This window comes from Streptomyces sp. NPDC089915, from assembly GCF_040684675.1.
Lineage (GTDB): Bacteria > Actinomycetota > Actinomycetes > Streptomycetales > Streptomycetaceae > Streptomyces.
Map to the genome: position 1 here is coordinate 1 of NZ_JBFBGN010000008.1, position 55,812 is coordinate 55,812.

Annotated in this window: 55 protein-coding genes (1 of these 55 only partly in view); 27 read left to right on the forward strand and 28 right to left on the reverse strand. The window is 70.8% G+C overall.

Annotation, left to right across the window (positions count from 1 at the left end; translation table 11 throughout):
- Positions 1-418, reverse strand: a 418-nt coding sequence (locus AB0O29_RS04260) for a glycerophosphodiester phosphodiesterase family protein (protein WP_365145817.1), incomplete at its 3' end; no start/stop codon positions are given.
- Between the two features lie 119 nt (positions 419-537).
- On the opposite strand from AB0O29_RS04260, the gene AB0O29_RS04265 reads away from it, so the two are divergent.
- Positions 538-1,104, forward strand: coding sequence for a hypothetical protein (locus tag AB0O29_RS04265; RefSeq protein WP_365145820.1), 567 nt, complete (start codon positions 538-540; stop codon positions 1,102-1,104).
- Positions 1,105-1,152: 48 nt separating this feature from the next.
- Here the strand turns inward: AB0O29_RS04265 and AB0O29_RS04270 are convergent, their stop codons facing one another.
- Positions 1,153-2,817 carry a fumarate hydratase gene (locus AB0O29_RS04270; protein WP_365145823.1) on the reverse strand — a complete coding sequence of 555 codons (1,665 nt, stop codon included), beginning with the start codon at positions 2,815-2,817 and terminating at the stop codon, positions 1,153-1,155.
- 148 nt (positions 2,818-2,965) lie between these two features.
- On the opposite strand from AB0O29_RS04270, the gene AB0O29_RS04275 reads away from it, so the two are divergent.
- Together AB0O29_RS04275 and AB0O29_RS04280 are read left to right on the forward strand one after the other, a co-directional pair.
- The gene (locus AB0O29_RS04275) at positions 2,966-3,655 is read left to right on the forward strand and encodes a DUF1707 domain-containing protein (RefSeq protein WP_365145826.1); all 690 of its coding nucleotides are present in this window, start codon (positions 2,966-2,968) and stop codon (positions 3,653-3,655) included.
- Between the two features lie 165 nt (positions 3,656-3,820).
- The gene (locus tag AB0O29_RS04280; RefSeq protein ID WP_365146053.1) at positions 3,821-4,195 is read left to right on the forward strand and encodes a WhiB family transcriptional regulator; all 375 of its coding nucleotides are present in this window, start codon (positions 3,821-3,823) and stop codon (positions 4,193-4,195) included.
- A gap of 87 nt (positions 4,196-4,282) precedes the next feature.
- On the opposite strand, the gene glpX is transcribed toward AB0O29_RS04280, so the two are convergent.
- The gene (gene glpX / locus AB0O29_RS04285; protein ID WP_365145829.1) at positions 4,283-5,314 is read right to left on the reverse strand and encodes a class II fructose-bisphosphatase; all 1,032 of its coding nucleotides are present in this window, start codon (positions 5,312-5,314) and stop codon (positions 4,283-4,285) included.
- Between the two features lie 225 nt (positions 5,315-5,539).
- Between glpX and AB0O29_RS04290 the strand changes: the two genes are divergently transcribed.
- Positions 5,540-6,058, forward strand: a complete 519-nt coding sequence (locus tag AB0O29_RS04290) for a DUF4245 domain-containing protein (RefSeq protein ID WP_365146056.1) — start codon at positions 5,540-5,542, stop codon at positions 6,056-6,058.
- Positions 6,059-6,211: 153 nt separating this feature from the next.
- Here the strand turns inward: AB0O29_RS04290 and AB0O29_RS04295 are convergent, their stop codons facing one another.
- The 4 genes from AB0O29_RS04295 to AB0O29_RS04310 all read right to left on the reverse strand — a co-directional run bounded on the left by AB0O29_RS04295 (position 6,212) and on the right by AB0O29_RS04310 (position 9,838).
- Positions 6,212-6,799 (reverse strand): malonic semialdehyde reductase, encoded by a 588-nt coding sequence (locus AB0O29_RS04295; protein WP_365145832.1) that lies wholly within the window; start codon positions 6,797-6,799, stop codon positions 6,212-6,214.
- A gap of 98 nt (positions 6,800-6,897) precedes the next feature.
- Positions 6,898-7,137: an exodeoxyribonuclease VII small subunit gene (locus tag AB0O29_RS04300; protein WP_365145835.1), complete on the reverse strand. Its 240-nt coding sequence runs from the start codon at positions 7,135-7,137 to the stop codon at positions 6,898-6,900.
- 52 nt (positions 7,138-7,189) lie between these two features.
- Positions 7,190-8,431 carry an exodeoxyribonuclease VII large subunit gene (gene xseA, locus AB0O29_RS04305; RefSeq protein WP_365145838.1) on the reverse strand — a complete coding sequence of 414 codons (1,242 nt, stop codon included), beginning with the start codon at positions 8,429-8,431 and terminating at the stop codon, positions 7,190-7,192.
- A 33-nt stretch (positions 8,432-8,464) separates the two neighbouring features.
- Positions 8,465-9,838: an APC family permease gene (locus tag AB0O29_RS04310; RefSeq protein WP_365145841.1), complete on the reverse strand. Its 1,374-nt coding sequence runs from the start codon at positions 9,836-9,838 to the stop codon at positions 8,465-8,467.
- Positions 9,839-9,924: 86 nt separating this feature from the next.
- On the opposite strand from AB0O29_RS04310, the gene AB0O29_RS04315 reads away from it, so the two are divergent.
- Both AB0O29_RS04315 and ppgK read left to right on the forward strand, forming a co-directional pair.
- Positions 9,925-10,932: a 4-hydroxy-3-methylbut-2-enyl diphosphate reductase gene (locus AB0O29_RS04315; protein ID WP_365145844.1), complete on the forward strand. Its 1,008-nt coding sequence runs from the start codon at positions 9,925-9,927 to the stop codon at positions 10,930-10,932.
- A 32-nt stretch (positions 10,933-10,964) separates the two neighbouring features.
- Positions 10,965-11,714 carry a polyphosphate--glucose phosphotransferase gene (gene ppgK / locus AB0O29_RS04320; RefSeq protein ID WP_365145847.1) on the forward strand — a complete coding sequence of 250 codons (750 nt, stop codon included), beginning with the start codon at positions 10,965-10,967 and terminating at the stop codon, positions 11,712-11,714.
- A gap of 25 nt (positions 11,715-11,739) precedes the next feature.
- Here the strand turns inward: ppgK and AB0O29_RS04325 are convergent, their stop codons facing one another.
- Complete coding sequence (locus AB0O29_RS04325; protein ID WP_365145850.1) at positions 11,740-12,303, reverse strand: DUF6542 domain-containing protein; 564 nt, start codon at positions 12,301-12,303, stop codon at positions 11,740-11,742.
- Positions 12,304-12,453: 150 nt separating this feature from the next.
- Here AB0O29_RS04325 and ychF point away from each other — a divergent pair, with 150 nt between their 5' ends.
- Positions 12,454-13,542, forward strand: coding sequence for a redox-regulated ATPase YchF (gene ychF / locus AB0O29_RS04330; RefSeq protein ID WP_365145853.1), 1,089 nt, complete (start codon positions 12,454-12,456; stop codon positions 13,540-13,542).
- A 108-nt stretch (positions 13,543-13,650) separates the two neighbouring features.
- Here the strand turns inward: ychF and AB0O29_RS04335 are convergent, their stop codons facing one another.
- Both AB0O29_RS04335 and AB0O29_RS04340 read right to left on the reverse strand, forming a co-directional pair.
- The gene (locus AB0O29_RS04335; RefSeq protein WP_365145856.1) at positions 13,651-14,769 is read right to left on the reverse strand and encodes a tyrosine-type recombinase/integrase; all 1,119 of its coding nucleotides are present in this window, start codon (positions 14,767-14,769) and stop codon (positions 13,651-13,653) included.
- 24 nt (positions 14,770-14,793) lie between these two features.
- Complete coding sequence (locus tag AB0O29_RS04340) at positions 14,794-15,294, reverse strand: helix-turn-helix transcriptional regulator (protein ID WP_365145859.1); 501 nt, start codon at positions 15,292-15,294, stop codon at positions 14,794-14,796.
- Between the two features lie 125 nt (positions 15,295-15,419).
- Here AB0O29_RS04340 and AB0O29_RS04345 point away from each other — a divergent pair, with 125 nt between their 5' ends.
- The 5 genes from AB0O29_RS04345 to AB0O29_RS04365 all read left to right on the forward strand — a co-directional run bounded on the left by AB0O29_RS04345 (position 15,420) and on the right by AB0O29_RS04365 (position 21,813).
- Complete coding sequence (locus tag AB0O29_RS04345; RefSeq protein ID WP_125822349.1) at positions 15,420-15,614, forward strand: helix-turn-helix domain-containing protein; 195 nt, start codon at positions 15,420-15,422, stop codon at positions 15,612-15,614.
- A 511-nt stretch (positions 15,615-16,125) separates the two neighbouring features.
- On the forward strand, positions 16,126-17,385 hold the full coding sequence (locus tag AB0O29_RS04350) for a DUF3631 domain-containing protein (RefSeq protein WP_365145862.1): 1,260 nt from the start codon (positions 16,126-16,128) through the stop codon (positions 17,383-17,385).
- A gap of 315 nt (positions 17,386-17,700) precedes the next feature.
- Positions 17,701-18,276 (forward strand): hypothetical protein, encoded by a 576-nt coding sequence (locus tag AB0O29_RS04355; protein ID WP_365146059.1) that lies wholly within the window; start codon positions 17,701-17,703, stop codon positions 18,274-18,276.
- Complete coding sequence (locus AB0O29_RS04360) at positions 18,266-19,963, forward strand: mobilization protein (RefSeq protein WP_365145865.1); 1,698 nt, start codon at positions 18,266-18,268, stop codon at positions 19,961-19,963. Before AB0O29_RS04355 ends, AB0O29_RS04360 begins: the two co-directional genes overlap by 11 nt.
- Positions 19,964-20,226: 263 nt before the next feature.
- On the forward strand, positions 20,227-21,813 hold the full coding sequence (locus AB0O29_RS04365) for an endonuclease NucS domain-containing protein (RefSeq protein WP_365145868.1): 1,587 nt from the start codon (positions 20,227-20,229) through the stop codon (positions 21,811-21,813).
- A 160-nt stretch (positions 21,814-21,973) separates the two neighbouring features.
- Here the strand turns inward: AB0O29_RS04365 and AB0O29_RS04370 are convergent, their stop codons facing one another.
- From AB0O29_RS04370 to AB0O29_RS04385, 4 genes are all read right to left on the reverse strand, one after another.
- Positions 21,974-22,519 (reverse strand): hypothetical protein, encoded by a 546-nt coding sequence (locus tag AB0O29_RS04370; protein WP_365145871.1) that lies wholly within the window; start codon positions 22,517-22,519, stop codon positions 21,974-21,976.
- Positions 22,520-22,534: 15 nt separating this feature from the next.
- On the reverse strand, positions 22,535-23,227 hold the full coding sequence (locus tag AB0O29_RS04375; protein WP_365145874.1) for a methyltransferase domain-containing protein: 693 nt from the start codon (positions 23,225-23,227) through the stop codon (positions 22,535-22,537).
- The gene (locus AB0O29_RS04380; RefSeq protein WP_365145877.1) at positions 23,228-24,139 is read right to left on the reverse strand and encodes an aminoglycoside phosphotransferase family protein; all 912 of its coding nucleotides are present in this window, start codon (positions 24,137-24,139) and stop codon (positions 23,228-23,230) included.
- A gap of 77 nt (positions 24,140-24,216) precedes the next feature.
- Entirely contained in the window at positions 24,217-24,966 is a 750-nt protein-coding gene (locus tag AB0O29_RS04385) for a hypothetical protein (protein WP_365145880.1), read from the reverse strand.
- Positions 24,967-25,158: 192 nt separating this feature from the next.
- Between AB0O29_RS04385 and AB0O29_RS04390 the strand changes: the two genes are divergently transcribed.
- On the forward strand, positions 25,159-26,514 hold the full coding sequence (locus tag AB0O29_RS04390; protein WP_365145882.1) for a tetratricopeptide repeat protein: 1,356 nt from the start codon (positions 25,159-25,161) through the stop codon (positions 26,512-26,514).
- 1 nt (position 26,515) lies between these two features.
- On the forward strand, positions 26,516-27,046 hold the full coding sequence (locus AB0O29_RS04395) for an NUDIX domain-containing protein (protein ID WP_365145885.1): 531 nt from the start codon (positions 26,516-26,518) through the stop codon (positions 27,044-27,046).
- A gap of 27 nt (positions 27,047-27,073) precedes the next feature.
- Here AB0O29_RS04395 and AB0O29_RS04400 read toward each other — a convergent pair whose 3' ends face one another.
- Entirely contained in the window at positions 27,074-29,245 is a 2,172-nt protein-coding gene (locus AB0O29_RS04400) for an AAA family ATPase (protein WP_365145888.1), read from the reverse strand.
- Positions 29,246-29,566: 321 nt separating this feature from the next.
- On the opposite strand from AB0O29_RS04400, the gene AB0O29_RS04405 reads away from it, so the two are divergent.
- Entirely contained in the window at positions 29,567-29,776 is a 210-nt protein-coding gene (locus AB0O29_RS04405; RefSeq protein ID WP_365145891.1) for a hypothetical protein, read from the forward strand.
- Between the two features lie 9 nt (positions 29,777-29,785).
- On the opposite strand, the gene AB0O29_RS04410 is transcribed toward AB0O29_RS04405, so the two are convergent.
- The 8 genes from AB0O29_RS04410 to AB0O29_RS04445 form a co-directional block, all read right to left on the reverse strand.
- A complete protein-coding gene (locus tag AB0O29_RS04410; RefSeq protein WP_365145894.1) occupies positions 29,786-30,943 on the reverse strand; it encodes a caspase family protein in 1,158 nt (385 codons plus the stop codon).
- Complete coding sequence (locus tag AB0O29_RS04415; protein ID WP_365145897.1) at positions 30,940-31,299, reverse strand: hypothetical protein; 360 nt, start codon at positions 31,297-31,299, stop codon at positions 30,940-30,942. The genes AB0O29_RS04410 and AB0O29_RS04415 overlap by 4 nt, the downstream gene beginning before the upstream one ends.
- 196 nt (positions 31,300-31,495) lie before the next feature.
- Positions 31,496-32,128: a DUF6000 family protein gene (locus tag AB0O29_RS04420; protein ID WP_365145900.1), complete on the reverse strand. Its 633-nt coding sequence runs from the start codon at positions 32,126-32,128 to the stop codon at positions 31,496-31,498.
- A 3-nt stretch (positions 32,129-32,131) separates the two neighbouring features.
- Positions 32,132-32,863, reverse strand: coding sequence for a HEAT repeat domain-containing protein (locus tag AB0O29_RS04425; RefSeq protein WP_365145903.1), 732 nt, complete (start codon positions 32,861-32,863; stop codon positions 32,132-32,134).
- Positions 32,860-33,249, reverse strand: a complete 390-nt coding sequence (locus AB0O29_RS04430; protein ID WP_365145905.1) for a CPCC family cysteine-rich protein — start codon at positions 33,247-33,249, stop codon at positions 32,860-32,862. Before AB0O29_RS04430 ends, AB0O29_RS04425 begins: the two co-directional genes overlap by 4 nt.
- A 281-nt stretch (positions 33,250-33,530) precedes the next feature.
- Positions 33,531-34,112, reverse strand: coding sequence for a Uma2 family endonuclease (locus AB0O29_RS04435; protein ID WP_365145908.1), 582 nt, complete (start codon positions 34,110-34,112; stop codon positions 33,531-33,533).
- A 72-nt stretch (positions 34,113-34,184) separates the two neighbouring features.
- Entirely contained in the window at positions 34,185-35,354 is a 1,170-nt protein-coding gene (locus tag AB0O29_RS04440) for a hypothetical protein (RefSeq protein ID WP_365145910.1), read from the reverse strand.
- 66 nt (positions 35,355-35,420) lie between these two features.
- On the reverse strand, positions 35,421-36,392 hold the full coding sequence (locus tag AB0O29_RS04445; protein WP_365145913.1) for a superoxide dismutase: 972 nt from the start codon (positions 36,390-36,392) through the stop codon (positions 35,421-35,423).
- Between the two features lie 99 nt (positions 36,393-36,491).
- On the opposite strand from AB0O29_RS04445, the gene AB0O29_RS04450 reads away from it, so the two are divergent.
- From AB0O29_RS04450 to AB0O29_RS04465, 4 genes are all read left to right on the forward strand, one after another.
- On the forward strand, positions 36,492-36,929 hold the full coding sequence (locus AB0O29_RS04450; protein WP_365145916.1) for a MarR family transcriptional regulator: 438 nt from the start codon (positions 36,492-36,494) through the stop codon (positions 36,927-36,929).
- A gap of 142 nt (positions 36,930-37,071) precedes the next feature.
- Positions 37,072-38,163 (forward strand): alpha/beta hydrolase-fold protein, encoded by a 1,092-nt coding sequence (locus tag AB0O29_RS04455; RefSeq protein WP_365145919.1) that lies wholly within the window; start codon positions 37,072-37,074, stop codon positions 38,161-38,163.
- A gap of 197 nt (positions 38,164-38,360) precedes the next feature.
- Positions 38,361-39,452 (forward strand): alpha/beta hydrolase-fold protein, encoded by a 1,092-nt coding sequence (locus AB0O29_RS04460; RefSeq protein WP_365145921.1) that lies wholly within the window; start codon positions 38,361-38,363, stop codon positions 39,450-39,452.
- A gap of 8 nt (positions 39,453-39,460) precedes the next feature.
- Positions 39,461-40,237: a trypsin-like serine protease gene (locus tag AB0O29_RS04465; RefSeq protein WP_365145924.1), complete on the forward strand. Its 777-nt coding sequence runs from the start codon at positions 39,461-39,463 to the stop codon at positions 40,235-40,237.
- A 25-nt stretch (positions 40,238-40,262) separates the two neighbouring features.
- Here AB0O29_RS04465 and AB0O29_RS04470 read toward each other — a convergent pair whose 3' ends face one another.
- The 3 genes from AB0O29_RS04470 to AB0O29_RS04480 form a co-directional block, all read right to left on the reverse strand.
- A complete protein-coding gene (locus tag AB0O29_RS04470) occupies positions 40,263-41,201 on the reverse strand; it encodes an EamA family transporter (protein WP_365145927.1) in 939 nt (312 codons plus the stop codon).
- A gap of 44 nt (positions 41,202-41,245) precedes the next feature.
- Positions 41,246-42,055: an isocitrate lyase/phosphoenolpyruvate mutase family protein gene (locus AB0O29_RS04475; RefSeq protein WP_365145930.1), complete on the reverse strand. Its 810-nt coding sequence runs from the start codon at positions 42,053-42,055 to the stop codon at positions 41,246-41,248.
- Positions 42,056-42,201: 146 nt separating this feature from the next.
- Positions 42,202-43,314, reverse strand: coding sequence for a pyridoxal-phosphate dependent enzyme (locus AB0O29_RS04480; protein WP_365145932.1), 1,113 nt, complete (start codon positions 43,312-43,314; stop codon positions 42,202-42,204).
- 219 nt (positions 43,315-43,533) lie between these two features.
- Between AB0O29_RS04480 and AB0O29_RS04485 the strand changes: the two genes are divergently transcribed.
- From AB0O29_RS04485 to AB0O29_RS04515, 7 genes are all read left to right on the forward strand, one after another.
- The gene (locus AB0O29_RS04485) at positions 43,534-45,105 is read left to right on the forward strand and encodes a S8 family peptidase (protein WP_365145934.1); all 1,572 of its coding nucleotides are present in this window, start codon (positions 43,534-43,536) and stop codon (positions 45,103-45,105) included.
- A gap of 189 nt (positions 45,106-45,294) precedes the next feature.
- Entirely contained in the window at positions 45,295-46,440 is a 1,146-nt protein-coding gene (locus tag AB0O29_RS04490) for a DUF4190 domain-containing protein (protein WP_365145936.1), read from the forward strand.
- Positions 46,441-46,613: 173 nt separating this feature from the next.
- Positions 46,614-47,366, forward strand: a complete 753-nt coding sequence (locus AB0O29_RS04495; protein WP_365145939.1) for a GntR family transcriptional regulator — start codon at positions 46,614-46,616, stop codon at positions 47,364-47,366.
- Between the two features lie 194 nt (positions 47,367-47,560).
- Positions 47,561-47,764, forward strand: a complete 204-nt coding sequence (locus tag AB0O29_RS04500) for an SPOR domain-containing protein (protein WP_365145942.1) — start codon at positions 47,561-47,563, stop codon at positions 47,762-47,764.
- A 33-nt stretch (positions 47,765-47,797) separates the two neighbouring features.
- A complete protein-coding gene (locus tag AB0O29_RS04505) occupies positions 47,798-48,220 on the forward strand; it encodes a (deoxy)nucleoside triphosphate pyrophosphohydrolase (RefSeq protein WP_365145945.1) in 423 nt (140 codons plus the stop codon).
- A 154-nt stretch (positions 48,221-48,374) separates the two neighbouring features.
- The gene (locus tag AB0O29_RS04510) at positions 48,375-48,803 is read left to right on the forward strand and encodes an ATP-binding protein (RefSeq protein WP_365146062.1); all 429 of its coding nucleotides are present in this window, start codon (positions 48,375-48,377) and stop codon (positions 48,801-48,803) included.
- 236 nt (positions 48,804-49,039) lie between these two features.
- Positions 49,040-51,604, forward strand: coding sequence for a SpoIIE family protein phosphatase (locus AB0O29_RS04515; RefSeq protein WP_365146065.1), 2,565 nt, complete (start codon positions 49,040-49,042; stop codon positions 51,602-51,604).
- A gap of 39 nt (positions 51,605-51,643) precedes the next feature.
- Here AB0O29_RS04515 and AB0O29_RS04520 read toward each other — a convergent pair whose 3' ends face one another.
- Positions 51,644-52,360, reverse strand: a complete 717-nt coding sequence (locus AB0O29_RS04520; protein WP_365145948.1) for a PspA/IM30 family protein — start codon at positions 52,358-52,360, stop codon at positions 51,644-51,646.
- A gap of 210 nt (positions 52,361-52,570) precedes the next feature.
- Positions 52,571-54,652 (reverse strand): TPM domain-containing protein, encoded by a 2,082-nt coding sequence (locus AB0O29_RS04525; RefSeq protein WP_365146067.1) that lies wholly within the window; start codon positions 54,650-54,652, stop codon positions 52,571-52,573.
- An 882-nt stretch (positions 54,653-55,534) separates the two neighbouring features.
- On the opposite strand from AB0O29_RS04525, the gene cyaB reads away from it, so the two are divergent.
- Positions 55,535-55,812 carry the start of a class IV adenylate cyclase gene (gene cyaB / locus AB0O29_RS04530; protein ID WP_365145951.1) on the forward strand. Its footprint extends 295 nt past the window's final position, so the window shows 278 of its 573 coding nt (coding positions 1-278); its start codon is at positions 55,535-55,537; its stop codon lies off the right edge, out of view.

Genomic DNA, 55,812 nt, shown 5'->3' on the forward strand with positions numbered 1-55,812 from the left:
GCACCAGCTCGGCCTCCAGCCGCCCGCCCGCACGCGTGGGGTGCTTGGTCTCCACGGCCAGCCCCACCGGCCGGTCGGCCGCCAGGGCCTCCTTGAGCAGGTCCTCGAAGAGCAGCACCCGCGCACCCCGGTGCTCGGCACCCTTCCAGCCGCCGAAGTCGAACGCGGCCAGCTCCTCGTACGTCAGCTCGGAGACCACCCCGCGCCCGTCGGAGGTCCGCTCCACGGTCCGGTCGTGCACGCACACCAGCCGCCCGTCGGCACTCAGCCGCACGTCGCACTCCAGGGCGTCGGCCCCGTCGGCGATGGCCTGCCGGTAGGCCCCGACGGTGTGCTCGGGATACTCATGGGAGGCCCCCCGATGCGCGACCACGCGGACGGCGCGGGCGGTGTCGGGGTGGGGGATCGTCGCTGCCATACGGGAATCCTTGCGAACCGGGATGAACGGCCGGGTACGGGCCGCCGCCCCCGACGTTAACCCGGCTGACCACGTCTCCCTCCAGGGGCAGGCCGCATGGCAAACCATACGATCACGGCATGTTGAAAGCCCGTTCCTCCTTGGAAGCGCACCTGTACATGGACCTGCACCCGTGCGAGTGCGGGGGCAGTGGCGGCTTCGAGCGTCGGCGCCATCTGGAGCAGCAGGGCGAGGACCTCGTGACCGTGTACGAGGGGACGTGCCGTGCCTGTCTGCGGGACAGGCGCTTCGCCTTCGTGATGGACGAGGAGATCCCGCCCCCGCCGCCCGCCTACGGCGGGGACAGGCCGTCCGAGATCATCGATCCGGGTGAGTTCGCGGAGGTCGCGAGCCGTTACGGCAACTGGGCTTCGCTCGGGGCGCTGAACGCTCCCGAGTCCGAGCGTCACAAGTACCGGGGGGCCATGCTGACGGCGCTGGCGGCCGAGGAGGAGGTGCTCAAGTTCGTTCCGGAAGGTCAGGACGCGGTGCCCGCCTCCGCCTTCACGTCCGAGCGGGGCAGGGCCCTCTACGAGAGGGATCCGGACAAGTTCAGCCGGGACCTGCTTGAGTTCGACATCGAGGTCTCACAAAGGGCCCTCGCCGCGATGGAGAGCGAGCCGCCCGAAGCCGCCGACGGGCAGTGACGGACGAAGAGGGGACCGCACCGATACCGGTGCGGGCCCCTCTCGCCGCTACAGGCCCGGGCCGCGGACCGGGATGTGGGTGAACGTCGGCTCCGGGGCCGGGTTCTGGAAGAAGTCGTTGCCCTTGTCGTCCACGACGATGAAGGCCGGGAAGTCCTCGACCTCGATCTTCCAGACCGCCTCCATGCCGAGCTCCTCGTACTCCAGGACCTCGACCTTCTTGATGCAGTCCTGCGCCAGGCGCGCCGCCGGGCCGCCGATGGAGCCGAGGTAGAAGCCGCCGTGCGCGCCGCACGCGTCGGTCACCTGCTGGGAGCGGTTGCCCTTGGCCAGCATCACCTTGGAGCCGCCCGCCGCCTGGAACTGCTCGACGTAGGAGTCCATGCGGCCGGCCGTGGTCGGGCCGAAGGAGCCGGAGGCGTAGCCCTCGGGGGTCTTGGCCGGGCCGGCGTAGTACACCGGGTGGTCCTTGAGGTACTGCGGCATGCCCTCGCCCGCGTCCAGCCGCTCCTTGATCTTGGCGTGCGCGATGTCGCGGGCCACGACCAGGGGTCCGGTGAGGCTGAGGCGGGTCTTGACCGGGTGGGCGGTCAGGGTCGCCAGGATGTCGTCCATCGGCCGGTTCAGGTCGATGCGGACCACGTCGGCCGACTCGTCGAGGTGCTCGTCCGTGGTCTCCGGCAGGAAGCGGGCCGGGTCGGTCTCCAGCTGCTCCAGGAAGACGCCCTCGGCGGTGATCTTCGCGACGGCCTGGCGGTCGGCGGAGCAGGAGACCGCGATGGCGACGGGGAGGGAGGCGCCGTGGCGCGGGAGGCGGACGACGCGGACGTCGTGGCAGAAGTACTTGCCGCCGAACTGGGCGCCGATGCCGATCTTCTGGGTCAGCTCGAAGACCTGCTGCTCCAGCGCCTCGTCGCGGAAGCCGTGGCCCAGCGCGGAACCCTCGCGGGGGAGCTCGTCCAGGTAGTGGGCGGAGGCGTACTTGGCGGTCTTGAGGGCGTGCTCGGCGGAGGTGCCGCCGACGACGATCGCCAGGTGGTACGGCGGGCAGGCCGCCGTGCCGAGCGAACGGATCTTCTCCTCCAGGAACTTCATCATGGAGGCCTCGTTGAGGACCGCCTTGGTCTCCTGGTAGAGGAAGGACTTGTTGGCCGAGCCGCCGCCCTTGGCCATGAAGAGGAACTTGTACGCGCCGCCGTCGGTCGCGTAGAGCTCGATCTGCGCGGGCAGGTTCGAGCCGGTGTTCTTCTCCTCCCACATGGTCAGCGGGGCCATCTGCGAGTAGCGCAGGTTCAGCCGGGTGTAGGCGTCGTAGATGCCGCGCGAGAGGGCCGCCTCGTCCCCGCCCTCGGTCAGCACGTTCTGGCCGCGCTTGCCCATGACGATCGCCGTGCCCGTGTCCTGGCACATCGGCAGCACGCCGGCCGCCGCGATGTTGGCGTTCTTCAGCAGGTCGAGGGCGACGAACTTGTCGTTCGCGCTCGCCTCCGGGTCGTCGATGATGCGGCGCAGCTGCGCGAGGTGCGCGGGGCGCAGGAAGTGCTGGATGTCGTGGATGGCCTCCTCGGCGAGCTTGCGCAGCGCCTCCGGCTCGACCTTGAGGAACGTACGCCCGTCGGCCTCGAAGGTCGAGACGCCCTCGGAGGTCACCAGCCGGTAGGGGGTGGTGTCCTCGCCCAAGGGCAGCAGGTCGGTGTACGCGAACTCCGGCATGGTGGCCAATCCTCACTCGGCAGACAGCGCTGACGCCCGATTTGGCAGCGCGGCTATCCAGCGTAGAACCTCCCGGCGCCGGCTCGTCTGTGAGGTAAGGCTCACCGGCCAGTATCGCGATCTATCGTGTCTCGCTATGCTGGCTGACGTGGACCTGGAAAAGCACCCCGCCGCCCCTGCCCCCGCGCCCGCTCCCGCGGCGCCCGCCGCCGCCCCGGCCCCGGCCGCCGGCGGGCTGCGCGCCTCCGACGCCGACCGGGACCGGATCGCGCAGATCCTCTCCGACGCCCTCGCGGAGGGCCGGCTGACCGCCGAGGAGCACTCCGAGCGCCTGGACGTCCTCTACGCGGTCAAGACGGTGGGGGAGCTGGAGGTGCTCGTCCGGGACCTCCCGGCGGGCGCCGCCGCCCACCGGGCGGCCGCCCCGGCCCCGGCCTCCGCGGCCGCCGGCCCGGTCGAGTCGGTGGTGGCGGTGTGCAGCAGCTCCGCCCGCAAGGGCCGCTGGCGTCCGGGGGCGCACACCCGCGCGGTGTCCGTCCTGGGCGACATCACCATCGACCTCACCGAGGCCGTCTTCGAGCAGCAGGTCACCGAGTTCAACGTGGTCTCGGTCCTCGGCAACGTGGAGATCCTGGTCCCGGAGAACGTCACCCTGCGCGGCTACGGCAGCGGGGTCCTCGGCAACTTCGAGGTGCGCGGCGAGGGCGCGGCCGCCGACCCCCAGGCGCCGGTCGTGATCGTCCGCGGCTTCGCCCTGCTCGGCAACATCGAGGCCCGCCCCAAGCTCGGCGCCCGCCTGGTCGACCTCGCCGACCGGCTCCGCAAGCGGCTCGGCTGACCGGCCGCCGGGCCGGGCGCGGGTGGACGGGTTTCGGACGAACCGCGTCCGGCCCGCCGTCACCGGTGCATAGGGGGAGGCGCAGCGGGTAGGGACAGGTGCATCGTCTCTCGCTCGCGTATACGTCGTCAGGAGTAGACCGTGCCGCATCCGCCGCATCAGTCCCTGCAGGCCGCCGCCGTCCAGAGCCTTCAGACGCGCCCGGCCGCCGTGCCGAAGCCGCGGGTGCCGGCGAGGGAAGAGGAGGAGGGGCCCTGGCACACGGAGGCGGTGTGCCGCAGGGACGAGGCGGGGCTCTTCTTCGCGCCGTCCAAGGAGCCGACCGCGGCCCGGCTGGCCCGCGAGGAGGCCGCCAAGCGGGTCTGCGCGCGCTGTCCCGTGATGGTCGCCTGCCGGGAGCACGCCCTGCTGCAGCCCGAGCCCTACGGGGTCTGGGGCGGGCTCACCGCCGCCGAGCGGCGGGTGGTGCTGGGCCGCCGGCGGCGCCGTGCCGCCGAGCTGCTGCCCGGCGCGGCCGAACAGGTCGCCGCGGCGGGCTGACCCGTACCGGACACGGCCGAGGGGCGGCCCCCCGCACGGGGACCGCCCCTCGGGCGTGTCTGTGGCGTCATCGGCCGCCGGCCGCTCCTACTGGGCGCGGCCCAGGGAGATGCCGCTGTAGGCGCGCAGCTTCGACAGCCGGTGCGTCGAGTCGATCTGCCGGATCGTGCCCGACTTCGAGCGCATGACCAGCGAGGACGTGGTCGCGGTCTCCGAGCGGTAGTGGACGCCGCGCAGCAGCTCGCCGTCCGTGATGCCGGTGGCGACGAAGAAGACGTTCTCGCCGGACACCAGGTCGTTGGTGGTCAGGACGCGGTCCAGGTCGTGGCCGGCGTCGATGGCCTTCTGGCGCTCGGCCTCGTCCTTGGGCCAGAGCTTGCCCTGGATGACGCCGCCGAGGCACTTTATGGCGCAGGCCGAGATGATGCCCTCGGGGGTGCCGCCGATGCCCATGAGCAGGTCGACGCCGGTGCCCTCGCGGACGGCCATGACCGAGCCGGCGACGTCGCCGTCGGAGATGAACTTGATGCGGGCGCCGGTCTCGCGGATCTCCTTGACGATGCCCTCGTGGCGGGGGCGGTCCAGGATGACGACCGTGACGTCCTCGGGGGCGATGCTCTTGGCCTTGGCGACCCGGCGGATGTTGACCGAGACGGGGGCGTTGATGTCGACGAAGTCGGCGGCCTCGGGGCCGGTGACCAGCTTGTCCATGTAGAAGACCGCGGACGGGTCGAACATGGTGCCGCGGTCGGCGGCGGCCAGGACGGCGATGGCGTTCGGCATGCCCTTGGCGTTCAGGGTCGTGCCGTCGATCGGGTCGACGGCGATGTCGACCTCGGCGCCGGTGCCGTCACCGACGCGTTCGCCGTTGAAGAGCATCGGGGCTTCGTCCTTCTCCCCCTCGCCGATGACGACGACGCCGTTCATCGAGACGGTGGAGATCAGGGTCCGCATCGCGTTGACCGCGGCGCCGTCGGCGCCGATCTTGTCGCCACGGCCGACCCACCGGCCCGCGGCGAGTGCCGCAGCCTCGGTGACCCGTACGAGTTCCAGGGCGAGGTTGCGGTCGGGCGAGTCGGGGGCTACTTCGAGCTGGGGCGGCAGGTTGTGCTCGGTCATCGGAGCGCACCTTTCTGTACGACGACGGCCGGAGTGTGAGGGTGTTCGAACTCTATCGGTTCGTCGACATATTGAGCAGAGCGGGTCACTTATGAGCGGATTATCGGTCAGGTCGCCCGGCTGAGCGGACACCGTACGTCCCGCGCGCCGTGCGCCCCCCGCCGCCACGCCGACCCCCGGCGGTGATCGCCGCCCGGCATGCGGGACGATGGTGGGGTGGCAGGTATGAAAGGCAAGCAGACGGTCTGGGACATGGTCCGGTCGCTGGCGGTGATCGGCGTCGTGGTGGCGGGCATCTACATGTTCATCCCGCACGACGACAAAGCCGACCCGACGCGCACGGTCGACTACCGGGTGGAGACCCTGACGGCCCGGCGCGCGGCCCCGTACCCGGTGGCGGCCCCCGTGGGCCTGCCGGAGCAGTGGCGGGCGACGTCGGTGACCTTCGAGCGCAAGAACGCCAACGCCTGGCACCTGGGCTTCCTGGACCCGGAGAAGCAGTACGTGGCGATCGAGCAGTCCACGGACGCCTCGAAGAAGAACCTGGAGAAGCTCACCCAGAAGGCCGCGCCCACCGGGCAGACCCAGCAGGTCGGCGACCGCGCCTGGGAGCGCTGGGACGGCGAGAAGTACGACGCCCTCGTCCGCCAGGACCAGGGCTACGTCACCGTCGTCACCGGCACGGGCTCCTTCGAGCAGCTGGGCACGATGGCGGCGGCGCTGGAGTTCAAGCAGGGGAGCTGAGCCCCGCCGGCTGAGCCCCGCCGGCTGAGCCCCGCCGGCGCCCCGCGCCGGACCCGACGTACGCGAAAGGCCGCCCGCCCCGGGGAAACGGGGCGGGCGGCCTTTTCACGCGTGTCCGCAGGGCCGTTGCCGGGCCCGTGGCCGGGCCGTGGCTCAGACGGTGGTGATGACCTCGTCGTAGGACAGGCGCGGCGAGCGGGGGTGGAAGGCGTCCTCGCCGGGCTTGCCGATGTTGACGACCATCAGCGCGGAGTGGTCGCCGTCGAGGAACTCCTTGCTGATGCCCTCGAGGTCGGCGCCGGTCATCGGGCCGGCGGCCAGGCCCGCGGCGCGGACGCCCACGATGAAGTAGGCGGCCTGCAGCATGGCGTTGCGGCCGGCGAAGGCCTCGCGGGCCGGGCGCTCGGTGAAGAAGCCCTTGACCTGCGGGTAGTGCGGCAGGAGGGTGTCGAAGTCCTCGTGGAACTCGTTGTCCGCGGCGAGGATCGCGACCAGCGGGGCGGCGGCCGTCTTGGCCTTGTTGCCGTCCGACATCAGGTTCACCAGGCGCTCGCGGGCCTCGGCCGAGCGGACCAGGGTGATGCGCAGCGGCGTGCCGTTGAACGCGGTCGGGCCGTACTTCACCAGGTCGTAGATGGCCTGGACCTGCTCGTCGGTCACCGGCTCGTCGGAGAACGAGTTGGCGGTGCGGGCCTCGCGGAACAGCAGGTCCTGGGCAGCGGCGTCGAGCACGAGAGACATCGGTAAGCCTTCTTCTGTACGGAGGTGAAGCGGTATGTCCCGACTGTAGGACAAAAGTAGATGAAATTTCAACTACTTTCCCTCGCGGGTGATCCGGATCACTCCTCGCGGCCGCCCCCGTCGCCGACCTCCGCCGCCTCCCGGGCCGCCAGCGCCGAGTCCAGCCGGGCGCGGGCCCCCTCCAGCCAGTGCCGGCACACCGTCGCCAGTTCCTCGCCGCGCTCCCAGAGCGCGAGCGACTCCTCCAGCGAGGTGCCGCCGGCCTCCAGCCTGCGGACGACCTCGACGAGCTCGTCGCGCGCCTGCTCGTAACCCAGCGCGGTATCGGTCTCAGACATTCCCGTGTCCCATCGTAGATGTGCGTTACAGCGATTTCGTTGCCGGAACGTGTCAGTCCGTACGCTCTGCACCGGTTCCCGAGCGGGCCTCCAGCACGGTCACCGCGAACTCGCCCCCGGCCACCCGCGCCCGCAGCTCCTCGCCCGGCGCGGCCTCCCCGGGCGCCCGCACCACATGCCCGTCCGCCCGCTGGAGCACCGCGTACCCGCGCTCCAGGGTCGCCGCCGGCGACAGCGCCACCACCCGGGCCCGGGTGTGCTCCAGCTCCGACTCCGCCCGGTCCAGCAGGTGCCCGAGCGTGCGCCGGCTGCGGGCCAGCAGGGCCTCCAGCTCGTCCACCCGGGTCTCCACCATCCGCTGCGGATGGACGAACACCGGCCGCGCCAGCGCGTGCGCCAGCCCCCGCTCCTCCCGCTCCAGCAGCCCCCGCAGCGCCCGCAGCCCCCGGCCCTGGAGCTGGCGCACCCGCTCCAGCTCCTCACCGACGTCCGGCACCACCTTCTTCGCCGCGTCCGTCGGCGTCGAGGCCCGCAGGTCCGCCACCAGGTCCAGCAGCGGGGAGTCCGGCTCGTGCCCGATCGCCGAGACCACCGGCGTACGGGCGGCGGCGACCGTACGCACGACCTCCTCGTCCGAGAACGGCAGCAGGTCCTCCACACTGCCGCCGCCCCGCGCCACGATGATCACGTCGACCTCGTCCAGGGCGTCCAGCTCCTTGACCGCCCGCACCACCTGCGGCACCGCGTGCACCCCCTGCACGGCCACGTTGCGCACCTCGAAGCGCACCGCCGGCCAGCGCCGCCGCGCGTTCTCCAGCACGTCCCGCTCGGCCGCCGAGGCCCGCCCCACCACCAGGCCGATCAGCTGCGGCAGGAACGGCAGCGGCTTCTTGCGCTCCAGCGCGAACAGCCCCTCCGACGCCAGCGACCGCTTGAGCCGCTCCAGCCGCGCCAGCAGCTCCCCGATGCCGACGGGCCGTATCTCCGTGACCCGCAGCGACAGCTGCCCGCGCGGGGCGTACCACTCCGGCTTCGCCAGGACGACGACCCGCGCCCCCTCCGAGACCACGTCCGCGACCTCGTCGAAGACCTGGCGGAAACACGTCACGCCGACGGAGACGTCGTGCGACGGGTCGCGCAGCGTCAGGAACACCACCCCCGCCCCCGGCCGCCGGGACAGCTGCGTGATCTGCCCCTCCACCCACACCTGGCCCAGCCGGTCGATCCAGCCCCCGATGAGCCGGGACACCTGGCCGACCGGCAGCGGCGCTTCCGCCGACGTATTGAGACCCATGCAAGGAGGCTAACCGGCGCCGCTGACAGGGGCTCAGGCCCCGGGCACGGTGTCGGGGCCCCGCCGCCCCCGCTGGAAGAACAGCACCCCCAGCCCCACCGCCAGCCACACCGCCCCCACCGCCTGCGCCGTCGGGGACGCCTCCACGATCACCGCGACCGTCACCGCCGCCCCCAGCACCGGCGCCACCAGGTGCCTGCCCCAGCTCGGCCGGCCCTCCGTGCGCCGCACCACGAACCAGCCCACCACCGACGCGTGCAACAGGGTGAACGCCACCAGCGCCCCCACGTCCACCACCGAGACCAGATGGTCCAGCCCGTCGTCCCGCCGGGCCGCCCACACCGCCGCCACCAGCGTCACCGCCGCCGCCACCAGCAGCGCCGCCCTCGGCGTACCCCCCGAGGTCCGGGCCAGCACCCGGGGCAGCCGCCCCTCCCGGGCCATCGCGAACAGCAGCCGGCCCGCCGCGGCCTGACCCGCCAGCGCCGCGAACGCCGCCCCCACCGCCTTGCTCACCGCCACCAGATCGTGCAGCCAGCCCCCCACCGACGCCTCGACCGCCGTATAGAACGCCGGCCCCTGCCGCGCCGGATCCGCCGCCAGCTCCGCCGCCGGGAAGGGGGCGAGCAGCGCCGCCAGATAGGTCTGCGCCACGAACAGCACCCCCGTCAGCCCCAGGCAGAACAGCACCGCCCGGGCCACCCGCGCACCGCCCCCCGTCACCTCCTCCGCGAACGAGGCGATCGCGTCGAAGCCCAGGTACGACAGCACCGCCACCGACACCGCCCCCAGCACCGCCGCCGTCGAGAACCCCAGCGAACCGTCACCCGTCAGCGGCGAGAGCCACCCGCGCCGCGCCCCGTCCCGGACCAGGACCGTCACCGCCGACACCAGGAACACCAGCAGCACCACGATCTCCATCGCCAGCACCGCGAACCCCACCCGCGCGGCCGCCCGCACCCCCCACAGGTTCAGCAGGGTCGTCACCACCACCGCGAGGGCCGTCCACACCCACCGCGACACCTCCGGCACCAGCGCGTTCATCGCGATCCCCGAGAACAGGTACGCCACGGCCGGGATCAGCAGGTAGTCGAGCGCCGCCATCCAGCCCGCGATCATCCCCGGCCCCTCGCCCAGCCCCTTGCGGGCGTAGGTGAACACCGACCCCGCCTGCGGGGCCACCCGCACCATCTGCGCGTACGAGAACGCCGTGAACCCCATCGCCACCGTCGCGACCAGGTAGACCAGCGCGACCGCCCCGTGCGACTTCGCGTCCAGCGTGCCGAAGACCCCGACCGGGGCCATGGGCGCGATGAACAGCAGCCCGTAGACCACCAGGTCCCGGAAGCCCAGGCTCCGCCGCAGCGCGGGGGGCGCGGCCGTACCGGGATCCACAGCGGCTGCCATCGTTCCTCCGGGGGGCGGTGAGGACGGACGTTCGACCCAGTCTCTGCCGGACGGGGGACCTCCGGCCTCCTGGAGCCCCCCGTACGATGGAGCGTATGACTGCCCCCGCACCCGCCTCCCGCCGCGTCCTGCTCGCCGCCCCCCGCGGTTACTGCGCGGGAGTGGACCGCGCCGTGATCGCCGTCGAGCAGGCGCTCGAACAGTACGGCGCCCCGGTCTACGTCCGCCACGAGATCGTGCACAACAAGTACGTCGTCCAGACGCTGCAGAAGAAGGGCGCCGTCTTCGTCGAGAAGACGGAGGAGGTCCCCCCGGGCAACATCGTCATGTTCTCCGCGCACGGCGTGGCCCCCGTGGTGCACGAGGAGGCGGCGCGCGGCCGGCTCGCGACGATCGACGCGACCTGCCCGCTGGTCACCAAGGTCCACAAGGAAGCGATCCGCTACGCGAACGAGGACTTCGACATCCTCCTCATCGGCCACGAGGGCCACGAGGAGGTCATCGGCACCTCCGGCGAGGCCCCCGACCACATCACCATCGTCGACGGCCCGGACGACGTGGCCAACGTCGAGGTCCGCGACGAGTCCAAGGTCGTCTGGCTCTCCCAGACCACCCTCTCCGTCGACGAGACGATGGAGACGGTCGACGCCCTGAAGACCAAGTTCCCGCTGCTCGTCTCCCCGCCCAGCGACGACATCTGCTACGCCACCTCCAACCGCCAGGCCGCGGTCAAGGCGATGGGCGCCGACGCCGACCTGGTCGTCGTCGTCGGCTCCAAGAACTCCTCGAACTCCATCCGCCTCGTCGAGGTCGCCCTCGACGCCGGCGCCCGCGCCGCCCACCTCGTCGACTTCGCCAGCGAGATCGACGAGGCCTGGCTGGAGGGCGTCACCACCGTCGGCCTGACCTCGGGCGCCTCCGTGCCGGAGGTCCTCGTCGAAGAGGTGCTGGAGTGGCTGGCCGTGCGCGGCTTCGCCGACGTGGAGATCGTCAAGACGGCCGAGGAGTCCATCGTCTTCTCGCTGCCCAAGGAGCTGCGCCGCGACCTGCGCGCCGAAGCCGCCGAACTGGTGGCCGGAGCCTCCGACGAGTAGCCCCCGCGGCGGCCCCTTCGTACGGTGAGTCCATGCAGATCTTCGGTGTGGACATCGGCGGTACGGGGATCAAGGGCGCTCCCGTGGACCTGGACCGCGGCGAGCCGGCGCAGGAGCGCCACAAGGTACTGACACCACATCCGGCCACCCCCGAGGGGGTGGCCGGAGGCGTCGAGGAGGTCGTCCGCCACTTCTCCTGGGACGGGCCGGTCGGCGTCACCTTCCCCGGGGTGGTCACCCACGGGGTGACCCGGACCGCCGCCAACGTCGACAAGGCCTGGATCGGCCTCGACGCGGCCGCCCTGCTGACCGAACGGCTCGGCGGCCGCCAGGTCACCGTCCTCAACGACGCCGACGCGGCCGGCATCGCGGAGATGACGTACGGGGCCGGGCGCGGGGTCCCCGGCACGGTCATCCTGCTCACCCTGGGCACCGGCATCGGCAGCGCCCTCTTCCGCGACGGCCGGCTCGTGCCCAACACCGAGCTCGGCCACCTGGAGCTCAAGGGCCACGACGCGGAGACCCGGGCCTCGGTGAAGGCCAAGGAGGACGGGGACCTCAGCTGGGAGCACTGGGCGCGCCGCCTGGACAAGTACCTGGCGCACGTGGAGATGCTCTTCTCCCCGGACCTCTTCATCCTCGGCGGCGGCGTCAGCCGCAAGGCGGAGAAGTTCGTCCCGCTGCTGAAGGACATCCGGGCGCAGATCGTCCCCGCGAAGCTCCAGAACAACGCGGGCATCGTCGGCGCGGCGATGGCGGCACGGGACGGATTCACCCGCTGAAGCCCCGGCTGAGGCCTCTGACGCCTCAGTAGGCGGCGCTGCTCCGGCCGGCGCTCCGGCTCCTGCCCCCGCCGGTCCCGCCACCGGTCCCGGTCCCGGTACCGGCGCCCGTCCCGGCGCCGGTCCGCCGGGCCGCGGCGGCCCGGCGGCGCCCGCTCAGCGCGGCCCGCCGCACCAGCGAGATCAGCCCCGCCACCAGCGTCCCCGCGTACAGCCAGCCGGCGTGCAGGGACAGCGCCGACACCACCCCCATCAGCTCCCCGCCGAAACCGCCGGAGCCGCCCGACACGGGCCACACCCCGGCGGCGAAGGCGATCGGCACGCACACCGGCGCGGTGATCAGGTCGGCCGGCCGCACCCACAGCGCGGTCGCGGCGGCCACGGGCAGGAAGAGCAGCCCGTACGCGAACAGGGAGGAGTCGAACAGCAGCCAGCACACCCCGGCGACCAGCAGCATCGCCGCACAGGCGAACAGCCCGCCGCCGAGCCCGGTCAGCCGGGGCCGCGGCAGCCGCCGGGCGGCCGCCGCGGGGGGCCGGGGGCGCCGCCCCGCCTGGGCGGGCACCTGCGGGTGACGTACCGAACGCATCCTGTATCGCTCCACCCCACCAACCTAGGCGCGACCCCCCGCCCAGCCCGCCCGGACACGCGTACAACCATGTGCGCTCATCGGGAAAGTAAACTGTCCGACGGCCCACTCCGGGCCGCCGCCCCCACTCAGCTACGGGAAGTCGCCAACGTGTCGCTCACGATCGGAATCGTCGGTCTGCCGAATGTCGGCAAGTCGACCCTGTTCAACGCCCTGACCAAGAACGACGTACTGGCGGCCAACTACCCGTTCGCCACCATCGAGCCGAACATCGGCGTCGTCGGCGTCCCGGACCAGCGCCTCGGGGTCCTGGCCGGGATCTTCGGCTCGCAGCGGGTCCTCCCCGCCACGGTCGACTTCGTCGACATCGCCGGCATCGTGCGCGGCGCCTCGGAGGGCGAGGGCCTGGGCAACAAGTTCCTCGCGAACATCCGCGAGTCGGACGCGATCTGCCAGGTCATCCGCGCCTTCAAGGACGAGAACGTCGTCCACGTCGACGGCAAGGTCTCGCCCAAGGACGACATCGAGACGATCAACACCGAGCTGATCCTCGCCGACCTCCAGTCCATCGAGAAGGCGGTCCCCCGCCTGACGAAGGAGTCCCGCCTCCAGAAGGACAAGATCGCGGTCCTGGCGGCGGCCGAGAAGGCCCAGAAGATCCTGGAGAACGGCGACACCCTCTTCTCCCAGGGCATCACCAAGGGCACCGAGCAGGGCGACCTCCTGCACGAGCTGCACCTGCTCACCACCAAGCCGTTCCTCTACGTCTTCAACGTGGACGAGGACGAGCTGACGGACGACGCCTTCAAGGCCGAGCAGTCCGCCCTGGTCGCCCCGGCGGAGGCCATCTTCCTCAACGCCAAGCTGGAGGCGGACCTCGCCGAGCTGGACGACGAGGAAGCCCTGGAGCTCCTCCAGTCGGTCGGCCAGGAGGAGCCGGGCCTGGCCACCCTCGGCCGCGTCGGCTTCGCCACCCTGGGCCTCCAGACCTACCTGACGGCCGGCCCGAAGGAAACCCGCGCCTGGACCATCAAGCAGGGCGCCACGGCCCCCGAGGCGGCCGGCGTGATCCACACCGACTTCCAGCGCGGCTTCATCAAGGCGGAGGTCATCTCCTTCGCGGACCTGGTCGAATGCGGCTCGGTCACGGAAGCCCGCGCGAAGGGCAAGGCCCGCATGGAGGGCAAGGACTACGTCATGCAGGACGGCGACGTGGTCGAGTTCCGCTTCAACGTCTAATACGTTCGGCGAAAGGCCGTCTGACCTGCGGCGGAGCGGGTTGGGCGGCCTTTGCGGTCCGCACAGAGTCCGCAGCGCGCTGACTTCGGTCAGTGCGCGGGGGAGCGGCTAAGCCGCTTCGTCGACCTGTGGCCGGGCATCGGCGGACTGGTCCACGTACGCCTTGTCGACGGCGGCCCGGGTCCGCTCCTCGGAGTCGGGCCACAGGTGGGTGTAGATGTTCAGCGTCATGGCCGCGTTGGTGTGGCCCAGGCGCTCGGAGACGGTCTTCACCGACTCGCCATGCTTGATCAGCAGGCTGGCGTAGTGGTGCCGGAGGGCGTGGGGTCCGGTGCCCTTCGGTATGCCGGCCTTGGCGCAGGCGGGCCGCCACGCCCCGTCCATGAAGTGCGTGTAGACCACGGGTCCGCCCTGCGGCGCAGTGAAGATCCAGCTCTCGGGCCCATCGGTGGGGAAGTCCCGCAGGTGGGCCTTCATGGCGTCCACCGCCACGCGGGGGAGCGGAACCGTGCGGTGCGAGCGAGCGGTCTTGGGCGGGCAGACGTACACGCCGTGCTTGGCGGTCTGCTGGATCTGCTGCTCGACCGAGACCGTGGCATGCAGCAGGTCGAGGTGACGCCCCTGTAGGCCGAACAGCTCACCGGGGCGGAGTCCGGTGGCCGCGCCGAGCAGCACGAGGCCTTTGTAGCGGGCGGGAATCTCCTCGGACAGCGTCCGTACCTGCTCGACGGCCAGCGGCACGACCTTCTTCCGAGGCACTGAGGGCAGCTTCGCCTCGGCACACGGGTTGTGAGGGATCATCCGGTCACGGACGGCCGCCCGGAAGACGGCGTTGACCGTGTTGAAGACCGTCCGTGACGTGCTGGCGGCCAGCCCGTGCGTGGTGGTCAGGCTGGTGATCCAGCTCTGTACATCGCCGGGCTTGATTGCGCCGAGCGCCCGCTTCTCCCAGGCCGGGTAGACGTAGCAGCGCAGGTGCTGTGCCACCGCCTTGGCAGTGGAAGGCCGGTGCGGCTGGATGGCCCGCCATTCCTCCGCGTACTCCTTGAAGGGCTTCTTCGCCGACCGCGGGTCGACGTACTGGCCGGTGACCAGGCTGGCCGTGACCTCATCGATCCATCGCTGGGCGTCGATCTTGCGGTCGAAGTGGCGGGCGTGCTCCTTGCCGTCGAGGTCGCGGTAGCGGGCTCGCCATTTGCCGTTGGGGCGCTTCTGGATGTTGGCCAAGTGGCTTCTCCTTCATGTCGGTTGTCAGTAGTGGCCACCGTCCTCGATGTCGCTGCTGAGAGTGCGAGCGTCCCGCTCGTCGCCCATGAGGCGGAGGCACTGCTCGTGGATGGCCCGCGAGCTGTCGGGATGGGCCTTGATGTGGTCGGCGATGGCGACCACGGCGTGATGGAGACGGTCGCGCGCGTCTCGGGCCTCGTAGAACGCTTCGACGGCCTCTTGGACGAGGCGCCGGCTGTCGATGTCGAGCACCTCCAGAGGCGGGGACATCAGCTCTTCGAGGGGGAGCTCGAAGACGCGGGAGAAGGCGAGGGCCTCGTCGAGGTTGATACGTCGGCGCGGGGTGCCGTTCTCAATGCGCCAGACAGCCGTCTGGTTCATCTTCACCCCGGCCCGCGTGACCCGTTCCGCCAGTTCCGTCGTGCTCCATCCCCTGACCTCGCGCTCCAGGGCGACGCGTGCGGCCACGTTCCCCTCGCTGTAGAGCAGCGGCACCTCGCCGGACTCGGGCCTGTCGCCTGCCATCGCACCTCCATCGCAACCATCCTCGCTATGCAGATTGAAACACGGACTTCCTGATTTGGGTAACCGGGGATTGTCGGGTACAACATTATTCAGATCCGAAACGTTGCCTAGTTGAATGGGAATACATGCGATACCTGACCACCGCCGAGGTTGCCGAGCGCTACCGCACGGCCGAGAGCACCGTCCGCTACTGGCGCCACATCAGGAAGGGGCCGCGCGGCATCAAGGTCGGGAAGCGGGTGCTGTACCCCGAGGCCGAGCTGCTGCGGTACGAGCGAGCGCTGATCGATGGCCAGGACGAGTGGGGTCTGGCCGCGTAGCCACAGACCCGAAGCTGCCGGGGCCCTCCACCCACCTCTGAACGACCAACCGACGAGAAGGCGGACCAGGTCCCGCTCCGCCCCTCGCCAGAAAGGAACGCCTATGGAGGACACCTCCTCCCCCATCCTGTCGACCGCTTCCGCTGCAGGCGGTTGGCCGCCGGTCGCGGTCCCCGGCCAGGGCATCCCGTGGCGCGGTCCGGACCGGGCAAACGTCCGGTCCACCTCTTCGGGGACCGGCGATCGACCGGACCGTGCCGCTGGTCCGGTCGGTCCGGAACCGGACCGACCCGCGACCGAAACCCGGACCGGAGTTCCGGACAACCCGGACCAGGAACCCGGACCGGCGGAGAACGCACAGCTCAGCGGCCTATCGGACCGGACCAACAACCCGGACCACCCGTCCGGTCCGGATGGGGCCGGACCAGATGCTGGGGACCGGGCGGAGAGTTCCGGTCAGTCGCTTGTCGAACCCGGACCGTCGGTCGGGGTTGACCACGGTGCTGCTGGGATGGTCCCGGAACCCGGACCGGGGACTGGGGACCGGGAGCGCGCTGGCCTCAAGGCGGACCGGGACCAGGACGGGACCGTCGTACTGGACGAGCTGCGCGCCGCGATTGGCCGGTACGTCGTACTGCCGAGCGAGGAGGCACTGACTGCGGTCACCCTGTGGGTGGCGGCCTCCCACATTCAGCCCGCCCTCCAGCACGCTCCGCGCCTGGCGGTGGTGGGGCCGACCAAGGGCTGCGGCAAGTCGCGTGTCCTGGACGTGCTCCACGAGACCGTGTCCCGACCGATGATGACGGTGAACACCTCGCCGGCGGTGATCTTCCGGATCATCGGCGAGGACCCGCCGACGCTACTGGTGGATGAGGCCGACACCATCTTCGGCCCCAAGGCCGGGGACAAGGAGGACCTCCGTGGCCTGCTGAACGCCGGACACCAGCGCAACCGCCCCGCGTGGCGGATCTCCGGCCCGGAGCACAAGCCGACCGCGTTCCCGACTTTCGCCATGGCTGCGCTGGCAGGCATCGGCGACCTTCCGGACACGATCATGGACCGCGCCGTCGTGCTCCGCATGCAGAAACGCAAGCCCGGCGAGAAGGTCGCTCCCTTCCGCTCCCGGCACTCCGTCCCGGAACTGAACGCCCTGCGCGACCGGCTGGCCGCGTGGCTGACCCCACTGCGCGGGGCAGCGCACCGGCACGTGCCACCTATGCCGGTCGAAGACCGGGCCGCAGACACCTGGGAGCCCTTGGTCATCGTCGCCGACCTGGCCGGCGGCCACTGGCCCGCCCATGCCCGTGCCGCCTGCCTGGCGATGACCCGGAACGAGGTGGTCCAGGACGAGCAGACGACACTGAAGACCCGGCTGCTCCGGGACATCCGCCGCGTCTTCGAGCAACAGGGCGACAAGGAGGCGCTGCGCAGCCACGACCTGCTCGCCGCCCTCGTCCAGGACGCGGAGGCGCCCTGGGCCGAGTACGGGACAAAGGGCCTGAACGCCTACCACCTGGCCAACCTGCTCCGCGACTTCGGCATCAGTCCGGCCAACCACCGTTTCGAGAACGGCAGGCAGGCGAAGGCGTACGCCCGTAATCAGTTCCTCGACGCCTGGGCCCGGTACTGCCCCGATCCCGCCCCGCCAGTGCCCACAGCCGAGGAGGCCGTGCCCGCACGTCGAGCCTTGGGCAAGCCACCGGCCCCTCCATCCGGAGCGCTGCCCATCGGTCCGCCTGGCGGGCCTGCCGGCCCCAGGCTCACTCGCTGACACCAGCTCCGTATCAATCCGTCGCATCCGTCCCCGCGCAGGTCAGCGCGGGGACGGAGTTCCTTGCCGATACGGATCAGTCCGTACCTGCGACCGTCTCCGTACCTGTCCTGACCAGCTACGGGACGGATGCAACGGACGTGACGAAGCCTCACCCCACACGACTACCGGAGCATCACCATGCCCGAATCGACCACCGACAACGCCCCCACCCGCCGCCGTAAGGCGTTCTTCGGCCTGACCCGCCGATCAGCAGCAAGCTGGAGCGAACGAGCCTCTAACGAGGCTTCGTCCGCGCTTGCCCCCGCCCCAGAGGTGGCGGAGGAGAAGGCCGAGAGCCAGGGGGCGCCCGAGCCGGAGGAGGGAATAGCCGCGACCAGCTGTCCGCCCGCACCCGACTCCGTCGACCCGAGCACTCAGCTGCCGACCGATGTCCAACCGCCCGTCGAGCAGCCGTCCTGGCGGGACCTCGATGCCCCCGTCCTGCCCGCGTTGATGAACCGCAAGCGCACGGTGGAGAAGCGCGACCAGGAGAAGACCATCCGCTTCACGCGGACTGCGGTCCGCGTGATCAGCGCCGCCGCCCACCAGCGCGGTCAGAAGTTCGCCGGATTCGTCGGGGACGCCGCCCTGGCCGTCGCCCTGGGCAAGGCAGGACTGGTCGGCAGCCCGGAGGACGATCCTCTCCGCCCGCTGATCGAGGCCGTCGAGGCACACACGGTCGCGCTGAACCGCATCGGAGGCAACCTCAACCAGATCGCCGCAGCCATCCACCGAGGAATAGTGCCCGAGCGTGCCGAGGCGGTGCTGGACCGCGTCGAGCAAGCGGCCGAGAGCAGCTACCGACTGATCGACCAGCTCCTGGCGGAAGGCACTGCGCATGGTTCCTGACGTCTCTACCGGCTCCAACACCCGCGGACTGATCGTCTACCTCTTCGGCGCCGGCCGCCGCGACGAACACACCGACCCGCATATCGTCGCCGCCTGGGACATGGTCGGCGCCCCCGACCCTGGCCGCGACCCCGAGGCCAGCTACACCCTCCTCGCCAAGCGCCTCGACCACCACGTCGACCTGCGCACCCGCGAGCTGGGCGGTAAGAAGCCGCCTCGGCACGTCTGGCACTGTCCGGTCCGTACCGCGCCCGGCGACCGCTACCTCACCGACGCCGAGTGGGCCGAGGTCGCCCGCCGCATCGTTCACGCTGCCGGCATCGCCCCCGAAGGTGACGAGAATGCATGCCGGTGGATCACGGTACGCCACGCTGACGACCACATCCACATCATGGCCACCACCGTCCGCGCCGACGGACGCCGCCCGCGCACCCACCGCGACGGACAGCGGGCCCAAGCCGAGTGCCGCAAGATCGAAGCCGAGTTCGGTCTGCGCCGCCTGAAGTCCGGCGACCTCACCGCGCCCCGCACTCCCACCGGCGCCGAACGTGCCAAGGCCGAGCGCCAGGGTCAGACCGCCACGGCACGGCAGTGGCTGCGCGAGCAGGCGTACGCGGTCGCCGCCGCCGTACGCAATGAAGCCGACTACTTCACCGTGCTGCAGTCCCTCGGCATCAAGGTCAAAACACGCCTCGGCCCCGAGACCGGCGACGTGATCGGCTACAGCCTCGCCGCACCTGGCGACACCAACGCGGCCGACGAGCCCGTCTGGTACGGCGGCTCGAAACTCGCCCCCGACCTCTCCATCAACCGCCTACGCGAACGCCTTCTTGACCAGGACGTAGCCGACCGCCCGGGGTATGCGGCGGACCCCGCCGACCCATGGCGTCACACCACCACCGCCACACAGGTGGCACGCACCGTCCTCGACTCCGGCGATGATGCCGCCGCCCAGGGCCACCTGGCCGCCTTCGGCGACGCCCTGTACAACATCGCAAGCGCCACGACCGGCCCACACCGGGCGGAACTACGGGCGGCGGCGACGGCGTTCAACCGCGCCCGTCGCTCCGCCACCCGCGCCGACCACCAGGCCGCCACCGCCCTGCGCAAGGCCGCCAAGGAACTCGCCTACGCCTCCAGCGAGCCGGGCGGACTCGCCATCGCCCTGCTCTTCGCCACCGTGCACCTGGCCCGCGCCGCCGCCAAGTGGCACGAACAGCGCGGCCACGAACAGCAGGCGGCAGCGGCCGAGGAAGCCTTCCGCCACCTCCAGGCGGGCTACCAGCAGGCCGCCCCACCCGTCCTGGCTGACCTGGCCCGCCGCGCACCACGAGCCGCAACCGCCAGCCGCTTCGAGCAGGACGTTCGCGCGGCCCTCCCCGACCACGCCGACCGGATCCTCGCCGACCTCACTTGGACCGCCCTGACCACAACCCTCGCCCAAGCCGAAACCGCCGGCCACAACCCCCGACGCCTCCTGGCGGAGATGGGCACCCAGCGGGAACTCGACAGCGCCGAGCACCCCGCCGAGGTCCTCAACTGGCGCATCACCACTCAACCGAACCGGCGGGCGCAAGCCGCTCGCAGGCAAAGCACCATCAGCGGCACCTCGGCCAGGTCTGCCCCGCAGCATCCGCTGCTCACACCAGTGGCCACGAGTCCCGAAGAGCACAGTCGACACCGCTGACCCCGGCTCGATGCCCCCCACGCGTCGTGGTGGGGTATCGGGTTCAACGGTAGAGCTTCATGTCGTGATCTCCACTGCTCGGGCCTACGCGAGAGCTCATCCAGGTGGCGGACCTTCTGGCAGTCCTTGGCGTCGGGCAATCCCGGGCTTTGCTAGGCCGAGGCCGAGAAGGGGTCAGGGTTGTCGGACCGATCACCTACTGTCAGACCCTGATTGTGTATCAACTGGCCTCTTAGGCAAGCGACTTGTTTGAGGAGTGCGACATGAATGTTCCGTACGAGGCACGACTGCGTGACATGCTGGCCAATCGCCTTCCTCTCATCGAGCCGAGTCTTCGGTTGATTGGCACGGAGTACCCGCTTCCCAATGCCCATGGAACGCGCGGGCGTATAGACATCCTTGCCCGAGACGGCCACGGGTCGTGGGTGGTGATCGAACTGAAGCGATCGGACTCGACTTCGGCTCGAGCCCTTCATGAGGTCACGAAGTACGCCGAGCTGTTACAGCAGGAGATGGGGCTCCGTAAGGACCGCATCCGCGCGCTGATCGTCTCCACCACTTGGCGCGAACTGCGCGTCCCGGTGAGCAACATGGCGCGAGACTGGTCCCACGATCTCCGCGGGTACCAGCTGACATTGGACGACAATGGCGTTCCTGTGCGTGCGGACCGCGTGGAATTTCTCGAAGCGGCGGTACCGCCGCGGGTGACCCCGCACCATTTCATCTACTTTTACAACTCTCCGGAGGGGCGAACGCAAGGCTGGCACGAAATTCTAGGCAGAGCCGCCGAGGCCGGAGCGCATGATCTCCTCGCAGCGGACTTCCGACGTATCTCGGAGAGAGACCTTGTGGTCGCACCGTACGGTCTCTATTTCGCAATCGGGCGCCTGGACCCAGAAGAGGCGCCGGCATGGCTTGATGGCAGTGAGGTGGATTCGTACGAGGAAACCGGAGGGTACCCCTTGGAGTACTCGGCCCTCTGCCACATCACAAAGCATGTCTTCGCGGCTGGCTATGATTCGGCCCGCCCCGGCGTACTTCGGCATCTGGCGGAGAGCCCACAATGGGAAATTGAGGGCTATCGGGCGGCTGGTAAATTCGCGAAGCGCACTTCGTTGGACGAGCGGGATCTCCTCCGCGAATTGAACGGTGACGAAGAGGGGATCGGCGAAGTCCTCTATACAGGCTCAGCGCGTACCACGGATCGTGGAAGATGGCCAGCTTTCCGGGAGGAGAGCAGGATGTGCTTTGCGGGAAACCCTGATTGGGAGAGGCTCGTGGCGCGGTGGCTGGACGACGTCTCGGCTGATGGCGTGGAGCGCGACGTCATGCTCCACGTGTATAACCCCTGCGACTTGATCCGATCTCTGGTGCACGGGTGGCCTGACAAGCTCTCAAACCTTGTTCCTAGAACCTTTGGAACGGCACTTGCCCAGGACGGCGTCGATCGCACGATCCATGGCTCGCTCTACTGGGACGGCATTCCTCACACGGATGTGGCTGGCCGGGCGAGGTTGGTGTATCGCGACGCTATGCATTGGCAGACTCATCGCCTCATGGATGCGGCCTGGGTCACCGATCTTGATCTTCTTGGTCTGCTCGGGCTTCGTTACGTACTCATCGAGCAGATCGGAGGAAATCCATTGAGTCTCTCCGAGGCGCATGAACTCCGACTTCATTTCGTACAAGGCGCGGACCTCTGCACATTGCCGATCCCCTGCGATGGGTCGCAGTTGCGCGACGCTGGCTGGAATGGGGTCTACTCGCTCGATACATTCCTGGAGCGGCATGAAGATCAGATCGACGCGATGATTTCTGAATATCGGTCTGGATTTCATTTCGGGCCCTGATGTTCCTCGGTGATCAGTTAGCGGAGCATCTCGCCCTGGATGGTTGATAGATGCCAACCACGGCTATCCCGTTCAGAAACTGAACTGCGCCCAGGTACAGGCCAGGGACTACATCGCACCCTGATGCCCTCGCTGCCTGTGGCAGCGAGGGCATCAGTTGTCACGCGACCCGGGCTCTGGGCAGCTGCGAGACCCACGTTATGACCTCGGTTAGGTGCTCGGGCTGCAGTCCGAGGTGCGGGTCGGGCTGAACGAGGAGAGTCGGCGCGCCCTTGGCGGTCCGCTCCGCTGCCCAGGCGTGGTCGAGGTTGGTGAAGTCGTCGTCGACCCAGGCGACTGCCGACTCGCCGAGCCACGGTTCGACGTGGTCGCGCTTCCAGAGGTAGCCGTTGGGGTGGCTGGTGGTGATCTCGGGGCGGGGGAGATCGAGGTACGGGAACTCCGGCAGCCCGAGGAGCGGCCCGACGATGGTGGTGGCGTCCTTGCGCCAGCTCGTGCACCACGCGGGGTCGACGAGGCCGCTGGTCAGGAAGCTGGCGAGCAACGGGCCGTGGGCGGGGTTGAGCCAGATCGGTACCGGGTTGTCGGGGTCGCGGCCTGCGGGCAGGACGGTGTGGCGGACGTGGGCGGGTGGGGTGCTGCCGTTGGACGCCGGGAACGATATGAGGACGCCGTCGATGTCGAGCAGGAGGTAGGGCAAGGGCATCGTTGCCTCCGTCGGTCAGCGTTTCCGGGCGGTGATCAGGAGAGTGGTGGGCCACGGGTCGAGACGCGGATGCCGCAGCTCGATGGCCGAGGTGATCCGCAGGCCGGTCCGGGAGAGATGGGCGGCCCAGCGGTGGGCGTCGTACTCCCAGCGGGCGATGGGCAGCAGGGTTCGGTCGGGCATGGTGACGTAGTCCTCGCGGGGACGGTCGTCCGTCGAAGGATGTCTTCCGGCCCGTGCCGGGTGGGGTACGGAGAAGGCCAGTACGCCGCTGGGCACGAGGTGGCGGGAGATTGCGGCGAGCAGAAGCTCCGGAGCGACCAGGCCGACGGCGCCGAATACCGAGTAGACCCCGTCGAAGGTCTGGCCGGTGGCCTGGAGGTGGTGTAGCGCATGGCCGGCGGAGAAGGTGGCGCCCTTGATGTGGCCGTAGTGCGACCGCGCTCGCCGTACCTGGAGGCCCACCAGGTCGACTCCTGTGGCGTGGGCCCGGTGGTGCTGGGCGAGGTGGGCGACGTTGTGGCCGGGACCGCAGCCCAGCTCCAGGAGGCGCTTGCCGCGCAGGTCCCGGCCGAGGATCTCCGCGCCGGGGCCCAGACCGGGGTGGGTACTCCACTCCATCCGTGCCGGAGGAACGAGCGCGTGGGCCGGTGCGGTGGCGAGACGCTGGGCGGCGTGGGCGTACCAGGGGGAGACCTGGGCGAGCACCTAGACCTCCAGGAGTTGGACCACGTCGTTCAGGTGGCGGCGGACGACGGGGATGTACGCGAAGTCCCTGGTCGGGTCGTTGATCCAGCGGATCGCCTGCTCCATGAACCACTCGACGGCCCACATGCGGTGCCAACCCAGGGCCCATGCCTCGGCGGGCAGGCCGCCCCGGGCGGCGAGGGCGTCTTCGTGCCCTCCGGCGGCGACGTACTGCTCCAGGAACACCCGCAGTCGGACGGGGCTGGGCGTCTCGGTGGTGCCGTGGTAGGAGGCAAGGTCGATCAGGCCGGGGCCGGTGAAGGCGCGGGCGAAGTCGAGGAGGCGCCAGCCCTCCTCCCCGATGTGGACGCTCGTGGGGTGGAACTCGGAGTGCACCCAGCCGAAGGGGTCGAGCGTCGCCCCCTGGGCGCGGGCCTCGGATGCTGCGGAGATCTTCCCCAGCGTGGTCTCGATGTCGTCGCAGTCCGTCCACCGGCCGGCCTTCCGAAGCCGCTGGAGGTGGTCGAGGGCCCGGCCGGGCAGGGCCGCGAGGCCCGTGCCGTCGAGGAAGGGCAGACCGCTGGCCGGGCGGGCGGCGTGAAGCATCACGGCGGCGGCGACGCCGTCGAGGTCGTCGGCGTCCCGTACGGGGGTGCCGAGGTCGTCCATCAGCATCCCGAGCCACTTGTTCTGCATGGCGGTGGCGTGAAGCTTGGGGACCGGCAGCCCGCGGTGGCGTGCGATCCGCAGGGCCTGGGCCTCGCGGTCGAAGGGCTCCTTGGCGTACTTGAAGACGGCCGTGGTGCCGTCGGGGAAGGTGACGCGCTCGACTCCGGACATGCCCCATACGCGGATCTCGGTGCGTTCGGGGAGGGGCTTGTGGATGAGGGCGCACAGGTCGTCCAGCAGGGTGGCGGTCAGGCTCTGGTCCATGGGGGTGTCTCCAGGGGCTGGTGGGCTCCGGGGCGGGCGAACGTGCTGGCCCGCCCCGAAGCCGTAGTGGGGTGGGGCTACTCGGCCGCGGTCACGCGGTGGGCGTAGACCTGCTCGATCCAGCCCGCCTTGAACTCGGCGAGGTCGTCACGGAAGTTGGCCATCGAGGCACCGTAGGGCGCGACGACGCCGCCCGACTGGTCCGGCACGGACTGGCAGCCGTGCACGAGCCGCCCGCCGAGGGCGGCGTGGGCCTTGATGGACTCGATCCGGCGGTGCTCGTTGAACCAGCCGCCGTGGTAGACCTCGTCGAGCCTCCCGCCCGTCTCGTCATCCAGGTCGAAGACGACGGAGGTGGCGGCGGGGAAGAACCAGCACGGGCCGACGTTGGAGATGTGGCCGTCCAGTTCAACCTTGTTGAGCGCCATGAGTGTGGCGGCCTCGCGGAGCATCCGCAGGTGGTCGGCGGTGAGCTGCGGCAGACCGAGGCCGGCGAGGTGCTCGTCGCGAAAGAGGTACGCGTACACCTCGTACGCGGTGGCCAGGACACGGGCGGCGTCGGAGGTTGACTCTCCGTGGTTCTTGATGAAGTCGAGCGCCAGCTGCTCGACCGCGCTCTCGGTCGTCTCGTCCACCTCCAGGAGCTGGGCCTTGACCAGCTCCCAGTCGGCGATGAGCCAGGTGTTGGACTCGAAGCGGAAGAAGTACTCGGCCGGGTCGATGGTGATGCGCCGGCCGTCCACGTGGATGCCGGGTAGGCGGCTCCAGCGGGGGTCGAAGGCGTCGGGCAGCTCGACCGTGATGGTCGCGGTGTCGATGGTGGTCACCGTTTCTCCGTCTCTGATCGTCCGGACCAGGGCATAGGAATGCCCGAGCCCGGTAGGACGTACGGAACGTGGGGGCCGCCCGGCCCGAGAGTGGGGCGGCTGTCGATAAGTGAACCGCCCGCTACGCAGAGTGGGTACGGTGTGACCGAGCCCAAGCGGTATACGCGGTTTACAGCTCCGGGACGGAGGAACGTGCCAGCGCCGACCGACCCCAACTCCCGCCTGCGCGAGACGATCCACGCTGCCGGATGCACCTACGAAGCCCTCGCCAAGGACGTCCGCCGCATCGCCGCCGAGAACGGCGAGCTGCTCCAGACCAACAAGTCCGCCATCTCCCACTGGGCCAACGGCACCCGCGCGCCCTCGGGCCAGGCCGGCCAGTACCTTGCCGAAGCCCTCTCCCGCCGCCTGGGCCGCGTCGTCACCCCGACCCAGCTCGGCCTCCACTCCGGCGACGCCGAAGCCGCCTCGAACGGCGACCCGGTCGAGGCAGTCACCGACCTTGGCCGTGCCGACGTCGAACGCCGCCGCTTCCTCGCCATCGCAGCCTTCACCACGGCCGGCGTCGCCATGCCGCTGCTCCACGACCACGAAGCCACCTCCCGGATGCTCCGCGCCCGCACCGGCCGCTCGCTCGTCGGAGGCGAGGACATCGACGTCGTACGCCAGATCACTGCGGCCTTCAGTGCCGCCGACGAACGCCTGGGCGGCGGCCACGGCCTGACCACCGTCACCGCGTACCTTGCCGACACTGCTGCCCCGATGCTCCGCGGACGCTTCCCCTCGGAGCCGTTACGCCTGGCCGCGTTCGGTGCCGTCGCCGAACTCGCCTACCTCGCAGGATGGAAACACCACGACCTGGGCCACGAAGGCGCCGCCCAGCGCTACTACCAGGTCGGCTATCAACTCGCCTGCGAAGCCGACCCCCACGGCCACGCGGCCTGGATGATGCGCGCCCTCGCCCACCAGGCCCTAAGCCTCAAACAGCCCCACCACTGCGTCGATCTCGTCGAAGGCGCCCTGCGGCGCGGCCTCGGCCACGTCGACGGCCAGACCGAGGCCCTCCTCCACATCACCCACGCCCGCGCCTACGCCGCCACGGACGCTGGCCCCTCAGCCGCACGTGCCCTCCTCGCCGCCGAAGACGCCCTTGTACGGGACGACGGCCCCCAGCCCAGCTACTCCCGCGTCAGCGGCCCCGCGGCCGGCACCGTGGCCAGCCACACCGCCCGTACCCTGACCGACCTCGCCGACCACATCGGCACCGAACAGCAGCACCGCGACGCCCTCACCCGCTGGGACCCCGAGAAGTACAAGCGGGTCCACGCCCTCACCCACGCCGACCTCGGCGACAGCCTCGCCGCCCAGGCACGCGCCGACGAAGCCGTCGCCGCCTGGACCCAGGCCCTCGTCCTCATGGAGGGCATGACCTCCGACCGGACCCGAAAGGCGATCACCTCGATCCGCTCCACCCTCGCGGTGTACCAGCGCCGCCGCGTCCCCGGCGCCGCAGATCTCGCCCGCCGCGCTCGCGAGGCCCTCGCCTAACATGCCCAACAACCCGCCCGACGAAGGGAACACCGTGGCCCAGCAGACCGACGACCGCTCCCAAGGCCTCAAGCCAGCGCTCGAATCGATGACCTTGCTGGTCGCAGCCGTCATCGTCCACGACAAGGCCACCAATCGCGTCGTCCTCCTCCAGCGCAGCGAGAACGCCAAGTTCGCCCAGGGCCTGTGGGACCTCCCCGTCGGCAAGAGCGAACCGGGCGAGCCCATCACGGAGACCGCAGTCCGCGAGCTCTACGAGGAGACAGGCCTCACCGTGAAGCCCGAGTCCCTCAAGGTCGCCCACATCATCCACGGAGCCTGGGGCGTCGAAGCCCCCAACGGCTTCCTCACGGTGGTCTTCGCCGCCCACGACTGGACCGGCGAACCCGAAAACCGCGAACCCCGCAAGCACTCCCAGGTCCGTTGGATCGATGCCGACGTCATTCCCGAGAACTTCGTGGACACCACCGCAAGCGCCCTCCACCGATATCTTTCGGCTGGGTCCCAGGTCTCACTCGACGGCTGGGGCTGAGGATAATTTGGGGAGCCCACTGCCCACCTATTGAGTGGTGGGAGTGATCCATTCTGGTTCTGCTTGCTTTGGGACTGAATGCGATGCAAGGCGAACCGAGGGTGTCGGCCTGAATAGAGATTCGAAGATCACCTCGAATTCACACTCGTCGGAATCCTTGAATGCGGGCAGCTTCCTGATGTCGTCTGCGGTCAAAAAGCGCTCACAGAAGGAGCGAGCGCGGTCGTTCTTGTTCGAGGACTCATTTTCCTCCAGTGGCGGATAGTAATCTTCAATTGCCCCGCGCTCCCATACGTAAATATCCTCCTCTCGTAGCGCCTGGAGCAGCTCCAGTTTCATGCTCCTGAGGTCAGGATCGGCGGCCTCTTCGAGAACTCGCCGCATGGTGCCTGATGTAGATCGCGCGAAGAAGGCACTGATGGCGGCATCGAGGTCCTCCCATTCGCAGAGTCCTTGCGCATATTGCTCTCGCGCTGTACAGGCTCTCTTCCAGAGATCCTGTACAGCCCCGTTGGATCGCATGCCTTTGAGAGTCTTTCCAGACGGCTCGGTGCCCGCATCTGCGACCATCTCGTTGACCTTTGCAATGAGTCGATCTCGCAATTGGCGGCAGGTTTGACTGGCACCCAGCTTGTCGAACCCTTCGATTAGAACATCAAGGTCTGCGAGTACGGCGACCTGCATCTCGAAACGAGTGAAGAAACCTCTGTAGCGGGCAATGCTTCCCTTTCCTTCGACTTTCGCTACCGCTGTCGCGCGCTTCTCGAAATCCCATTCCGCATTCAGGGTGCGGGCGATGTGTGGGATCAAGACGTGGTCGCTGGGCCCCTCTACGAGCAGAACCGCGTTTGCGAAGAATGCTGCCTCATTGTTTTCGTGCTTAATGATCTCGAATTGATCGCGCGCATCCATGTCGGACAGGTCGATCACGCGAGTCCGACTCGCCGGCGGATCCAATGAGTGGTCCTTAATGACCTTCACGAACGTTCCGGTTGCCCCGGGCGAAAAGAATGATGATGAGTGAGTGCTGACCAGGACGTCATTAAACTCGGAGAAAAAGGCGAGGGCTTCGAACAGCTTTCGCTGTGCCTGCGGGTGCAGGAATACTTCGGGCTCCTCAAATAGCAGAAGGCAGGGCTGCTGAGAGCTGTCTGCTGTTGCCGGTCGGGCAGTTTTCATGTCAACGTATGCGCGAAGGATGGCGAATGCGACCGACCTTCGGAGCCCATCCCCCTTGGTCTTAAAGTGACCCGTGATTCCATCGTCGATGGAAATTTCGGCCTCTTCGAGTAGGCTACGCAGGCGTGGAGGGGGAATCTCAAGGCGCACACTTGCGCGCGGGAAGGACTCCTGAAGGTTTCGCTGGATTAGGGACTCGATTTCCCTTACTTCGGAGAGGCGTTGATCGGATTCCTCGCCATCGTCGGCCGTGATTACATTAAGCTGCCCGCGGAGTGCTTCGAATGACGATTCTAGCTCGGGGAGTTGATGCTCGATTTGCCCAAAAAGTAGACTAAGGAGTCGCCCGAAAGTTGCCGTGGATGTGGTCTTGACTTCTTCGTTGAGTTCCTTGACGGCAGGGATGTAGACACACTCCGGCAGGAGCGGGGCAATGGACTTGTCCATCCCTGTTGGCAAAGAGTCATCCCCGGTGACGAAGTCATCGTCACCGAGTTTCTCCAGCACTGCGGCGATCTCGCGCCGTACCGCAGCACGATTTATCTTCCCGCCAAGCTTGTCGGCAATTTCTGGGTACATCACCTGCACGTTGGCGGTAATGACTTCGGAGGATAGCCCAGGCTTCAGGGTGTCGTCGATGACGATTTTTGTGTACCTCTGCTCTCTGGGTACCCGTGTGACGACTAGAAGGGTCCCCTTCCCGGGGCTTGCGTACACCTTGGCGAGCGTGATTCTTCCGTCCCGAACTTCTTTCTCAATCCGAACTCGATGCCCATCTTCGAGTCGCTTTAGATCGGCGTCGCTAACGTCGGAAAAGGAAAGCTGAATCCGGATAGGGCGGTTTCTGCTCAGGAAGTCGCTATCGGCTGCGTTACCTGATTTCAGAAACATATTCAACGCCTGGAACACGGATGATTTTCCGGCGTTGTTCTCGCCGATAAGGCAGCCAAATCGAGAGAAAGGGATACTCACGTCTGTAAGACCGCGGAAGTTCTCGATCTTGATGGTCTCGAGGCGCATGGTGCTCCAGGTGTTCAAGCCGCAGAGCGATCATCGTAGAGGCCCGTGAGGTTCTGGTGCGGGGGAATCCGGAACGCAGATGTCCGCCTCTCGTCGCTCGTCCCCTGTCAGCGAGCGCATGTGGGCACAACGGGCTGTGCTTGGACGACAGGTGACGGGGCGGAGACTCGCGCACCTCCGGTGGGCCTGCCCCAGCACTTCAGTGCTCACGTCGCCATGGTTCGAAATCAGCCGTACATGCTGATTTCGCCTCGGTACAGGGCGGGCCGCTGCCAGACTGTCTCCAGGGATTACATGGCAGTGTCGTTGGGGGAGAGCGCAGTGGCGCAGAAGAGCGACAAGCCCTACTACCGGGCAGGGCACTGGGTACGGCCGGCAGCCGTCAAGCAGGTGAAGAAGCCTGCGACGGGCGTCATCGTTGTGGCTGCGTTGCTGGCGATCGCCGCTTGGAACACCGTCTTCGGCGATGACGGTGAGGCGCCGGCGCCGGCTCCGCAGCAGCCAGTCCCGACAGCCGCAGCTACTCCCTGAACGGGTACCTCAACTGCGGTCGTTTCGTCGGGATAATCGCCCCGCCAATCGCGCCAGCAACGTGGGGTGATGTCCCTGGCCCAGCCGTGGGACGGCGGGCCGATCGGCTGCCTCGATCGTTGTCTCTGCCAGCAACCGCATCCACACGGTTTGCCACTCAGTGACCTGCGTATCCGGCACGCCGCAAGCAGACAGGTACGCCGCCGTGGTCTGCCAAGTCTTGGGTAGGCTCTCGCGGTTCAAGAGGCGACTGACGGTGCCGGCCGATACGCGTCCACCGGAGCGTTGGCTGACCAGCTGATGGGTGAGGCCGCTCGTAACGCGAACGTCTGACAGCGCCTTGAAGAACCCCTCGACAGTGCGGATGCCCGAGGGACTGGGCCAGGAGCGTTCTGGCGCGTGGTTCTTGCCGATGGGAGGAGCGGACCCCGTTGCCGGTAGGTACGCAGGGTTACGGCCGAGGGCAAGCTGTGCTCCCGTGTTCCTATCTCTCGCCTGTGGTACGGGACGCCCCTTGGCTGCCAAGCTGATGCGCATGTGTCGGTACAGGGCACCGAACTCCAGCAGCTCAGGTCCGTAAGGTATTCCCATCTGAAGGGTGTCTAGGAGTTCTCCGGTGAAGGCAGTGAACGGCTCACCTGGTGGGGCAAGTGCTGGGCGCGTTTCTGCGGCAGCGGCCAGCAGGAATGATCCCTCCACGGATGCCTGATCGGCCAGATCGGCCGGACCACCCATCGACCCCAGGGCACGGCCGCTGTAGCAGCAGTCGAGGATGACAACACATCGCTCGGCCCGGCCGGTGAGGAGCGCCTGCCGTAGCCACTGATAGGGCAGCCCGGTCTCGACCTGTTGTTGCCTGGACTGCGGCATGGCCAGATAGAGGTCATTTTCCGGGTCGACCAGCCCATGACCCGCGAAGTAGACGAGCACGGTGTCACGCGCTTGCTCGGCTGCCGCCCGCACTGCGGCCATGGTCATCTCAGCAGTCGTGGGGTTCGAGAGGGTCACACAATGTTCCGGCGGCAAACCCCAGGAGGAGGGTTCTGTCAGTGCTTTGGCTAAAGCGGTCAGGTTGTTGGACACCGCTGGCAGTTGCTCAAGGTGGTCATAGCGACTGGTGCCTATCAGCACAGCTCGGGTCGCGCCAGGGTCAGGCAGGGCGCTCACGCCTCTGGTGCCGCATCTGCACCCGGAGCCTCAAGGGCTCGGACAACACGGTCGATCTCGTCATCGCTGCACTGCGTAAGAACGATCACGGTGTCACCCCGCCTGATCTCGATCCGCGGATCCTGGGGCCTTGTTCGTTTCCAAGCGGCCAGTGCCACCACGAAGGAGGCAGCGCTCCAGCCGTTGTCAGTCACCAATTGGATGACATCCACCAGGCTGCCCATCTGCCCGGGCTCGGGAGGCTGTTCCTCGAGCGTCAGTGAGGACGACTTGCGGACATCTGGGTCTGCCCGAAGCCAGCTGTGCAGTGAGCGCAGCTCGTCAGCTTCTGCCGTCACCCGTACGTCAACGCGCATGGTTTCCCCTGTCTCCGCATGTCGGCGCTCTCGTGCACCACCATCGTCCGACAGAGCGTGCCTCCGGGTGCGCGTTTGGCTCATTACCGCCGTTACCTGATGGGGAATGAGCGGGGGCCTGAGGCCGGGGCAGCGTGGACCTCGGGCCGTTCTCGTCGAGCAGGCTGAATACCAGGGCTCGGGGCGTACGCCCCGATTACGGGCCAGACCAGCCGTTGGCGAAGTCGCATTGGAGGTCCGTCCAGCGGCGACGTTCGACGGGGGTGTAGGCGGGGTGGTCGCGGAGGTGGGCCAGGGCATTGACCCACTGCTCCCAGAGACCGTCAGGCTGGGTGCAGCGGTCCGCATGGTGGGTGCCGAGGTGAGCGTCGAGGCGGAGGAGGGCGCCAAGGGCGGCGGGTTGGTCGTAGCGGAGGTCGGTGCGGGGGAGATAGCGGTCAAGGTAGGTGGTGAGGATCTCGGCGTCCGCGTGGGTGCCGAAGCGGGCCAGGGCGAAGCAGTAGGCGCTGCCGGAGAAGCAGAACTCGCTGGCCAGGAGCAGGTCGCCGATGCGTTCGCGGAACGTGGCGCGTCGGTCTACGCCGATCAGCCAGGCGGCGGTGAGGCGTGAGCGCCACTCGTAGCCGAGAAGGGCCTCCAGCTCAACATCGGTGATCGTGGCCGAGTCGTCGATGAGGTGACGGGCGAAAAGTTCGGCGTGAGGCCACTCGGGCCGCAGGAATCGACCACTTTTCAAGACGAGGTAGCGCGCGTGGCCTGAGTCCTTCCTCGCCGCGTAGCGCTCGATCACGTAGCCGTAGCCGATCTCCTCGGGGTGCTGGAACGGCATCGGTCACCTCTCTGGGTACAGGTCGGTACGGTCGATCCAGGTGGGAGCGACGAAGATGTTGTCGCCGGCGGGGGCTTCGGAGGCTTCCAGCAGGGACCAGGTGCGGGACGCTTCGACCAAGTGCTCCCAGGGCGCGGTCCAGTCGAGTTCCCAGCCCAGGCCAGTGCCGGAGACGCCGTACGTGCGGCCAGCGTCCACCTGCCAGAACTGGGAGTAGAGGATCACCTGTGCGTGGTCGGCCAGGTCGTTGATGATCTCGGTGAAGTGGGCCGAGAGCCAGCCGGGGGCGTCGTCCGCAGCGATGGCGCGTAGGCGCGCGGTGAGCGGCGGGATGACAGGGCTGCGGGCGCCGAGTTCCGTCAGGGCCCAGCGGATGCCGTCGGGCTCGGTCCAGTCCGGAGGGGTGGCCCGTTCCAGGCTGGCGCGGTAGGCGCGACGGAGGGGCTCGACTGCGCCGTCGATCTCCAGGCTCGCCAGGGCTACGGCTGCCCATTCGCGGACGGTGGGGTTGTCGCTGTCCAGTAGCCCGATGAGGGCGGGGCCGCAGCGGGGGTCGTTCACCTCCTGGAAGACCTCGATGGCGGTCAGCTGGCCGAAGCCGCCGAGGGAGGGTAGTCCATCGATGATGGCGGGGATGGCGTCGGAGCCGATCCAGATCAGTTCCGCGCGGGCGTCGTAGGACTCGTCCGCCTTGCCGTCGAGCTGCTGGACGAGGGCTTCGACGGGGGACGTCATGGTGTTGCCGGGTGGTTGCGGCGCCAGAAGGTGGGGAGCCACCAGCAGAGCACCGAGCGGTCGTCTGGCCACGGGGCGCGTTCGTCCGCGTCCCAGTCCTCGAAGGAGTTGCGCGTCAGGTCGATGGGGCGCCAGGCGGGGTCGAGCGGCTCGTCCGCGGCCGGCGGGCGGACGTACTGGAGGCCGTGCTTGTCGCAGGCGCCGAAGTCCTGGTAGTTCCGCTGGGCCTCGATCAGGGAGACCTTGTTCGCTCCGCCGTCCATGGTCGGCCAGCGGAACTGGACCCCGTCGTCCTCCCAGGAGCAGACGGGGCAGATCTCGTGGGAGCCGGGCATGGCGTCGAGCACGCGATGCCCGCAGCAGGGACAGGGGTAGCGGTCGCTCACCTGCGCAGTCTCGTTGCAGGTCCGGCCGGTGCGCCATGGATTTCTCTGCCGCGGCACCTCCGGCCAGTCCGCAGCCAGTCCGCAGGACACTCGTAAACAGTCATCGGGAGCCAACGCATGCCAACCGAGAAAGGGCTGGTCAGGGCCCTGCTCGGGGCTCCGCCGCAGGTCAGGATCGGTCCGCAGACATTCCGCTTCAACGTCTGATCCTCACACCCCGAAGGGGCCGGACTCGCAAGAGCCCGGCCCCTTCGGCGTCACCCGGCCACTGCCGATCGGGTTCAGGTGGTCCGGGGCGGGGTGAGGCTGCCCAGGTCGAGGTTGATCTCGAAGGGCACCGGACGTCGGAGGGTGTCGCGGAAGATGCCGGCGGGGGCGTAGGCGCGGGTCGGTTCGTCGAGCTCGTAGACGTGGACGACGGGTGCGCCGTCCACGTCCTCGATGCACCAGTAGTGCGGGATGCCGGCCTCTGCGTACTTGCGGAGTTTCACCGTGCGGTCGCGATGGGCGGACTCCGGGGAGACGACCTCGATGACGAGCTGGACGTCCTCCGGAGCGAACCAGGTACGGTCGCCGTCGAACTCGGCCGTCGTCACCAGCAGGTCCGGTTCGGGACGGTTCCTGGTGTCTAGGCGGATGGTCATCTCCCGCTCGACCTCGAAGCCGGCCGGTGCCTGCGCCATGAGCGTGGTGGTCAGGCCGGTGACGAGGCGGCCGTGCCAGGCCCGCTGCGGCGACATCATGAAGACGAGTGCTCCGTCGATCAGCTCGGTGTGGCGGGGCGCCTCGGGGAGGCGGTCGAGGTCCTCCGCGAACCAGCCTTCCGCGCGCGGCGGGCGCATCCAGTCGGGCAGTGCGGTCATGGCTTCACGGTAGCGGCCCGGGGCTCAGGCCGAGGAGCGAACGGTGTCGGTGTGTGGCGGCCCCCTTCGGTGTCACCCGGCGGACGGTTCGAGCATCGGCTCGAAGGCGCCGTCCTCCTCGTCCGGTACGTGCGGGAGGAAGCCGTCCGGGACGGTGCGGGCGGCGGTGGTGAGCAGGCGGGTCAGGACCTGCGCTTCGGTCGCCGGGGGGAGGCGGAGTGTGGCGAGGAGACGGGCGGCGACCGTGGGGTGGTCCGGGTTGTCCTCCAGGTAGTCGGCGCCCAGGGCGGGGGGCCGGAACCCGGCCAGGGCGTCGTGCCAGGACGGCAGGACGATGGCCAGGGTCAGGGCCTCGGCGAGGGACTCGGCGATGAGGGAGGCCCGGCCCTCCGAGTCGGTGTAGAGGACCGGGCGGGGGCCGCCGGGGGTGGCCGGGCCGCAGAGGTAGTGGGTCCCGCCCGCGCCACAGCCGGCGACGGGCTCCACCGGCAGACCGGCCGGCAGCGCGATCGACTCGATGGGGTCGGTGCGGGTGAGGTCGAACTCGCCGTCACAGGCGAGGTACGAGTCGACCTCGGGGTTCGCGGAGATCCGGCCGAGCAGGGCCTCGTCGGAGAGGGCCGCCGGGTTGAGGGCCCGGGCGATCTCCGGGGTGAGGGGGTGCCCGGCGAGGACGTGGCGGATGGCGTCGAGGGGGACGGGGCGCTCGTAGTAGTACTCGAAGTGGGCCCGGACGGCCTCGGGGGAGCGGTCGGTGAGGAGGCCGAAGAGGTGGCCGGAGCCGTCCGGGTCCTCGCTGTCGGCGGGGAAGTCGATGGCCGAACCGGTGCGCCAGACGGTGTCGCCCGTCTCCCGCCACAGGCAGGCGGTGACCCGTGGGGCGTCGATGCCCTCGTCGCGGAATGCGGGTTCGTCCAGGAGCGGGCGCAGTGCGGCGGGCACGTCGTCGATGACGCCGGGCCAGACCTGCTCCTCGTCGTCGGCATACGGACTCATCGACGATTCGTGGTCGAAGCCGCGTATGAGCACGCCGGCCGGGGTGAAGAGGACGGAGAAGTCGTCGCCCGAGCCGTTGTCCATCAGCGCGGCCTCTTCCCCCGGCCCCCAGGCGGCGCCGAACCGGTACAGGACGAACCGGGGATCGTCACCGATCGCGGCGTCCAGCACCGCCAGGGCGCGCAGATGGGCGCGGAGCAGGGCGGGATCGGGGAGGAGGGCGGCGGTCGCGTGCACGGTGCTCATGACGCCATGGAAGCAGCCGCCACTGACACGCCCGATCCGGCCCCTTCAGCGTGTCGGCGGCCCGGCCTACAGCCCCCGGACCGACGCCACCGTGAACGTCGTCGGGGTGCCCGTCGACGGGGTCATCGGGCCGCCCTTGTCGAACTGGGAGCGGACCACCAGGGTGCGGGTCGGGGTGTGGGACAGGGTGGTGGGGATCTGGAGGGACGGGTCCGTCAGGGTGTGGAGGAGGCGGGCGCGGGTGCCGTCCGGGGTGAGCTGCCAGCGCGTCAGGGTGTTGCTGATGTTGTGGGCCGCCCGGAGGGTGCCGCCGGGGGAGAGGTCGAGGCCGTCGGCGGCCTTGAGGTCGCCGCCCGTGAGGGTGACCCGGCTGAGGGCGCCCGTGGCGAGGTCGACGCGGTGGAGCTCCCCGGCGGTCATGTCCACCGCCAGGAGGTAGCGGCCCGCCGCGTCGGAGGTGATGCCGTTGAGGGTGAACTTGCCGGGCGGCGGCGGGGTGACCTGCCGGCTCAGGTCGTAGCCGACCGTCAGGGTGCCCGAGCCGGCGCGCAGCTGGGCCGGGGTGACGCGGTAGATCACCGCGCGGACGCTGTCCGTCAGGTAGGCGGTGCCGTCCGGGGTGATGGTCAGGTCGTTGATGAAGTGCGGGGTGGCCGGGTCCGCCTCGAAGTGGGCCAGGCGGGTGCCGGTCGCCGGGTCGTAGACCGAGACGCCGACCGTGGAGTCGGTGACCCACAGGCGGCCCCGGGCGTCGACGCGCAGGCCGTTGGCCGTGTGCCGGCCGTCGGTGCCGGAGGGCAGGAACACCTCGGCGGTGCGGGCGCCGGGGCGGGCGCGGTAGACGGTGCCGTCGGCGTACGAGCCCACGTACACCGTGCCGGTGCGGGCGTCGGCGGCTATGCCCTCGGGGTAGACCTTCGCGCCGGGCAGGGTGAACGCCGTCGACACGCGCGCCGGGCCCGGGGCGGCGCCGGTGGTGAGCGCCGTGGTCAGGGCCAGGAAGGCGGCTACGGGCAGGGCGTATGACAGCTTGCGCATGGGTGCATCCTTCTTGGTGGGTGAGTTCGAAGAGTAATTAGAGTTCTAATGATTGGCAAGGTTCGAAGGGGGAGGAGGGTGGGGCCATAAGATGCCGTCATGACCTCCATGCCCCCCGAGGAGCGCATCGGCTCGCACGTCAAGCGCGCCGAGCAGGCGCTCCTCGCGGCGAAGACCACCGCCTGCAAGCCGGCCGCAGTAACGGTTCCGCAGTACGCGGCCCTGCTCTGGCTCGCCGAGAAGCCGGGCATCTCCGCCGCGGCCCTCGCCCGGCTCTGCGGGGTCACCGCGCCGACGATGAACACCGTCCTGAAGAACCTCCACGAGCGCGGGCTCGTCGAGCGGACCCCGCACGAGTGGCACCGCAACGTGCTGGAGACCCGGCTCACGCCGGAGGGCCGCGCCGCGATGGAGCTCGCGGACACGGGCGCCGTGCGCGTGGAGCGGGCGCTCGCCGAGGCCTTCACCGCGGAGGAGCGCGAGCAGCTCGTGGCCCTGCTGGGGCGGTGCGCGGAGGTACTCGACGAGCTGAAGTGAGCGAGTCGAAAGCTGAAGTTCGCGGCACGTTTTTGCAAAGATTTGGAACGATCCACAGAATTCGCGCATCAGGACTAACCAAGGGGATGTCCGTTGCGCTGCCTCCCGACCCGGGCAGCCGAGACCGTTCGGAGCGAAGTTCGTGGATCAGCACCCTCAGAAGTCGCGGCGCGCGATATGGATCGGCGCGGGCGTCGCCGGCGCGCTGCTCCTCGGCGGCGGGGGCTTCGCCGCCTACAAGAACGAGTGGTTCGACGGCAACGGCCAGGCCGTGAGCTTCGGCAAGAACCATCCGCCCGCCGCCGCCGCGGACGGGGGCGCCCCGAAGCGGGGCGCGAGCCCCTCCGCCTCGCCCACCCCCACCGGCGACCCGGACGTGCAGCTGCCCGCCGGGCCCCGGTCGGACTTCAAGCAGACCACCAAGCTCGACGACGGCACGATCATCGCCAAGACCCGCCTCGCCGGAGCCAAGTCGGGCTTCGAGGGGGACGTCTGGGTCTGGGCCCCCAAGGAGTACGACGACCCGAAGTACGCCAAGAGCGCCTTCCCGGTCCTCATCGCCCTCCCGGGCGGCAACGGCTTCCCCGCCAACTACTGGTCCGACCGCAGCCTCGGCCTCCAGAAGGCCATCAGCGAGGGCGTCCAGGCCGGGACCAGCCTGCCCTTCGTCGTGATCATGCCGGTGCTCAACCCGGACAACAAGTACTACTACGACGGCGCCGACATACCCGGCCAGCCCAAGATGGGCACCTGGATCGCCGAGGACGTCCCGGACTTCGCCCGCGCCAATTTCCGTACGTACAAGTCCCGCGACGGCTGGGCCTTCATGGGCTCCTCCTCCGGCGCCTTCGTCGGCATGAAGACGCTCCTGCAGTACCCGGACCGCTTCAAGGCCGTGATCGCCAGCGGCGGCGAGATCGTCCCGGACTCCCCGCTCTGGAAGGGCCACCAGGCGGAGATGGACGCGAACAACCCCGAGAGGCTCGCCGACAAGCTGATCAAGGCGGGCGGCCCGGACGTCTACATCAACTTCCAGATCGGGACCAAGGAGTCCGGCAAGGACCGGATGACGAAATTCGTCCAGCAGTACGGCAAGGGCCCCGTCAAGACGACCATCCGGGACATCCAGAACGGCGAGCACAACGGCTGGCACTACGTCCGCGGCATGAAGGAGGGCTCGCTGGAGTGGGTCAGCAAGGTCCTCAAGGGTCCGAAGCCCGAGGCCACCGGCTGAGCCGCCCGTCGCGTTCCCCGCCCCGGACGCCGCCGCACGAGGCGTCCGTACAGGCGTCCGCCACGTGGCCCTCGCCACGTCGCCCCGGTCCCAGGCAACCCCTACGGTCGTTGACACCTCTGTAGAAGCGAAAAGGGGGACCTATCGGTCCGACCCGCGCCCAACCAGGGCGCCGGAGAAGGAACGGGAACGAATCCGTGCAGCATGACCAGCAAGGCGGCGACGGCGGCCCCGCGACCGGGGGCGGCCGCCGCCCCGGGCGCCGCCCGAGCAAGCGCCAGATCCTCATCGGCGGAGGGCTCGCCCTCCTCCTCGCCGCCGGGGCCGGCGCGGCGTACGAGTTCGGCCTCTTCTCGGACATGGGAGACCCCGTCTCCTTCGGGAAGATCCAGGAGTCGGCCGCGGCCGAGGACATCCGCCCGGGGGTGCTGATGCCCACCGGCCCCAAGTCGGACTTCGTGCGCACCAGCCGCCTCCCGGACGGTACGCAGATCGCCATGACCACCCTGACCGGCAAGAAGTCCGGGTTCACGGGTGACGTGTGGGTGTGGGTCCCCAAGGAGTACGACGACCCCCGGTACGCCAAGAGCGGCTTCCCGGTCCTGATCTCCCTGCCCGGCGGCCGCGGCTACCCCAAGAACTACTGGGGCACGGGCCCCGGCCTCGGCCTCCAGCAGGCCGTGATCGACGGGGTCAAGAAGGGCACCAGCCTCCCCTTCATCCTGGTCATGCCGGTGATCAACGCCGACACCAAGCACCACTACGACGGCTCCGACATCCCCGGAGAGCCCAAGATGGGCACCTGGATGGCCGATGACGTCCCGGATTTCACACGGGCCAATTTCCGCACCTTCACCTCCCGCGACGGCTGGGCCTTCATGGGCTCCTCCTCGGGCGGTTTCGGCGCCTTCAAGGACGTCCTGCAGTTCCCCGACCGCTTCAAGGCGGTCATCGCGAGCGGAGTCGACTTCGTCCCCGACTCCCCGCTGTGGAAGGGCAACCGGCAGGCGATGGACGAGAACAACCCCGAGAAGCTCGCCGAGAAGCTGATCAGGGAGGGTGGACCCGACGTCTACGTCAACTTCCAGATCGGCACCAAGGAGAGCGGCCGGGATCTGGCCGAGAAGTTCATGAAGGAGTACGGCAGGGGCCCCGTGCACACCCGGCTCCAGGTGATCCAGGATGGTGAGCACAACGGAAAATCGTACGTACGTGGCATGAGGGAGGGCTCCCTGGAGTGGATCAGCAAGGTGATGCAGGCACCGACCCCCGACCCCGGCGTGCGATGAGCCCGGTGGTGAAGGGGGCCACCGCGCTGGCCGCCGCGGGGATCGTGGCGGCGTGCGCCGCCGTCCTCCTCGGGGCGTCCGGCGAGCAGCCGGTGCACCCCTTCCCCACCGTCGGCGTGCTCATGGCCAACGGCGAGCACTGGTGCACGGCGAGCGTGGTCGACAGCCCCAAGGGCAACGTCGTCGCGACCGCCGCGCACTGCGTCGCCCCCGCCGGCGAGGACGGCCGGCCCGGCGAGGTGGCACACGACGGGCTCGCCATCGGCGAGCTCTCCTTCGCCCCCGCCTTCTCCGGCGAGGGCGCGGGCAACCGGCCCCTCGGGGTGTGGAAGGTCCGCTCCATCCACGTGGACGACCGCTGGACGAAATGGGGCGACGAGACCGCCGACTTCGCCTTCCTCACCATCGAACCGGACGGGGAGGGGCGCAGCCTCCAGCAGCGGGTCGGGCAGGGCGAGGCGCCCAAGGCGGACTGGACCTCCGGCTACGAGCGCGAGGTCACCGTCGTCGGCTACCCCGAGTCCGACCACAACCCGCAGAACAAGCCGGTCTCCTGCACCACCCAGACCCGCCACGACACCGACGACCCCGACATGCTCTACATCAGCTGCGCGGGCTTCTGGACGGGCACCAGCGGCAGCCCCTGGATCGCCGACCGCGGCGGCACGGGCCAGCCGGGACGGCTCATCGGGGTGCTCAGCGGCGGCGACACCGACGTGGACTCCACGGCGGCCCTGTACGACGAGAAGGCCAAGGCCCTCTACGAGGCGGCGGCCCGGGGCTGAGGCGCGGCCCCGGCGGCCGCCGGCGCTACTTCCGCCGCTCGGTGCTGACGATCACGCCCACCCCCGCCACCACGACCGCGCCGCCGAGCACGATCGGCAGGGTGAGCGCCTCGTCCAGGATCAGCGCGCCCAGCACCACGGCCACCACCGGGTTGACGTACGCGTACGTGGACACCAGCGACAGCGGGGCCGCCTGGAGCAGCCACGCGTACGCGGTGAACCCGACCACCGAGCCGATCAGCACCAGGTAGCCCAGGGCCAGCCAGGAGGCGGTGGAGAAGGAGGCCGGATCCAGCCCCCGCTGCTCGCCGCGCGCCAGCCCGACCAGCACCTGGGCGACCCCGCCCCACAGCATCTGGTACGCGCTGCCGGTGAAGGGGTTCCCCGGCAGCGGCAGCCGCCCCGCCGAGAAGGAGCCCAGCGACCAGGCGAGGGAGCCCGCCAGGACCAGCAGTACGCCCGACAGCCGGACCTCCCCGCTCAGCCCCGGGCTGGTCAGCACCGCCAGCCCCGCGATCCCCACCAGCACCCCGGCCAGGGTGCGCCCGGGCGGCCGGTCCCCGGTGGCCGCCCGCAGCACCACCACCCACATCGGCACCGCCGCCACCAGCAGTGCCGCCAGACCCGAGGGCACCGAGGTCTCGGCCAGCACCACCAGGCCGTTGCCGCCGAGCACCAGCAGCAGGCCGACCAGCAGCGTCGAGCCGAGCTGCGCGCGGGTGACGCGCAGCGCCGAGGGCCCGTACCGCCAGGCGACGATGCCGGCCAGGACCAGCCCGGCGGTGATGAAGCGGGCACCGGCCGAGAGGAACGGCGGCATGGTCTGCACGACGATCCGGATACCGAGGTAGGTCGAGCCCCAGACGACGTACACGAGGGCGAGGGCGGTCCACACGGCGCCGCCGGTGCCGCGCCGGGGGGCGCCCGCCGCCGCCTTCGGCCCGGCCGGTATCGAGGTGCTCATGACCGGATCCTACGGACGGTGGCCCATGCACGCTTCTCGGTATCTCAGCCCTTGAGCAGGGCGTTCAGCTCGCCGTACGGGAGGGCGCCGGCGAGCGGGCCGTAGGTGCCGCCGGAGAGCAGCTCCTCGGTGGCGCGGCGGACGACGGCGTACGCGGCCTCCGCCACCCAGGACCCGAGGCTGACCCGGGCCGCGCCCAGGGCGCCGAGCTCGGCGACGGAGGGGGCGCCGGGGCCGGCGAGGACGTTGAGCGGGGCGTCGATGCCCTTGGCGAGCTCCGCGATCACGGCGGGGTCGGTGACCCCGGGGACGAAGACGCCGCTCGCGCCGGCGGCGAGGTAGGCGGAGGCGCGGGCGAGGGTCTCGTCGAGGCGGGCCGAGGCCTCGCCGAGGCCGAAGAGGTACGTGTCCACGCGGGCGTTGACGTACAGCGGGACCCCGGCGGCGTCGGCGGCGGCCCGGGCGGCGGCCAGGCGCTCGGCGTGTTCGGCGGGGGCGCGGGTGCCGTCCTCGATGTTGATGCCGACCGCGCCGGCGGCGAGGACGCCGGCGACGGTCTCCCCGACCCCGGCGGCGTCGGCGGCGAAGCCGCCCTCGATGTCGGCGGTGACCGGGACGGAGACGGCGGAGGCGACGCGGGCGATCAGGTCCAGGGCCCGGTCCCGCGCGAGGGCGTCGCCGTCGGGAGAACCGAGGGACCAGGCGACCCCGGCACTGGTGGTGGCCACGGCCGGGGCGCCGGCGGCCTCGACGATCCGGGCGCCGGCGACGTCCCAGGCGTTGGCGAGGGCGAGGGGGGCGGCGGGGGTGTGCAGGGCGGTGAAGGCGGCGGCCTTGTCATGTGCGGTGGTCATGGGGGTAGTTCAGCAGATGCCGACGGGGTCGGCTGGCGGTTTTCCGACGTGGACGGTGCGGGTGCGGGTGCCGCTGCGCGGAACCGTCTCCCCGCCCCGCCCTTTCCCGTTTCCCGTTTTCCGGGGCGAACGCCGCGCGGGCCGGATCAGGGGGCCAGGCCCGACTTCGCGCCCGCCCCGCACAGGGGGAGGACCGCCGTGCGGCCCTGGAGGGGGTCGGAGGGGGCGCCGGGGCCCACCGCCGCCCAGCAGGCGGCGGCCGTCGGCTCCACGAACAGGCCCCGGCGGGCCAGGTCCCGCTGGGCCTCGCGGATCCGGGCGTCGGAGACCGTCAGGACCGTGCCGCCCGACTTGCGGACCGCCGCCAGGATCTGCCGGGCCCGCGGCGGCGCCGGGATCGCGATGCCCTCCGCGAGGGTCGGCCGCTGCTCCACCGGCTCCGCCTCCTCCGCCCCCGCCGCGAACGCCGCCGCCAGCGGCGACACCGCCTCCGCCTGCACCCCGACCAGCGCCGGCGCCCGTACCCCGCGCCGGGCCAGCTCCTCCACCGCCAGTGCCGCGCCCAGCAGCAGCGTTCCGTTGCCGACGGGGACGACGAGCACCTCGGGGAGCCGGCCGCCCAGGGCCTCCCAGACCTCGTACGCGTACGTCTTCGTGCCGTGCAGGAAGTAAGGGTTGAAGACGTGGCTCGCGTAGAAGACCCCGGGCCCGTCCGCCGCCGCCCGGGCGGCCTCCGCGGCGGCCTCGCGGCCGCCCGGCACGGTCCGTACCGCCGCCCCGTGCGCCCGCATCTGCCCGGTCTTCTTCTCCGAGGTGCCCTCGGGCACGAAAACTTCACAACTCAGCCCGGCCCGCGCGCAGTACGCCGCCACCGAGGTCCCCGCGTTCCCGCTGCTGTCCGCGACCACCCGCTCCGGGGCCAGCCGCCGGGCCAGCTCCGCGAGCATCACCGCGCCCCGGTCCTTGAAGGACAGGGTCGGCATCAGGAAGTCGAGCTTGGCGTGAACCCGCTCCCCGAGCGGGATCAGCGGGGTGTGCCCCTCGGAGAGGGTGACCGAGAACGCCCCCGGCAGCGGCAGGGCCGGCGCGTACCGCCACAGCGAGTGCGGGCCCGCCGCCGGCTCCAGCGCGATGGCCGGATCCGGCGTGAAGTCGAGGTCCCAGGGCCCGCCGCAGACGGGGCAGCACCAGGGGGCGGTCCGGACGTCCGCGCGCGTGCCGTCCTCGGAGCAGAGGTAACCAGGAAGTGCGTGCGTCATGTGCGGAGCACCTTTGCTCGTTCATGGCCGTCGTATGGCACGGATGTTACGCCTCCATGGGGCTCTTGTGGGATGGCGCACGGGTGGGTCAACCTTTTTGGGACGGCGGCCCGTTGGGCTCCTGATTGACATGAGCATGGTGATTTTGCGATGCCGTGCGCCCTCCGGCCCCCGCCCCGACCCCCACGCAGCGCACCGCCGATGAGGAGGACCCCTCACATGTCCGTGACGCGTCACACCCGCCGGAAGACCGCCGGCATCAGCGCGATCGCCGCCGCAGCCCTCGCCCTGGGCGCGGCCGCGGCCTTACCCGCCTCGGCGGCCGACGGCGGCCCGCAGGGCGTCATCGAGAACGCGGGCGCCACCGGGTCCGTCCCGGGCAGCTACATCGTGACCCTGAAGGACTCCGCCGCCCGCTCCACCGCCGACAGCGGCAGGGCCGTCGCCAAGCGGTACGGCGCGCGGATCGACCGGACCTACAGCGCCGCCCTCAACGGCTACTCCGTCGAGCTCTCCGAGGCGCAGGCGAGGAAGCTCGCGGCCGACCCGGCCGTCACGTCCGTCGTGCAGAACCGCGTCTTCACCGTCGACGCCACCCAGCCCGGCCCGCCGTCGTGGGGCCTGGACCGCATCGACCAGCGCGCCCTGCCCCTCGACCAGAGCTACACCTACCCGGACAAGGCCGGCGAGGGGGTGACGGCCTACATCATCGACACCGGCGTCCGGATCACCCACCAGGACCTGGGCGGCCGCGCCTCCTACGGCTACGACGCCATCGACAACGACAACACCGCCCAGGACGGCCACGGCCACGGCACCCACGTCGCCGGGACCGTCGCGGGCGGCGCCTACGGCGTCGCCAAGAAGGCGAAGATCGTCGGAGTCCGCGTGCTCGACAACAACGGCTCCGGCACCACCGCCCAGGTGGTCGCGGGCATCGACTGGGTGACCCGCAACGCGGTGAAGCCCGCCGTGGCCAACATGTCGCTGGGCGGCGGGGCCGACTCGGCGCTCGACACCGCCGTGCGCAACTCCATCGCGTCCGGGATCACCTACGGCGTCGCGGCCGGCAACGAGTCCACCGACGCCTCCACCAAGTCCCCGGCGCGGGTGGCCGAGGCCATCACCGTCGGCGCGACCACGAACACCGACGCGAAGGCGAGCTACTCCAACTACGGCTCGGTCCTGGACGTCTTCGCGCCGGGCTCCTCCATCACCTCCTCGTGGGGCACGGGCGACACCGCGACGAACACCATCTCCGGGACCTCGATGGCCACCCCGCACGTGGTGGGCGCGGCCGCCCTCTACCTCTCGCAGAACCCGTCGAGCACCCCGGCGCAGGTCCGTGACGCCCTGGTCGCGGCGGCCACCCCGAACGTGGTGACCGGCCCCGGCAGCGGATCGCCCAACCGGCTGCTGAACGTGGGCGCCGGCACCACCCCGCCGAGCGGTCCGCGCTTCGAGAACACCGCCGACTACGCCGTGGGCGACAACGCGACGGTCGACTCCCCGATCACCGTCAGCGGGGTCTCCGGCAACGCGCCCGCGACGCTGGGCGTGTCGGTGGACATCAAGCACACCTACATCGGCGACCTGAAGGTCGACCTGGTCGCCCCCGACGGCACCCTCTACAACCTGCACAACCGCACCGGCGGCAGCGCGGACGACATCGTCAAGACGGTCACCGTCAACGCCTCCTCCGAGGTGGCCAACGGGGTCTGGAAGCTGCGCGTGAGCGACAACGCGGCCGCCGACACCGGAAAGATCGACTCCTGGGCGCTGCAGTTCTGACCCGCCCGGGTCCGAGGGGCGCGCGACCCGTGGGGTCCGCGCGGTGAACGCGGGGGCGACCGAGGGCTCGGTCGCCCCCGCTGCGTACTATTTCGGGCAGCCGTTCGCGCGGCTCCGTACGCGCACGGCCGTACGCGCGCAGCCGTCCGAGCGCACCCGTCCGAGCCCCGTGATGGAGCACCCCGCCCCGTGAGCACCCCGCCCCCGCAGCCGCCCAGCTCCGCCGGCCCCGGCCACTCCTGGCCGCCGCCGTCGCCGCGGCCGGGGTGGGGGCCGCCGCCCGGGCAGGCCGGGCCGCCCCCGCTCAACGGCTTCGCCCTCGCCTCGCTGCTGGTCGGGCTGCTCTGCTTCCCGCCGCTCGGGGTGGTCTTCGGCCTGGTCGCGCTGGTGCAGATCCGGCGCAGGGGCGAGCGGGGCCGGGCGCTGGCGGTCGTCGGCCTGGCGGTCTCCCTGGTGACGTCGGCCGTGCTGCTGTACGGCCTGACGAGCTACACCCGGCCGTTCCTGGAGCACCTGGGCTCGCGCCCCGAGCCGGAGCAGGTCGAGGGCCAGCTGACCGACATGGGCCGGCTGCGGGCGGGCGACTGCTTCAACGTCCCCGGCGGGGACCTGCTCGCCGAGACCCCCTTCACCTACCGGACGGACTGCGCGCAGGTGCACGACGCCGAGGTGACCTCCGCGGTGACGCTCGGCCCCGGCGGCTTCCCGGGCGCCTCGAAGCTCAAGGACAGTGCCACGGAGACGTGCTGGAAGGCGCAGGACGCGTACGCGATGGACGCGTGGGCGCTGCCCGACTACGCGGAGATGTACTACTTCGCGCCGACCCGGGACTCCTGGCGGGCGGGCGACCACCGGCTGATGTGCGTGATCGGCACCTCGGGGCAGGAGCACCGGGGGAGCCTGCGCAAGGACGCGGGGATGCTGACGCCCGAACAGGTCACCCTGCTGACCGCCCTGAACGCGGCGGACGGGGCGGTGGGGCGCGCCCCCGAGCGGGAGCTGGACGAGGCGCTGCCGGAGTACCGCACGTGGGCGCGGGAGGTGGACGAGGCGCTGGGCGCGCAGGAGCGGGTGCTGCGGGACGCCGAGGCCGCGCATCCGGAGGCGGGGGTCCGGCTGAAGGAGCTGGCGGCGGCGCGCACGGCGTGGCAGCGGGCGGAGCGGGCGGTGCGGCCGTCCGACTTCCGGCAGGCGTGGGACGCGGCGGAGGGCGCGCTGACGACGGAGTCGGAGAAGGCGCTGCGGGGGGCCTACGGTTTGTCGACGCGGGTTCCGGAGTGGCTCCGGGGGGCCCAGACGGGGCCGGGGCGGGGTCCCTCGTCGGGCGCGGCCTGAGGGCCGGGCGGAGGTCGGCCTGAGGGCCGGCGTGAGGGCCTTGGAGGTAACGCCCGGTAATGGGTTTGAGTGACCAGGCTTCATCACATCGGGTGAAACTCTGGCCCGCACTTGCACAGCTCAACAGTCGGTTGCCAGGGTGTAGCTGTCTGTCAACCTGATGGGAGTGGCCCGTGACTTTCGGTGAGCAGCCGGCCTATCTTCGCGTCGCCGGGGATCTGCGGCGGAAGATCGTCGATGGGTCCCTGCCCCCGCACACCCGGCTCCCTTCCCAGGCCCGGATCCGCGAGGAGTACGGGGTCTCCGACACCGTCGCGCTGGAGGCGCGCAAGGTCCTCATGGCGGAGGGCCTGGTCGAGGGCCGTTCCGGGTCGGGCACGTACGTGCGCGAGCAGCCCGTCCCGCGCCGGGTCGCCCGCTCCGGCTACCGCACGGGCGGGGCGTCGACGCCGTTCCGGCAGGAGCAGGCGGAGTCCGGCGTGCACGGCACGTGGGAGTCCAGCAGCGAGCAGGCGGCGGCGCCGGCGGACATCGCGAAGCGGCTGGGCATCGAGCCGGGGGACCGGGTCATGCGGACCCGCTACGTCTTCCGCGACGCGGGCGAGGCGATGATGCTCTCCACCTCCTGGGAGCCGCTCTCCGTGACCGGCCGGACCCCGGTGATGCTGCCGGAGGAGGGTCCGCTGGGCGGCTCGGGGGTGGTCGACCGGATGGCCGCGATCGACGTGGTCGTGGACAACGTGGTCGAGGACGTCGGCGCGCGTCCGGGGCTGGCCGAGGAGAACATGGCGCTCGGCGGGGTGCCGGGGCACGTGGTGCTGGTGGTGACGCGGACGTACTACGCGTCGGGGCGGGCCGTGGAGACGGCCGATGTGGTCGTCCCGGCCGACCGCTACCGGCTCTCGTACCACCTGCCCGTGCGCTGACCGGGGCGTTCTCAGGCGCCGCCGGGGCTCGGAAGGGAGCTCCGGCGGCGCTTTCGCACGCCTGGCCGGATGCGTACGCCCCCCAGGTACCTCTTCGTGAAAACCCGTATCCGCTCAGTGAAGGTCGGGCGTAAGCTCGGGCATATGCGCAATGCGGTTTCCTGGGCAGGAACATCGGCGGAGGGTGGAGCGCGATGAACGACAGCGGTGCCCTGCTTCCATGGCTGGTCATACGTCAGGACGACAACGGCAACCGCTACCGGGTGGGCCGGTACGCCACCCGGGCCGAGGCCCAGAAGGTCGTCGACGGCTTCGAGGACCGGGGCCACAAGCAGCTCTACTGGGTCGAGCGGATCGGGCAGGCGGACAGCAGCCCGGCCGCCACGAGCAGGAATTGAAGGTCCGCACAGGGCCTGGCATAGGCTCCGTCCATGACTGTACGCGTGGTCGTGGGCGGAGCCCTCTGTCATGACGGGCGCCTGCTGGCGGCCCGCCGCAGCGCACCCCCGGAGCTCGCCGGCCGCTGGGAACTGCCCGGCGGCAAGGCCGAGCCGGGCGAGACGGTGCCCGAGGCGCTGGTCCGCGAGCTCCGCGAGGAGCTCGGCGTCGAGACCGAGGCGCTGGAGCGGATCCCGGGGGAGTGGCCGCTGAAGCCCGGCCTGGTCCTGCACGTGTGGACCGCCCGGCTGCTCTCCGGTGATCCCGCCCCGCTGGAGGACCACGACGAGCTGCGCTGGCTGGGCCCGCACGAGCTGGACTCCGTCGACTGGCTCGACCAGGACCGGCCCTTCGTCGCCGAGGCGGGCCGCAGGCTCGCCGGCCAGGGAGCGGACGGGGCGCACCGGGGCGCGTGACGCTCCCGTTCTAGGCCGTCTGCGCCACAGTGCGCCCGTGGGCGGGGGATCGGGTGGTACGACGCCCCGAATATCGGGTATGTCGCTATTAGTCCCTATCTCGTCCCCCATTCGTCCCCGACGAACCTGACTGGGGTCGCTGGTGGCCCGGGAAGTGATCGGCGTGATCGACACAGACGGTGAATGTGCCGAGTGGGCCTTCCCCGCCGAGCCCGGTGCCGTCCGCACCGCCCGCCACGCCGTGCGCGGCGCCCTCCGCTCCTGGGGCCTGGACGCCGTCGGAGATGTGACCGTCCTGCTGGTCAGTGAGCTGGTGACCAACTCCCTGCGCTACGCCTCGGGCCCCATCGGAGTCCGCCTGGAGCGGCGCAATCCCGCCGTTCCGGGCCTCTCCGGCGGCCCGGCCCTGCTCGTGGAAGTCTCCGATCCGCTTCCGGATCCGCCCCGCGAGAAGGTCGCCGAACCCGACGACGAGGGCGGGCGCGGACTGCACCTCGTCGCCGTCTCCGCGCGCCGCTGGGGCACCCGGCACGGAAAGTCGGGGAAAACCGTGTGGTTCGAGTTGGCTCTTCCTGGTGAGTAACAAGATGAAGGGCGGCAGGGGGTCTCCCGGAACGCGTCTGGGATGACCACCGGGCGTGGCCGGAAAACAACGGGACCCTTTTGTGATCGTGAACGCCGTGCCGTACGGGGCCGTGGTGCTGAATACTTCGGTCATGGCCGGTCCGGTTGCGGTGAGCTGGAGGGGACGGTCGCGTGAGCGAGATACCTGCGCAGGCACATCAGACCCGCGTGCCCGGGGAGTCGTGGCACGACTCCTTGTGGCACAGCAGTCCGCCTGGCTCGATATATGACTACATAAAGGTGGCGTCCTTCTCGATCGGTCCCGACGGGCTGGTCGACCAGTGGAGCCTGCGCGCCGAGGAGCTGTTCGGACTTCCCGCAGCCCAGGCCGTCGGACGCGACCCCGTCGACGCCTTCATGCCGCCCGAGCTGCGCGACGGCGGGCACCGCAGGGTCGCCGAGATCCTCGACGGCAAGGAATGGACCGGCCTGGTCCCCTTCCGGATCCCCGGCGGCGACGGCGCGCACGGCGTCGCCGAGATCTACGTGATGCCCACCCAGACCGAGACCGGCGAACGGGCCGCGCTCTGCGTCGTGGTCGACGTGCGCGCACTGCGCCGCATCGAATCCGACCTCGCCGCCTCGCAGGCCATATTCGGCCAATCTCCGTTCGGCTTCCTGCTCTTCGGCACCGACCTCACCGTGCAGCGCGCCAACCGCCGCTTCGCCACCGTGTTCGGCGGAGCCGTGGAGGAGCACCGCGGCCGCACCGTCCACGACTACCTGCCCGCACACGAGGCCGACCGGATGGCGACCGCCCTGCGCCGGGTACTGGAGACCGGCGAATCCGTCACCGACCTGCGGATCACCGGCGCCGCCCCCGGCAGCCGCGAGAACCGGCACTGGTCCATCAACCTCTACCGGGTCCACGGCGGCACCGGCCGCCCCATCGGCATCGCCGGCCTCGGCACCGACGTCACCCGCCGCCACCTCGCCGCCCGCGAGGCCGCCGGCGTCCGCCGCAACCTCGCCCTCCTCAACGAGGCCGGGCACCGCATCGGCAACTCCCTCGACCTGGAGACCACCGCCCGCGAACTCCTCGACGTCACCGTCCCCGGCTTCTGCGACCTGGCCGCCGTCGACCTCTACGAAGGGCTCCTGCTCGGCGACGACGACCGCCCCGCCCGCCCCCAGGGCCCCGGCCTGCCCACCCTGCCCGGGCAGGGCGTCCGGCGCGCCCCCTCGGCCCCGCTGCGCCGCGTGGCCTTCGCCTCCGCCGTTTCCGACGCCCCCCTCTCCGGCCCGGGCGCACTCGTCTCCGTCGGCGAGACCCACCGCTACCCGGCCGCTTCCCCCGGAGCCGTCGCCCTGCGCACCGCGCGGACCCGGCTGATCGAGGGCGGCGGATCGGACGACCTCGTCCAGTCCACCCTGATCGTGCCGATGGTCGCCCACGACACCGTCGTCGGCCTCGCCCAGTTCTCCCGCACCAAGGGCAGCGAGCCCTTCGGCGAACGGGACCGGGCCGTCGCCGTCGAACTCGCCGCCCGGGCCGCCGTCTGCATCGACAACGCCCGCCTCTACCGGCGCGAACACGAACGGGCGCTCATCCTCCAGCGCAGCCTGCTGCCCCCCGGCGACCCGGAGGCCGCCGGCCTGGACATCGCCTGCCGCTACCTCCCCGGCAACGCCGCCACCGAGGTCGGCGGCGACTGGTTCGACGTCATCGAACTGCCCGGGCACCGCACCGCCCTGGTCGTCGGCGACGTCATGGGCCGCGGCCTGCGCGCCGCCGTCGCCATGGGCGAGCTGCGCACCGCCGTACGCACCCTCGCGCTCCTGGACCTGGAACCCGCCGAGGTCCTCAGCGCCCTCGACGAGGTCGCCCGCGGCCTCGGCGCACCCGGCGGCGCCCAGCAGGCCTCCCGCTCGGCCCTGCACTCCCGCGACGCCGACCGCTCCGAGGTCTACCTCGCCACCTGCGTCTACGCCGTCTACGACCCGGTGACCCGGCGCTGCACCATCGCCAACGCCGGCCACATGCCGCCCGTCCTCGTCGAACCCGCCGAGGACGGCGCCGAACCCCGCCCCGGCCTGCTGCTGGAGATCCCCACCGGCATGCCGCTCGGCGTCGGCGGCGAACCCTTCGAGGAGGTCGAGGTCGAACTCCCCGAAGGGGCCCTGCTCGCCCTCTACACCGACGGCCTCGTCGAATCCCGCGACCACCCCCTGGAGGAGGGGCTGCGCGGCCTGCGCGGCGCCGTCGCCGACCCGGCCCGGCCGCTGGAAGAGGTCTGCGACCACGTCCTCGACACCCTGCACACCCGCCACGGCGAGGACGACATCGCCCTGCTGATGGCCCGGGTCCAGGGGCTGCCCGTCGAAGCCGTCGGCGACTGGCAGCTGCCCCGCGAGGCCCGCTCGGTGGGCCGGGCCCGAGAACTGGCCCGCGCCAAGCTCCCCGGCTGGGGCCTGGAAGGGCTGCTCGACACCACCGAACTGCTCGTCAGCGAGCTCGTCACCAACGCCCTGCGCTACGGGGAGGGCGAGATCCGGCTCCGGCTGCTCCTCGACCGCACCCTGGTCTGCGAGGTCTGGGACGCCAACCTCGCCCAGCCCCGCCGCCGCCGCGCCCGCGACACCGACGAGGGCGGCCGGGGCCTCCAGCTCGTCGGCCTGCTCTCGGCCGGCTGGGGCACCCGGCGCACCCACCGGGGCAAGACGGTCTGGTTCGAACTTCCGCTCCCGATGCCCGGCGGCGCCCCGGGCGAGGCGACGGCGGAACTGTCGGCGGAGGACCTCCTGAGCATGTACGGGTAGCCGGGTAGCCGGGTAGCCGCGTAGCGGCGGCCCCCGGGGTCAGGCCGCCCGGGACTTCAGGGCGGCCAGCCGGGCCTCGATCTCCGAGGTCCGGCCCAGGTCCTCCAGGGACTCGAACTGCGCGTCCAGCGAGGAGGCCGCCAGCTCCTGCCGGCCCAGGGCCATGGCCTCCTCGCGCCGGACCTTCTCCTCGAAGCGGTGCAGATCGCTCGTCGGGTCCAGCACGTCGATGTTCTTGACCGCGTCCAGCATCGTGTTCTGCGCCTGCGCCGTCCTCGCCCGCGCCACCAGCTCGTCCCGCCTCGCCTGGAGCTCGGTCAGCTTGTCCTTCATGGCGGCCAGGCCCGCCTTCAGCTTGTCGACCACCTCCGTCTGCGCGGCGATCACCGGCGCGGCCACCGCCGCCTCCTTCTCCGACTGCATCTGCCGCCCCAGGGCCACCTTCGCCAGGTTGTCGAACCGGTCCGCCTCCGCCGCCGACCCCGACTCCCGCAGCCCGTCCGCCTTCCGGCTGGCCGCGAGCGCCTTGGCACCCCACTCGGCGGCCGCGTCCACATCCTCCTTGTGGTCGGCCTCCAGCATCCGCAGGTTGCCGATGGTGGTGGCCACCGCCTGCTCGGCCTCCGAGATGTTGTTCGCGTAGTCGCGGATCAGCTGGTCGAGCATCATCTGCGGATCCTCCGCCTGGTCCAGCAGCGCGTTGATGTTGGCCTTCGCGAGCTGGGTGACACGGCCGAGGATGGTCTGCTTGCTCATGGTGGGTCCTTCCGTAGCTGTCGGGGGGGGCGCTGTCACAGGGGCGCTGCCAGGGGGCGCTGTCACGGGGTCGCTGACGCGGGGTCGGCGGTCGCGCCGCGGGGTCGGCGTCGCGGGGTGGGCGGTCGCGCCGCGGGGTCGGCGTCGCGGGGTCGCCGTACGGGGTGGGTGGTCGCGGGGCGGGTGGTCGGGCCGCGGGGGCCGCGCCGGTCAGAAGCGGCCGCCGCCGCCCATACGGCCCCGGGTGCCCTCGCCGCCGAAGGAGCCCGGCCCGCTGCCGCCCCCGCCTCCGCCGAAGCCCCCGCTCCCGCCGCCGAAGCCTCCGCCCCCTCCGCCCCCGCCGAAGCCGCCCCGGCCGCCGCCGCGCAGGAGCTCGCCGAGGATGATCCCGCCGAGCACGGCCCCGCCGCGCCCGCCGCCGGCCCGCTGCCCCGCGTACGGGTTCCGGTACGCCTCCACGTCCCGTTCCGCCAGCCGCTGCGCCTGCCGCGCCAGCGAGTCCGCCTGCTGGGCCTCCGCCAGCGCGCCCGCCGGATCCGCACCCGCGAGCGACACCGACCGCTCCAGGTGGCGCTGCGCCTCCGCCAGCCGGGTCCGGGCCTCGCTGCCCACCGCGCCCCGGCTGGTCGTGACGTAGTCCGCCGCCGCGCCGATCGCACTGCGGGCCGACAGCTGCGCCTGGTCCAGCAGGGCCGCCGCCCGCCGCCGCCCCGACTCCTGCTCCCGCGCCCCCGCCAGCGCCTCGTCGAGCGCCGCGTCCGCCTCCTCGACCCGGCGCAGCGCGTCGATCGGGTCGTACCGGCCGGCCGCCTGCTCCCGCCGTACCTCGGCCAGTACGGCCACCGCCCGGCCGATCCGGCCCCGCAGGTCCGCCGTGGAGGAGCCTGCGGCGGTGCCCGTCAGCAGGCCGTTCGCGTCGGCGAGGTCGGTCTCCGTCTCCGTGAGGGCGCCCGGCAGCCTGCCCGCCGCCTCCGCCAGCTCCTGCGCCCGCCGTTCGACCGCGTCCACCAGCGTGGCCGCCTGGTCCACCGCCCCCTCGGCGGCCCGCACGTGCACCGCCGCCCGGCCGCTGTCCCCGCCGTCGAGCGCCGCCCGCGCCTCGCCGAGACTGGTCGTCGCGAACAGCAGCCGGTCCTTCGCCTGCCCGGCGTTGGAGGCGACCGGCGCGGACGCCGAGTCCGCGTACCGGCCGGCCAGCGCCGTCAGGGTGGCCTCGGCCGTCGTCGTCCGGCCGGTCAGCGCCCGGAAGTGGGCCTCCACCGTGGCCAGCGCCTGCGGGGCGTTCTTCTCCAGGTCCCGCAGCCGGTCGAAGGCCGCCGACTCGGCGTCCAGCCGCCGGTTCGCCTCCGCGCAGCGGGCCAGGATCTCGTCCAGCATCCGGCGGCGGGTGGCGTCGTCCTCCGGATGGGCGTCGTCCAGCTGCTGGCGCAGCCGGAAGGCGTGCGTCAGCTCGCCCTTGGCGTAGGCGACCGCATCGGTGAAGGCGGTGACGGCCTCGTCGCCGAACTGGGCGGCCGCGAAGCCGAGTTCCTCGGTGCTGGTGCGGACCGCGTCGTCGGTCTCCACCAGCAGGCTCCGGGCCCGGGCGTCCAGCTCCGGCAGCGGGGCCGGCTCGGCCCGCCGCCCGTCCCAGCCGGGATGCTCCGTCGCCGTCCCCCGCCCGCCGCCCGGCGTCCCGCGACGCCGCCGGCGGGTGTACGCGTACACCCCGAGCGCCCCGGCCGCGCCGACGGCCACCACCGGCAGCACGTAGTCCCCGGCCCCGCCCGCCCCGTCCGCCGAGCCGCCGCCCGGGTTCGCGGGGCCGGGGGTGATGGCGGGGGTGGGCACGGGCTTGCCGCCGAGCACCGCGTCGTAGCCGTTCGCAGCCCCGATCGCGGCGCCCGCCCAGTCGTTGCGACGCAGCGCGGGCTCGACGGCGGTCCGGGCGACGTCGGCGAGCTGCGCCTCGGTGAAACCGGAGTCCACGTCGGCCGAATAGGCGTACTGGCGCGCCCCGGTCGCCACCGCCAGCAGCAGGTCGTCCCGGCCGAAGCCGTTCTTCTGGGCGGTGGCGTCGGCCCAGCTCTGGGGGGAGCGGCCGGAGAAGTCGTGGACGTAGGTCACGAACAGCTGGATCCGCCGGTCGGAGTACAGCCGCTCCAGCGCGGCGGCGACGGCGTCCCGCCGGTCCCCGAGGGCCCCGACCCGGTCGGTGATCTGCCCCTGCCCCAGGGTGACGGGATCCTCGGCCCGGGCCCGGGACGCGGCCACCACGCCCAGGCCCCACCACCCGGCGAGCACGAACAACACGACGACGAGACGCAGCGCGGGCCGCTGTCGCGACGTCCAGCTTCTCGGCGGATACACATTTGGGAGGGTATGGGTGGTTATAGGGGGCCGCACCCGGAGGGGGCCCTCGCGGTGCGGGCCGGCCATCTCCCCCTCGACGGGTCGGGGGCGGTTCGGTGGCTGCCCACCCGCCTCCCGCGGTGCGGGCCCGGGGGCGGGGGCGGGGCACTGCCGGGCGGTGACGGGACAGCCGGGCGGGACGGGGGAGGGCGGGGTCCGAGCCCGGCGGTCTCGGAGAAGGTTGGGGGCTTCCCGCCAGTCTCATCGTCCTTCCGCGTCGGGCCGGCCTGTCAAGGGCGCTCCTTCGTCGCGTCGCTTCGCGATCGCCTGCGGCGACCCTTGACAGGCCGTCCCGCCGCGAAATGCCGAAGACTGCCGGGAACCCCCCAAAGGAACGGGACGGATGTAGATCAGAGGACCGGCGGGATCAGCGACCAGCCGGGCAGACCGGGGGCCGGCAGACCGGGCATCCGACCCCAAGACCGGCAAGCGGCATCCGATGCCGCCCCACGCATCAAATCGCTACGCGCTCCTCATTTCTCAGCGTCCGGCGGCCGTCCGTGGCCGCTACCCGCACGAAATGCCAATCAGAGCGGCATCCGGGACGGATGGGCGCGTCAGATCGCTACGCGCTTCCCTGGTCTCGGCGTCCTGCGGCCGTCTTGGGCTGGTCATAGGTGGGCACAACGTTCTCGGCGGCGGTGGGGGACCCCTACTGCTCACTCACAAGGAGAATCTGGTGAGTTATGTGGACCCTGCATGGCCCGTTGTTCCGGGGCTTTCAGCGCATGTTCGAGGCTATCGCCGTGGGTGCGGAACGCACGGTGTGAGAGGGGAGGGCCAGTGATCGAAGCGGAGTTGAAGGCACGCGTCCAGGCACCGCAAGCAACCCTACGGCGGTTGGACGAACGGGCCGAGGGCCGGGTCGAGGTGTATCAGGACACCTACTACGACACCGTGGACGGATCACTCGAAGCGCGGGACGAGGAGCTGCGGGTCCGAACCGTGCACGGTCCCGATGACACCCGCACCGTCCTCACCTACAAAGGCGCCCGCGTCGACGAGGAATCCGGGTCCAAGCCGGAACACGAGACTCGCGTGGCGGATGCCGAAGCGGTCCA

Bases quoted from the DNA above. Each gene is read 5' to 3' on its own strand.
- AB0O29_RS04265 (WP_365145820.1), top strand. From the start codon at position 538: ATGTTGAAAGCCCGTTCCTCCTTGGAAGCGCACCTGTACATGGACCTG.
- AB0O29_RS04270 (WP_365145823.1), bottom strand. From the start codon at position 2,817: ATGCCGGAGTTCGCGTACACCGACCTGCTGCCCTTGGGCGAGGACACC.
- glpX (WP_365145829.1), bottom strand. From the start codon at position 5,314: ATGACCGAGCACAACCTGCCGCCCCAGCTCGAAGTAGCCCCCGACTCG.
- AB0O29_RS04290 (WP_365146056.1), top strand. From the start codon at position 5,540: ATGAAAGGCAAGCAGACGGTCTGGGACATGGTCCGGTCGCTGGCGGTG.
- AB0O29_RS04295 (WP_365145832.1), bottom strand. From the start codon at position 6,799: ATGTCTCTCGTGCTCGACGCCGCTGCCCAGGACCTGCTGTTCCGCGAG.
- AB0O29_RS04300 (WP_365145835.1), bottom strand. From the start codon at position 7,137: ATGTCTGAGACCGATACCGCGCTGGGTTACGAGCAGGCGCGCGACGAG.
- xseA (WP_365145838.1), bottom strand. From the start codon at position 8,431: ATGGGTCTCAATACGTCGGCGGAAGCGCCGCTGCCGGTCGGCCAGGTG.
- AB0O29_RS04310 (WP_365145841.1), bottom strand. From the start codon at position 9,838: ATGGCAGCCGCTGTGGATCCCGGTACGGCCGCGCCCCCCGCGCTGCGG.
- AB0O29_RS04315 (WP_365145844.1), top strand. From the start codon at position 9,925: ATGGAGCGTATGACTGCCCCCGCACCCGCCTCCCGCCGCGTCCTGCTC.
- ppgK (WP_365145847.1), top strand. From the start codon at position 10,965: ATGCAGATCTTCGGTGTGGACATCGGCGGTACGGGGATCAAGGGCGCT.
- AB0O29_RS04325 (WP_365145850.1), bottom strand. From the start codon at position 12,303: ATGCGTTCGGTACGTCACCCGCAGGTGCCCGCCCAGGCGGGGCGGCGC.
- AB0O29_RS04340 (WP_365145859.1), bottom strand. From the start codon at position 15,294: ATGGCAGGCGACAGGCCCGAGTCCGGCGAGGTGCCGCTGCTCTACAGC.
- AB0O29_RS04345 (WP_125822349.1), top strand. From the start codon at position 15,420: ATGCGATACCTGACCACCGCCGAGGTTGCCGAGCGCTACCGCACGGCC.
- AB0O29_RS04350 (WP_365145862.1), top strand. From the start codon at position 16,126: ATGGTCCCGGAACCCGGACCGGGGACTGGGGACCGGGAGCGCGCTGGC.
- AB0O29_RS04360 (WP_365145865.1), top strand. From the start codon at position 18,266: ATGGTTCCTGACGTCTCTACCGGCTCCAACACCCGCGGACTGATCGTC.
- AB0O29_RS04365 (WP_365145868.1), top strand. From the start codon at position 20,227: ATGAATGTTCCGTACGAGGCACGACTGCGTGACATGCTGGCCAATCGC.
- AB0O29_RS04370 (WP_365145871.1), bottom strand. From the start codon at position 22,519: ATGCCCTTGCCCTACCTCCTGCTCGACATCGACGGCGTCCTCATATCG.
- AB0O29_RS04380 (WP_365145877.1), bottom strand. From the start codon at position 24,139: ATGGACCAGAGCCTGACCGCCACCCTGCTGGACGACCTGTGCGCCCTC.
- AB0O29_RS04395 (WP_365145885.1), top strand. From the start codon at position 26,516: ATGCCCAACAACCCGCCCGACGAAGGGAACACCGTGGCCCAGCAGACC.
- AB0O29_RS04400 (WP_365145888.1), bottom strand. From the start codon at position 29,245: ATGCGCCTCGAGACCATCAAGATCGAGAACTTCCGCGGTCTTACAGAC.
- AB0O29_RS04415 (WP_365145897.1), bottom strand. From the start codon at position 31,299: ATGCGCGTTGACGTACGGGTGACGGCAGAAGCTGACGAGCTGCGCTCA.
- AB0O29_RS04420 (WP_365145900.1), bottom strand. From the start codon at position 32,128: ATGCCGTTCCAGCACCCCGAGGAGATCGGCTACGGCTACGTGATCGAG.
- AB0O29_RS04425 (WP_365145903.1), bottom strand. From the start codon at position 32,863: ATGACGTCCCCCGTCGAAGCCCTCGTCCAGCAGCTCGACGGCAAGGCG.
- AB0O29_RS04435 (WP_365145908.1), bottom strand. From the start codon at position 34,112: ATGACCGCACTGCCCGACTGGATGCGCCCGCCGCGCGCGGAAGGCTGG.
- AB0O29_RS04440 (WP_365145910.1), bottom strand. From the start codon at position 35,354: ATGAGCACCGTGCACGCGACCGCCGCCCTCCTCCCCGATCCCGCCCTG.
- AB0O29_RS04445 (WP_365145913.1), bottom strand. From the start codon at position 36,392: ATGCGCAAGCTGTCATACGCCCTGCCCGTAGCCGCCTTCCTGGCCCTG.
- AB0O29_RS04450 (WP_365145916.1), top strand. From the start codon at position 36,492: ATGACCTCCATGCCCCCCGAGGAGCGCATCGGCTCGCACGTCAAGCGC.
- AB0O29_RS04470 (WP_365145927.1), bottom strand. From the start codon at position 41,201: ATGAGCACCTCGATACCGGCCGGGCCGAAGGCGGCGGCGGGCGCCCCC.
- AB0O29_RS04475 (WP_365145930.1), bottom strand. From the start codon at position 42,055: ATGACCACCGCACATGACAAGGCCGCCGCCTTCACCGCCCTGCACACC.
- AB0O29_RS04480 (WP_365145932.1), bottom strand. From the start codon at position 43,314: ATGACGCACGCACTTCCTGGTTACCTCTGCTCCGAGGACGGCACGCGC.
- AB0O29_RS04485 (WP_365145934.1), top strand. From the start codon at position 43,534: ATGTCCGTGACGCGTCACACCCGCCGGAAGACCGCCGGCATCAGCGCG.
- AB0O29_RS04500 (WP_365145942.1), top strand. From the start codon at position 47,561: ATGAACGACAGCGGTGCCCTGCTTCCATGGCTGGTCATACGTCAGGAC.
- AB0O29_RS04505 (WP_365145945.1), top strand. From the start codon at position 47,798: ATGACTGTACGCGTGGTCGTGGGCGGAGCCCTCTGTCATGACGGGCGC.
- AB0O29_RS04520 (WP_365145948.1), bottom strand. From the start codon at position 52,360: ATGAGCAAGCAGACCATCCTCGGCCGTGTCACCCAGCTCGCGAAGGCC.